Genomic DNA, 56,627 nt, shown 5'->3' on the forward strand with positions numbered 1-56,627 from the left:
ACCCTGCGCCAGTCGCAGAGCCTGCTGTGGCAGATGACGCTGCACCTATCGAGGCGACCGAACAGGTCGACACACCTGCAGAGGACTCTGCGGCGGAGATCGTCTCTGAAAAAACGACGGATACTGCCGACGCTTCAGATGAAGCAGATGACGACAAGCCAGGCAAAACCATGGCTGCGAAGTCCGACGGCGATGAGAAAGACGCCGTAGCCACTCAGGACCCTGAGACGGGTGATGAAACCGTCAAGGATGCAGCCCCAGCTGCGAATGACGATGAGGACGCCGCCGAAGAAGACCCGGCTGCTGGCGCAGAAGAAGATGACGCCAAGCCGCGCAAACGGTCTAAGGCCAGCGAAAAAGACGAGACCATCGAATCTGTCGCCGATGATGATGACAGCGACGATATCCGTCCGCCCCGCAAGCCTCGTCCGCGACGCTACAAAATTCAGGAAGTGATCAAGGTTCGTCAGATCCTTCTGGTGCAGGTCGTTAAAGAAGAACGCGGCAACAAAGGCGCCGCGCTGACCACATATCTAAGCCTTGCAGGCCGCTACTGTGTTCTGATGCCAAACACCGCACGCGGTGGCGGTATCAGCCGCAAAATCACCAATGTCGCGGACCGCAAGAAGCTGAAAGAAATCGCGAATGAGATCGACGTGCCGTCGGGCGCAGGTCTGATTATTCGAACGGCCGGGGCGAAACGCACCAAATCCGAGATCAAGCGCGACTATGAATACCTGCAACGTCTGTGGGAACAAATCCGCGAACTGACGCTGAAATCCACAGCGCCAGCGAAGATCTACGAAGAGGGCGACCTGATCAAACGGTCGATCCGCGACCTTTATTCACGCGAGATTGACGAGGTTCTGGTCGAAGGTGAACGCGGTTACCGCATCGCCAAGGACTTCATGAAAATGATCATGCCGTCCCACGCCAAGAACGTGAAAAACTATCAGGACTCGCTGCCTTTGCTCGCGCGTTATCAGGTGGAAAGCTACCTTGGTGGCATGTTCAACCCGACCGTGCAGTTGAAATCCGGCGGCTACATTGTGATTGGCGTGACCGAGGCGCTGGTGGCGATTGATGTGAACTCTGGTCGGGCGACCAAGGAAAGCTCCATCGAAGAGACCGCAACCAAGACCAACTTGGAAGCCGCCGAAGAAGTGGCACGCCAATTGCGCCTGCGTGACCTTGCGGGTCTGATCGTGATCGATTTCATCGACATGGACGAGCGCAAGAACAACCTGGCGGTTGAAAAGCGTCTGAAAGACAAGCTGAAAACGGACCGCGCGCGCATTCAAGTGGGTCGCATTTCGGGCTTTGGCTTGTTGGAAATGTCCCGTCAGCGTCTGCGTCCGGGTATGATCGAGGCGACGACACAGCCATGTCCGGCGTGTCACGGCACGGGCTTGATCCGCTCTGACGACAACCTTGCCCTGAACATCCTGCGCCAGATCGAAGAAGAAGGCACGCGCCGTCGCTCTCGTGAGGTTTTGGTCAAAGTACCGGTGGCGATTGCCAACTATCTGATGAACCAAAAGCGCGAGCATATCGCACAGATCGAGGCCCGCTATGGTCTGTCGGTGCGTGTTGAAGCTGACCCGCATCTGGTTTCGCCTGATTTCTCGATTGAGAAGTTCAAAACGGCGACACGTGTTGTGCCAGAGCCAAGTGCAGCCGTTGTATCGGTTGATACAAACCTTATGGATCAGATCGATAACGACATCGAAGATGCCGAAATCGTTGAGGAAACGCCGACGGAAGAAGCGACATCTGAGGACGAGACCAAGCCAAAGAAACGTCGCCGCCGCCGGCGTCGGCGCAGCAAGTCCAAAACGGGCGATTATCAGAACGATGATCAGTCGCAGGACAACGATGAAAAGTCTGATGACAACGCGGAACAGTCTGCGCAGCCTGAAGACCCCAAATCTGATGAGGCTGTAGAAAGCGCCCCGAACGAGGTGGCTGAAGGAACTCAGGAAGGCGAAGCTGCTGAGGCGGAAGCCAAGACAGAAGAAAAGCCAAAACGCACACGCCGCAGCCGGTCTTCCAGCAAGTCCAAGAAAAAGGACGACGCGCCCAAGGCTGATGCACCAGTGGCTGACGATGCCGCAAAGGAAAACGCACCTGCTGAGACCCCAGCAGAAACGCCCGCAGCGGAAACTTTGGCCGAAGCTGTCGAAGCAGAGCCAACCGCCGACAAACCAGCAGAGGTTGTTGCCGCAGCCAGCGAAGACGCGGGCGACGTTCAGGTGCTTGAGAAAGAAGCCGAGCCAGAGGTTGCAGTAGAGCCAGCAGCCGAGGCACCCAAACCCGAAGCGGCAAAGGCAGATGAACCTGCCAAGCCGAAACGACGCGGTTGGTGGTCAATCAAATAAAACTAAAGCGCCGGGTTCCTGACCCGGCGTTTTCATTTGGATCAGCCTTTTTCGACAGTGAAATAAATCGCGCCAGCGTGTTCTTTACGTTCGATCAGGCGGTGGCCCTGTTCATTGCAAAAATGCGGCACATCCACGATGGAAGCCGGGTCATCAGCGATCAGAATAATCCGTTCACCACCGCCAAGCGGCATCATGCGCTTGCGCAGCTTCAAAACGGGCAGGGGGCACAGCAACCCCAATGCATCGATTTCAGGCAAATCCGTCATAGCTGCCAATTAGCTGTGATGTTTCAACAAGTCCACAGGCTTGTGATAACACGTGTGCCCTTATGCCTCGTGACGGCTGGCCCAAGATCGCCTATGTGAAGCATATGTTTGGAATAGACATCATCGACGCCGCTTTGCTGCCGGCCATGGTCATCGCACTGATGGCGGGGTTTATCTCGTTTCTCAGCCCGTGCGTTTTACCGATTGTGCCGCCTTATCTGGCGTATATGAGTGGCGTTTCTGTCACCGATCTGTCTGAGGGCAAGGCGCAGAACAAGGCGATATTGCCCGCGGTGTTTTTTGTTATGGGGCTGTCGACGGTATTCCTGTTTCTGGGGTTCACGGCCTCGGCCATTGGGACGCTGTTTCTGGAATATCAGCAATGGTTTAACTACCTTGCGGGTGGTCTTGTGATGATCTTTGGCGCGCATTTTGTGGGCGTCTACCGGATTGGGTTTCTGAACCGCGAGGCGCGCATTGATGTCGGAGACCGGGGCGGCAGTGCCTTTGGGGCCTACGTTCTGGGGCTAGCCTTTGCTTTTGGTTGGACGCCTTGCATCGGGCCGCAACTGGGGGCGATCTTGTCCATGGCGGCAACCGAGGCCTCTGTGACACGCGGCACGCTGTTGCTGGCAGTTTATGCCGCTGGGCTGGGTATACCGTTCCTTCTGGTCGCGGCTTTCTTGCCGCGTCTGACGGGCATGATGGGCTGGATGAAACGCCATATGGAGCGGATTGAACGCGTGATGGGGCTGCTGCTGTGGACCATTGGGTTGATGATGATCACCGGCGGGTTCTCGGCCTTCTCTTACTGGCTGCTAGAGACATTCCCGGCCTTGGCGGTACTGGGCTAAGGCGCTAATCTGTCTGTGAACTGGCGTGCAGGGGATACGCCAGAGACAAGAGTGGCCGAGCAGATGCCCGAAACAGCGCCAAAGCGTGCTTTCAGAACCGTGCGCAAGCGTCGGGTGTTCTACATCCCCGGCTATGACCCGATTCCTCCGCGTCGCTATCGCGAGCTCTATCGCAAGGAAGCTGCCGCGCAGGCCTTGATTTCCGGATACGAAATTGCCTTGAGGCCGAAGCAGCGCCAGGGCAACTTTGGCTGGTCGGTTACGGCAAAGATCGAAGGTGTCGCCACGGAAAGCGATGTCGAGGTGCTCGTCTGGTCCGATATCGTACGTGACAGCATGGATGTCGGCATTCTGGCGACGTACCAACAACTAGTCCGCACCGCATGGTGCTACATTCAAAGCGGCGCGCTTTGGCGATTGATGAGGTTACGCAAGGGGCCAGTCATCGCTGCGCTTTATCCGGTGCTTTTCCTACTGGTCCAACTGATCCTGTCGCTGTTTGCGGCCTATGGAATGGGGTGGTTGATCGCTCTGGTTTTGCCGTGGTGGGTTGGCTTGGCAGCGCTAGCCGTGGTGCCAATGTTGCTGGGCTGGTTTAAGAAACAAGACAGCAAGTTCTTTGCCTACTATTTGATGCACGACTATGCGTACTCGGCCTCTACCCGAGGAGCCAACCCGCCAGAATTGGACGCGCGGTTGCAGGAATTCACTGAAGCCATTTCCAAGGCGCTCCGGTCAGATGTGGATGAGGTGCTTGTGGTGGGCCACAGTTCCGGCGCGCATTTGGCGGTGTCTGTGCTGGCGGAATTGATCCGGTCTGGGAAAACATCGCCAAAGGGTCCACAGCTTAGTTTCTTGTCGCTGGGGCAGGTCGTACCGATGGTTTCTTTTCTACCGGAAGCGCATCGATTAAGGGCGGATCTAAGGTATTTGTGCCAAAGAGAAGAACTCGACTGGGTTGATGTCACAGCGCCCGGAGATGGCTGCGCCTTTGCGCTTTGTGATCCGGTCAGCGTCAGCGGGGTGGCGCCAAATCAGGGCAAACTCTGGCCACTGGTTTTGTCAGCAGCTTTCACCCAAACATTAAGCCCGGAACGCTGGCAAGAGTTGCGTTGGCGGTTTTTTCGCCTGCATTTTCAATACCTTTGCGCCTTTGATCGTCCCGGAGCCTATGATTATTTTCAAATCACCGCGGGGCCACGTACGCTTGGCGCGCGCTTTGAAGGCCGCGCGCCATCGGCCTCGCGGATCGAAACGCCGGTGAATAAATTCACCTCGGTGTCGCCATGACAAAGCGCCCGCCAAAACCGGCTTCGCGGCCTAACAATGTCTCGCTTTGGCGGTATGCACGGCTGTTTCGGCGTGATCTTTTATCAGCACAACCTGAACGGCTTTACCGCGCGTGGATGGCTGAGTTTAAGACGCCGTTCTTTCGATCCTACCTGTTGAACCAGCCCGATCTGGTGAAAACCGTGTTGAAGGATCGTCCGGATGACTTCCCAAAGTCTGGGCGGGTCTCAGAAGGGCTGCGCCCTTTGCTTGGAAATTCGGTCTTTTTGACAAATGGCGACACCTGGAAGCGGCAGCGCCGGATCATAGACCCGGCTTTTGAAGGGGGGCGGTTAAAAGATACTTTTCCGGCCATGTGGGCGGCGGCAGAGGCGGCAGTTGCGCGCCTGACATTGCGCACTGGTGAAGACATCGAAATCGAAGAAGAAACCAGCCATGTCGCAGCGGATGTGATCTTTCGAACGCTGTTTTCCATTCCAATCGAACATGAGATTGCCAGTCAGGTCTTTTCCGAGTTCCGCGCCTATCAGCGCAGCCAGCCCATTTTAAACATCGCAGCCTTCGTGCCGCTGCCATATTGGGTGCCGCGCTTTTTTGGGCGCAAGACCAAGGCGGCGGCGGCGTCAATCCGGGCGCTGATTTCGCAGCTGACGCAGGCGCGCATGGCAGAGATCAAAGCCGGAACCACGCCGGATGATCTGGCGACCAAGATCATGACAACGGTCGATCCTGAGACAGGAGAAACCTTTACAGCTGAGGAAATGATTGATCAGGTTGCGATTTTTTTCCTCGCTGGCCATGAAACCAGCGCTTCGGCTTTGGCTTGGACGTTATACCTCGTGGCGATTTACCCAGGGTGGCAGGAACGCCTCGCAGAAGAAGCGCAGGCGCTGCAGGCGCCGGATTTTTCGGTGATGGCGCAGCTGAAACTTAGCCGCGATGTGTTTCGCGAAAGCCTGCGGCTATATCCGCCCGTGCCAATGATGGTCCGCGAAAACCAGTGCCCGGAACGTTTTCGTAAGCGGGACATACGCGCAGGCAGCCAGATGGTGCTGTCACCCTGGCATCTGCATCGCCATGAACGGTTGTGGGACAACCCGGATGGGTTTGATCCCAGCCGTTGGCAGTCTGAGAACGGCAAGCAATGCATGCGCGAGGCCTTTATGCCGTTTTCTGCTGGGCCTCGGGTGTGCACAGGGGCAGGGTTTGCGATGGTCGAAGGGCCATTGATCTTGTCGATGATCCTGCGCAATTTCAAGGTTGAGGCGGTTGAAGACAAAGACCCAGTTCCCGTCGCCCATCTGACGGTGCGTAGTAAAGAGGGGATATGGTTGCGCCTGACAAAAAGACCTTAAAGCAACACATAAAAAGAGGCGCCGAAGCGCCTCTGGTTTCTTGATTATTTGTGCTTGGGTTAAAACCAACTCGACACGCGCCGCGCGCCGCCAGAGATATCTTCGCCAACGCCTTCGACGGTTGCGCAGCCCGCCAATGCGGCGCAAAAAATCAGGGAAAGTGCAACTGCTTTCATCTTATTCCTCATACCACCAAGTTTCCGGGGTCATCCAATAGCCTTCGCCGTAGATCGGCGTTTTCTTCGGGTAGCGCATTTCTTTGATATGGGCAATGCGGCCAACCGCGTAGTTCCAGAAGGGGATGACATAGCGCCCGGCCATCAAGGTCCGATCCAGCGCCTTTGTGGCCGCGATAAAATCTTCTTGGCTTTCAGAGGTCAGCATCGTGTCGATCAACCCGTCAATTGCCGGGGATTTCACGCCCATCCAGTTGCGCGCGCTTTCCCGATCCGCGTATTCGCTGCCCCAATAGAGGTACTGTTCGTTTCCGGGGCTTAGCGACAGGCCGCGACGGAACCACGCCAGGTCAAAATCATAGGCATTGGTGCGTTCGGTGTATTGCGGGCCATCCAGAACATCGATCTGAACGGTTACGCCAAGGCGGTCTAGCGCCTCTTTATAGATGTCGACCACGGTTTGGGTCTCGGTGTCCCCCTGACGCAGCACAATGTTGAATTCCAGCGGCTCACCTTCTTGGTTTTTCAGCACGCCGTCTTCGATGGTAAATCCGGCGTCAGAAAGCAGGCCAGCCGCTTTTACGATATTGGCGCGGTTGCGCGTGGTGCCGTCTGCGACCGGCAAGCTATATCCTTCGATTGCGCCTTCAGGCAGTGAGGCCGCATAGGGTTCAAGGAACTCAGCCACTTTGCCTTTGGCGCGTCCATGGTCCATGCCCAGCACAGAGTTGCTGAAATAGGAGGTAATGCGCGGCTGACGACCACCGGTGATTGTGTCGTTGATGAACTCGAAGTTGAACGCCTGGAGCAACGCCTCGCGCACCCGAATGTCATCCAGAGGTGCACGGCGGGTGTTCATCACCAGACCGGTCATGCCAGAGGGTTTTTCATGGGTGAATTCGCTTTTGACTACGTCGCCCGATTGCGCGCGCGGAAAGTCGTAATTTGTTTCCCATTTCTCGGCGTTGAATTCGCGAAGAAAACTGATTTCCCCGGCTTTGAAGGCCTCGTTCAAGACACCTGCGTCGCCGAAGAATTCGATGCGGATTTCATCAAAGTTATGGGTGCCTTTGCGGAAGGGCACGTCCTTGCCCCAATAATCCGGATTGCGAGTCAGGACGACATAGCGGTTGGCCTCAAAATCGGTGACCATATAGGGCGAGGTCCCCATGGGCACCTGTTGCAAGGTGCTGTCATTGATGTCCATTCCGTCCCATTGCGCCTTCTTCAGGATTGGGCGTAGCCCCGCAATCAGGGCGAGTTCGCGGTCCTCGACATTAAATGTCATCCGCACCGAATGTTCGCCGGTTTGTTCTATGGTTTCGATCTTGTTCCAGAACCCGTGATAGCGCGGATGCCCCTCGGTTCCGAGGGTTTCATAAGACCAAATGACGTCTTCGACTGTGACAGGGGTGCCGTCCCAGAATTTAGCCTCAGGTCGCAGGGTGAATTCAACCCATTCGCGATTCGGACCGGTTTCGATTGTTTCTGCCAGCAGACCATAAAGGGCGAAAGGTTCGTCTCGATTGCGCCCCATCAAACTTTCGTAAGCGAAAAAGCGTAGCTGCCACGGGACTTTGCCCTTGCGCACGAAAGGATTAAGCGAATCGAATCCGCCATTATTGCCGGTCGCGATTCGACCACCTTTGGGTGCATCGGGGTTTGCGTAGGGCAGTGCGCTGTAATCTGCCGGTAAAGCGGGTTCGCCGTACATGGCGATCCCGTGTTTGGGTTCGGCCATCGCCGTTGCGCCCATGAAAATAAGCGTCATCGCGGCGCTTTTCTGTATAAAACTGCGGAAGCGAGTCAGTGCCATCTGCCGAACAATCCCTCTGTGCCTTTGATTATTGTCGTCAGCGTAGCGGGGGATTCCTGCCTTATCAAACTTTTAGCTTGGACTCTCGGCGCGAGATTGCTTATAAAGATGTCACTGCTCGATAGGTTTCTTGCCTGTATGAAACCTGCCTCAATAACTATACGCCCGCCTTGTGCGGGCGTTTTTTTTGGCAGACGCGATTTGCATGACATCCACGCAGTTGTGACCCCGTAGGACTACCCGCGGCGCATTTTCCCCTTATGCTGCGATTGCAGCATGATATGCTATGCACAACGGCGTTGAGGGATAGAGGATATCAAATGACATTGCAGGGTAAGACAGCCATTATCACCGGTTCAAATTCCGGGATCGGTTTGGGAATTGCGCGTGAACTGGCGAAGGCGGGGGCGGATGTCGTCCTGAATTCTTTTACGGACCGCGACGAAGATCATGCATTGGCGGCGCAGATCGCCGAAGAGTTTGGCGTCACTGCGCGCTACATCAAGGCCGATATGTCCAAGGGCGATGAATGCCGCGCATTGATCGAGAAGGCGGGTGGCTGCGATATTTTGGTGAACAACGCAGGCATTCAGCATGTAGCACCAATTGATCAATTTCCGGTCGAGAAATGGGATGCAATCATAGCCATCAACATGAACTCTGCCTTCCACACCATGGCGGCTGCTTTGCCATCGATGCGCGAACGCGGCTGGGGCCGGATTGTGAATATCGCCTCGGCCCATGGTCTGACGGCCTCGCCTTATAAAGCGGCTTATATTGCCGCCAAACACGGCGTTGTTGGCATGACCAAGACCGTCGCACTGGAGACAGCCGAGGAACCGATCACATGTAACGCGATCTGTCCGGGCTATGTTTTGACACCGCTTGTTGAGGCGCAGATCCCCGACACGATGAAGGAATACAACATGTCGCGCGAAGACGTTGTGAAAAACGTGATGTTGAAACGACAGCCTTCCAAGGAATTCGCGACGGTAGAGCAAATGGGCGGCACAACCGTTTTCCTCTGCTCGGACGCGGCGGCACAGATCACCGGAACAACAATCAGCGTCGATGGCGGCTGGACAGCACTCTAACGCGTAGAGCGTGAAACGAGATGAGGGGCGTTGCCCCTCAAACTCCCCAGAGTATTTTTGCAAAGGTGAAAGGGGAACGATTTGGTTCGCATTAACCTCGCGCTGCAGGGCGGCGGCGCACATGGGGCTTTCACCTGGGGAGTATTGGATGTTCTGCTGCAAGACCCAGATATCGAGATTGCCGCGATTTCAGGGACCTCGGCAGGGGCACTGAATGGTGCGGCATTGAAGGCCGGCCTGCTGGAAGGCGGCAGGGACGCCGCGCGTGTCAATCTTGACTGGCTTTGGGGCCGTATGGGCGCTTTGTCGGGGCCTGCGGCGATGCAGTGGATGGGGCCATGGAGCGCGGGCGCTATTTCCAAGACACTGGAATATTCGCTGCCTTTTATGATGGCGGATATGGCAAGCCGGATGATGTCGCCCTATAGCTACGGGCCGTTTTATAGCCACCCTTTGAAGTCGATTGCTGAAAAGTTCCATTACGATAAGGTTTGCGCCGATGACGGGCCGCGTTTGTTTGTTTGCGCCACGAATGTGCGCACCGGCAAGGCGAGAGTATTCACGCGGGATGAGATCAGCACCGAGGTGATCCTTGCCTCTGCGTGTCTGCCAACGCTGTTTCAGGCGGTTGAAATCGATGACCCGAAAACCGGGCGGCGAGATGCGTTTTGGGATGGCGGCTATACGGGCAACCCGGCGCTTTGGCCGCTCTTTGATCAGGCGCTACCGGATGACATTGTGATTGTGAATATCAATCCCATTGAACGCAGCGAAACGCCAACCTCTCCGCAGCAGATACAATCGCGCATGAATGAGATCAGCTTTAATGCCTCATTGATGAGTGAGTTGCGTGCAATTTCCTTTGCCAAACGTCTGATCAAGGCAGGCGCGATCGCAGAGGGGGAGATGAAAGATGTCTATATTCACATGATCTCTGATGATGATCTGATGAATGACTTGTCGGTGGCGACCAAGATGGTGGCGGTGCCGTCCATCCTAGCGCGTTTGAAAGCAGCCGGTCAGGCGGCGGCAGAAGGTTTTATCGCCCAACACAAGGCGCAATTGGGGCAGGGCAACACCATCGACCTGCAGCGAATGTATAGCTAACGGTCGCTTATTCGGCAGCCTCGGACGGTTTGTCGACCGGCAAAGCAGCTGGTTTGCTGGGGTCTTTGGAGTTCGGGTAAACAAGCCCTGCCGAAATCACCAGTTTTGCAGCGTCTTCAACCGACATATCCAGTTCGATCACATCGCTTTTTGGGAAAAATAGCAGGAAGCCTGACGTTGGGTTCGGCGTCGTCGGGACAAAGATCGACAAAAGCGGTTCTTCGGTCTCTGGCCGTTCATTGATTTCGCCCTTGGCATTGGTCGAGATAAACCCAACCGCCCAAATACCCTTGCGCGGATATTGCACGAGGCAGGCTTTTTCAAAGCTGCGCTCGGACTGCGCAAACACCGTTTCAGCAATCTGTTTGACGCCCGAATAGATCGACCGCACGACGGGCATACGGTCCACAAGGTTTTCCGCGTAGCGGATCATGGACTTACCAAGCAGACCCTTAGCGATCCAACCAATGAAGATGGTGAACAGCAGGAAGAAGACCACGCCCACGCCACGTATGTTGATGGCGTTTCCTTCGCCGATCCATGCGTTGTAGCGCTCTGGGCCGATCACATAGCGCACAAGGTTATCGGGCTGGTAGAATTCTGGCACAAACGGCAGCACAAAGCTGTCGACCCAGCCAATGAATGTCCAGATCAGCCACAGCGTGAAAGCCACAGGCGCAATGACAACCAAACCCGTCAGAAACGAGGAGCGCATCCTAGAAAGGAAACCCGGCTTGGCCGGATGTGAGGTCTCGTCAAATGGTGTTGTCATCTTTGGCCCAGTTCATGTTGGCTAGATATGCCCTATACTATACCGCTTCAATATCGCGGCAAATACGGGGCGTTAAGACTTGTGGTTCACCAACTCCGTGGCAATGGCAGCGGCAAGGCGGGCATTGTTTAAAACCAAGGCGATATTTGCCTCAAGCGACTTCCCATCTGTCAGTTCAAGAATGCGACCGAGGAGGAAAGGCGTGACGCCTTTGCCGGTGATCCCTTGAGCCTCTGCCTCGGCTGTCGCCTGCGCAATGATGGGGGCGAGTTGGTCAGCAGAAATTTCCGCCTCTTTGGGAATTGGGTTTGCAACCAGCTGCCCGCCGGGCAGACCCATACGCGCGCGCATGGCGTGGCTCGCGGCAATTTCAGCCGCTGTATCGAGCCGCAATGGGGCGGCCAATTCTGACGTCTGAGACCAGAACGCCGGGAAGCTGTCTTGCCCATAGGCAATCACTGGCACGCCCTGGGTTTCCAGCACCTCAAGCGTTTTGGGCAGATCAAGGATCGCTTTGGCCCCGGCAGCCACAACGGTAACCGGCGTTGCCGCAAGTTCGGTCAGGTCAGCGGAAATATCAAAACTGGTCTCCGCACCTTTGTGCACGCCGCCGATTCCGCCCGTCGCAAAAACCGAGATGCCCGCAAGATGCGCGCCGATCATAGTGGCGGCAACTGTTGTCGCGCCTGTGCGGCCTGTAGCCATGCAGACCGGCATATCAGCACGCGAGACCTTCATCACGTCTTTAGCTGTCGCCAGCGCGTTTAATTGTGCATCATCCAGACCAATGTGCAGCGTGCCGTTCAGTACAGCGATTGTTGCTGGCGTTGCTCCGCTTTCGCGCACCGTGGCTTCGACCTGACGTGCGACCTCGACGTTTTGCGGGTAGGGCATACCATGGGTGATGATGGTGCTTTCCAGCGCCACGATGGGCGTGCCTGCGTCCTTGGCGGCTGCAACTTCTGGGGACATCACAAACAGTGTCATTTCGGGCTTCCTCCGGACACATAGGTCGCAGCTGCGCGCAGGGCACGTTGCAGGCTTTCTTCGCGGTTGCTGCCTTCTTTCTCAGCGGCGATATGAGCGGCCATAAAGGTGTCGCCAGCACCGGTCACACGGGTGACCATGACCGAAGGCGGTGCCATCGTGATGACGCCATCTGCCGTTGCGTCGCTTGCGCTATTGCCGCCGTCCGTGACCAAAGCACGCCGCGCGCCGCGATCCAAAAGACCGGCTGCTGCGGCTTCAGATGACGTGAATTCTTTCTGGCAAAGCAATCCCGCTTCTTCGAGGTTCACATAAAGCGTGGCCCGGTCATGCACGAGGAACGGCAACAGCCGTTCGGCCTTGCCAGGACTTGCCGGTGCAACGCGCAGGTCAGCTTTGGCGAAGGCATCGCTGACCGCGATCTTTTCCAAAAGCCGCTGCGTGAGGTTGCCATCCAGCGCAATGAAGCCTTCATAGGGGGCGCTTTCGCTACCCAAGGTGCCATCGTTCAGCGCGCGCAGGATCTTGCTGCCTGCGGCCTCAAGCGAATGGGCGTCGGCAATGGCCGCGATCAACCCATTGGCGCCTTCGACGGCCATGTAGCGGTCGGTGGGCAAGTCGTCAGAGCGATAGACATAGGCCGTGTCAACGCCCAGTTCTTCGCAGGCTTCGATCAATTCATCGCCCTGCGTGTCGCGGCCAATGGCTGTCAGAAGCGACGGCTGCAGGCCAAAACGGGACAGCGTCATCGCGATGTTCATCGCAACCCCACCGGGGATACGCGTGATGCGTCCGGCCACATCGCTGCCTTGCCGCATGTGAACCGAAGATCGGCCGATGATGTCCCAAAGGACAGAGCCGATGCAAAGAATATCGTGTGATTTGGTCATGCCCTGCTTGTGGCGGGAAAGCGGGGCTAAGACAAGAGGCCCCCGCTATTCAGGGACGCCAAAAGTCAATGAGGCCCAGAGGCTTTCCCAATGCCAGCCTTGCTCCGTGGCAATGGCTGAGGTTGGACGCCGCAGCACGACCGCATCAATCAGGTAGTCATAGCCGGGTTTGACCGGCAGGGTGACCTCGCCGTTTTGGTCAGTTCTGTACAGCTTGATGTCAACGGTGTCGTCTGGCGCGCGCTCAAACACCTCGACCTGCGCATTGGCCCGCGGCTGTCCTTTATACATCAGCCTAAGAGGCAGCCCACCGGATATGTCATCACGGTAGGGGTTTTTCAGGGCAACGAATTCGGTCAACAGCCCGCTGTTGCTATCTGCACCGTCGCCTGTCCCAACGGCGAGAAGAGATTTGGCATAACGCGTATAGCCTTCGATCAGCGGATAAGTGGGGTCGGGCAGGGCAGTAGTGTCGAGGTCTTTATGAGACACAAAGGCCTGAAACTTTTCCGGGTCTTGGTAGGTCAGTTTTGACGGTTTGGTCTGATGTATTACCTTCAACAATCCCTCGCCTTCGGGGGTCATCCTCAGCGCGGGTTGGTCGCCATCGCGGCCTGTGATTTGAAAAACGTCATCACCAAGAGAGAACTCTGTCCGTTCAATGCGATATTCAAACCAACTCAGTGCGCCACCGTTGAAGTTTTGGCCATTCACCAGATGCGCCTGCAAGATTTCACCCTTTTCAGCTTGAAAAGATCTAGGTTCGATCCAAAACTCATGGGCAAACAATGATTTGGCGGCCATAAGAGCCAAAAGTATTGGTACTGTGAGTATTAGGGGACGGCGCATGTTTAATTTTCCAATAATCTTTAGGTCTATGGTGGCGCGCTATTTGGTGATGTCAATCGCGGCACTTTGGCATTTTGCTGGTGTGGTCTCGGCGCACGAGTTGAATCCAACCGTCGCGAACTTTGAAGTGGCGGGTCAAGTGCTTTCGCTTGAACTGCGCCTGAATGCCGAGGCTATCCTAACAGAAATCGATTTGGATGAGGTGACGGACACGGATGCCTCTGCAAAAGCAGAAGAATACGATGCCCTGCTTGCGCGGCCCGGCCCGGACATTGAGGCGCTCTTTGCGACGGAGAGTGATGCCTTCCTAAACGACATCTCTCTGTTTGTCGGTGGGGCTCAAATCCCGCTTCAGTTTCTCAGCATTGAGACCCCCAGTGAAAGTGTTCCGGGGGTAGGTCGCCAGAGCATAGCCTCTTTCATAGCAGAGCTGCCCTCACGTGCAGACAGTGTTTCCTTTGCTTGGGGCGACGGTATGGGGCCGCTGGTGATCAGGCAGTTTGGTGTGGACGATCCGTTCACAGGTTTCATCAGCGGCGGTGACAGCACCGGGCCAATCAGCCTGATAGGCGGAATGGGCATGACACCGATGGAGGGCTTTGTTTCTTACATTCCGGTTGGTTTTGATCACATCCTGCCCAAGGGGTTGGATCACATCCTTTTTGTGCTCGGGCTGTTTTTCTTGTCGCTGCGCTGGGGGTCATTGCTTTGGCAGGTCACGGCCTTTACGGCGGCGCATACTGTCACGCTGGCCCTTGGGGCGCTTGGTTACGTCAATCTTCCAGGGCATATTGTCGAGCCGATCATTGCTGCGTCGATTGTTTATGTCGGTGTCGAAAACATTCTGTCCAACGGGCTAAGCCGCTGGCGTCCCTATGTGGTGTTCCTGTTCGGGCTGTTGCACGGGCTTGGTTTTGCCTCGGTGCTTGGCGATTTTGGTCTGCCAACCGAACAATTCATTCCGGCGCTTTTGGGCTTCAATGTTGGTGTCGAACTGGGTCAACTGACCGTGATCGCCATCGCCTATCTGGTGGTCGGCTACAACTTCGGCAAGAAGCCATGGTATCGCAGCTATATCAGCAATCCGGCCTCAGCCTTAATTGCCTTTATTGGTGCATATTGGGTGATTGAGCGGGTGTTTTTGTAGGGTTGGGTTTACCCCACCAAAAAACTGCGCGTCGGTGGAGTGAAACCCCACCCTACGATCATTTCATCGCCGCGATGAACTGCTGAAGGCGCGCCAACGGATCGTCCTCGCGCCAGATTTCTTCGCCAATGGCAAAGAAGTCCGTCACGGGGGCCAGCTTGCGGATTGTGTCTTCATGCAGCGCGCCTTCGGCGACCACAGGCACTTCGATCATCTGCGACCACCATTCAAACAACTCGTGCTCCGCGATGGTGCCATCCCCAAGCGGGGTCTCTGCGACCGGGCCGAAACACACATAGTCTGCGCCCATTTCGCCTGCGTTCATGCCGTCATGGCGCGAAGCACCGCAGTAGCTGCCAACAATCGCGTCATCGCCTAAATCCTTGCGGATCTTGCGGACAGAACGAGAGCCATCGGTCAAATGCACGCCATCCAGACCCAAACGTTCTGCCAACAAAACATGCTCTGAAATCACCAAGGCAATGTCGCGAGGATAACAAACTTCGCGCACAGCGTCGGCTGCGCGACTTAGGCGGTCCTCATCACGTGTGGCCATGGCGACGCGCACACAGGCGACGTCAACGGCGTCCAAGACCCGCGCCAATTCCGTCGGGAAGGTGCTGAGTTCAAATTCTGGCGGTGTGATCAGGTAAATCTGTGGTTGCTCGATGTCGGACATGGTGCATTTCCCGGAACGTCTTTTGCGCTGCTATAACGCGGATCGCGCGTCTTGACCATCACCAAGCGTCACTTCGAGGGCATGGCGCCAACATAGGCTTTGGCAAGCGCAAGCATCTGCTGTCGCCGCGCGTCGTCTTCGAACAAATCTTCGTTGGCGTCGATGAACCCGGGCATAGGGCGTTTGGTAAAGGCCATTTCGCTCGCCCCTTCAATGGCAAGGGCCTCTGCTTCCAAATCTTTGCCGACCCGAAACATGCCGCCACCTTTGTGGACGCCACAGAGCATATTGCCGTTCAACATAAAGCAGATGCCGCCGAACATTTTCTTCTCCACGATACCAGGTTCGTCCACCAGGTCATCTCGAAGCAATGCCAGATGCCCTTCATCATAGGCCATGCCGCCCTCCTATTTTACTTGTTAAATGCAAGTAAACTGCGAGATGACTTGTTTTGCAAGCACGCTATCGGTATGAGCCGCTGAATTCAGTCGGAGACCCTCATGCCAAGCCCTCATCCCCAGCCTGCGATTGTTCTGGTGCGCCCGCAAATGGGTGAAAATATCGGCGGGGCCGCGCGTGCCATGTGGAATTTTGGGCTGGACCGGATGCGGATTGTAAACCCGCGGGATGGGTGGCCGAACCAAAAGGCCGTCGCGATGTCTTCGGGGGCAGGGCGTTTGCTGGACGAGGCGCAGATTTGTGACTCTGTCGCCGACAGCATTGGCGATTGCACCTATGTCTTTGCGACCACGGCACGGGCTCGCGACCTAACCAAGCCCGTAATGACACCGGAACACGCGATGAAAATCGCCCGCGAAAAGATCGCAGCGGGTGAAAAAGTTGCCGTGCTTTTTGGCCCAGAACGATCAGGGTTAGAGAATGACGACATCGCCCATGCCAACGCGATCATCAATGTGCCGGTCAACCCTGAATATGCGTCACTTAATCTTGCGCAATGCGTTTTATTAACGGCTTACGAATGGATGCGGGGTGATGTTCAAGTCGAACCTGAGCGTATGGAGCTTGCCAAAACAGAATGGGCCAATCAGGCCGAGGTCGAGGCATTGGCGCGCCACTATGAACAGCGTTTGGATGAAGCCGGTTTCTTTTTCCCTGAACCCAAAGCCGAAGGCATGAAAATCAATCTGCGCAATATGTGGTCGCGCCTGCCGCTGACCCGCGCCGATGTACAGATGTTGCATGGCATGTTGCGCCAACTTTTACGTCGCAAGGACTGACGGACCAACCGACGCACACAGGCATTTCCACCCTCCATAAGCTTGAAGATCAGCGGGCAGCGCCCTAGTCTCCGCCTAAATTGCAAGGACGATCCCATGAGCCAGAAGCGCAGCATTTTCGAAGACGTTTCCCAGCCGCAGCAAAGCAAAACACCGAGCAAAGGCGCGATAGATGCCGCCCCAAAGGGCGCGCGGCGCGGCATTCGCCTGTGGTTGATGACACTCTTTGCGCTGGTTGTGGTGATGATTGTTGTGGGTGGGCTGACCCGGCTAACAGACAGCGGATTGTCGATCACCGAATGGAAGCCGGTGACAGGCGCAGTGCCACCGACAAACGAAGCGGTGTGGCTTGAAGAATTTGAGAAATACAAAAAAATTCCGGAATACCAGTTGCAAAACCAAGGCATGAGTCTTGCAGAGTTCAAAACCATTTATTGGTGGGAATGGGGCCATCGTCAGCTTGGCCGAGCCATTGGCTTGGTCTGGGCGCTTGGGTTCCTTGGCTTTGCCGTGACCCGCAATATCCCAACAGGCTGGACAGGACGTCTGTTCCTGATCGGAGCCTTGGGCGGGCTACAAGGCGCGATTGGCTGGTGGATGGTGTCCTCTGGGCTTGAGGGCAGCCGGCTTGATGTTGCTTCTTATCGTTTGGCCACCCATCTGGGGCTGGCATTCGTGATTTTGGGCTTCATTGCTTGGTATATCTTTTTGTTGGGCCGCGAAGAACGCGCGCTTCTACAGGCCCGCCGAGGCAAAGAGGCAAAGCTGTTCTCTCTCTCAACCGGGCTGTTGCATGCGAGTTTCGCGCAAATCCTTCTGGGTGCCCTCGTGGCTGGCATTGATGCAGGCCGCAGCTTTACCGATTGGCCCATGATGGGTGGGAATGTCCTGCCCGAAGGCATGTTTGCCATGACACCCGTCTGGACGAACTTCTTTGAAAACGCAGGTACCGTGCAGTTCATGCACCGAATTTGGGCCTATCTTCTGCTGGCGTTCACCATTGTTGTTTGGCGTCGTTCCAAATCCTCTGCCCATGTCAAAACCCGCTTTGCATTCAACCTCGTCATGGCAGCTATGACGATTCAGGCGGTACTCGGGATTATGACAGTTTTGTATATCGCCCCTTGGCAGCTTGCGATTCTGCACCAGTTGACAGCAGTTGCCGTTTGGGTGTTGATCCTGCGGGCCCGTTTCCTCAGCCACTACCCAATCTCGACTGGGATTAAGGGAGGGTAAGATTATATGAATGCTTTCAATGATTTGATGGCGTTTCAAAAGGATACCGAGGCATTGGCCCAAGTGGCGGGTCGTCTGGGTTGGGATCAGGAAACGGTAATGCCTGCGGGCGCTGCGCCTCAGCGTGGCGAAGAAATGGCCGCGATGGAAAAGGTTCTCCATGCGCGCCGCATTGATCCAAAGATTGCTGATTGGCTTGCTGCGATTGATGTGCAGGCGCTGGATGCCGTAGGGCAAGCGCAGGTGCGGGAAATCCGTCGTTCGTACGAGCGGACGTCGAAAATTCCGGCTGATCTGGCTGCAGAGATTGCACGTGTCACCAGCATGTCTCAGGGTATTTGGGCCAAGGCGCGTGCTGCTGAGGATGTGGCGGCGTTTTTGCCTGCCTTGGAAGAGGTCGTGCGTCTGAAGCGCGAAGAAGGTCAAGCCTTGGCGCAGGGCGGTGATGTCTATGACGCCATTTTGGATGACTATGAGCCAGAGATGACCGCACAGCGATTAGCGGAAATCTTTGACGCAATGCGCCCGCGTCTGGTTGATTTGCGCGCCAAGGTTCTAGACGCAAAAGCACCACGCGCTTTGACCGGCCTCTATCCCGAAAAAGCGCAGTTAGACGTTTCGAACCGGCTAGCAAAAGCCTTTGGCTATGGCTTTGACAATGGCCGTATCGACAAAGCAGTGCATCCCTTCAGCTCTGGGTCTGGTCTGGATGTACGTATCACCACCCGCGTCAGCACCGATGATCCGTTCAATTGCTTCTATTCTACGATCCACGAAGTGGGCCATGCCTGCTATGAACAAGCCATTGATAACGCATATCTTCTGACGCCACTGGGGCGTGGTGTGTCGATGGGTGTGCATGAAAGCCAAAGCCGCATTTATGAAAACCAACTGGGGCGCTCGCGTGCCTTTACCGGTTGGTTGTTTGACCTGATGCGCGACAGCTTTGATGAGTTTGACGTTTCTTCTGAAGAAGAATTCTACGCGACCGTCAACCGTGTGAACAAAGGTTATATCCGCACGGAAGCCGATGAAATCCAGTATAACCTGCACGTCATGCTGCGTTTTGATCTGGAACGCGCTTTGATGAGCGGTGATCTGGCTGTGGCTGATCTGGAGGCCGCTTGGAATGACCGGTTTGCGGCTGATTTCGGTTATGCTGTCGACAAGCCAAGCAACGGAGTCCTTCAGGACGTGCATTGGTCTGTGGGTCTCTTTGGCTACTTCCCGACCTATGCATTGGGCAACGTTTATGCGGGCTGTCTGCATGAAGCGCTGCGCAAAGATGTTCCAAATCTGGATATGCAACTGCGCGATGGCAATACATCTGCGGCCACCGGTTGGTTGCGTGAAAAATTGCAGCAACATGGCGCGCTACGCGCTCCGCAGGAAACCATCGCGTTGGCAAGTGGCATGGAGCCGGGGCCGGAACCGATGTTGAGCTACCTTGAGAAGAAGTTCTCAGAAATATATGATATCTAATGAAAAAGCCCACTTCTTAAAGCGGGCTTTATTCTTGTTGTGGCGGACAGAAGATTACTCTTCTGCAACGCCTTCTTCGTCTTCTTCATTCTGTTCCGCGATCCAAGCAACGGACACAACTTCTTCGCCTTTGCCGGTGTTAAAGACTTTCACGCCACCCGCAGACCGGCTGCGGAAGGAAATGCCATCCACCGGAACACGGATCGATTGCCCTTTTGAGGTCGCCAGCATGATCTGATCGCCCAGTTCCACCGGGAAAGACGCGACCAACTCGCCGCCGCGCATGGCTTTGTCCATTGCAGCAACGCCCATACCGCCGCGACCGCGGACCGGATAGTCATGTGAACTGGACAGCTTGCCCGCACCGCCAGAGGTGATAGTCAGGATCAGGTTTTCTGCAGCTGACATCTCTGCATAACGCTCCGGCGAAATCGTCGCGTTTTCATTGGCTTCTTCGTCGGTGACGCCATCGTCCTCGGTCGACCCGGCGACGGCGCGGCGCATTTTCAGATAAGCTGCGCGTTCATCCGGGGTTGCTTCAAAGTGGTGAATGATCGACATCGACACGACTTTGTCGTTTGCGCCCAGTTTGACACCACGCACACCGGTCGAGGCGCGCGAGTTAAAGACACGTACATCGGTTGCCGGAAAACGGATGGCACGGCCAGAGGCGGTGACCAGCATCACGTCATCATCGTTTGAGGCGATGCGCGCATTGATCATCTTCCAGTCGGCGCTATCCCCTTCAAATTTCATCGCAATTTTGCCGTTTGATTTCACATTGGTGAAGTCAGACAGCTTGTTACGTCGCACGGTGCCGTGGTCGGTACAGAAGACAACCTGCAGATCGTCCCATTCTTTCTCATCACGATCGACCGGCATAATGGCTGCAATCGATACACCCTGCGGGATCGGCAGGATATTCACAATCGCTTTGCCTTTGGAGGTCCGGCCACCCAATGGCAAGCGCCAGGTTTTCAGTTTGTAGACCATGCCGTCGGTGGTGAAGAACAGAAGCTGCGTATGGGTGTTGGCCACGAAGAGCGTTGTGACAACGTCTTCTTCTTTGGTCTGCATCCCCGAAAGGCCCTTGCCGCCACGTTTCTGCGCACGGAAGTCGGCGAGGGCGGTGCGTTTGATGTAGCCGCCGGAGGTGACCGTCACCACCATATCTTCACGCTCGATCAGGTCCTCATCGTCCATGTCGCCTGACCAATCGACGATCTCTGTGCGACGCGGGACCGAGAATTTGTCTTTTACTTCCGTCAGTTCGTCCGAAATCAAGCCCATGATGCGTTCGCGGGAGGATAGGATTTCAAGGTATTCCTTTATCTTACCTGCCAGTTCTTCGAGTTCATCCGTCACTTCTTTAACGCCCAGTTGGGTCAGGCGCTGAAGCCGCAGATCTAGGATCGCGCGGGTTTGAATTTCCGAAAGGTAATAGGTGCCGTCCTCGTTGATCTTATGGGTCGGGTCGTCGATCAGGCGGATATAGGGCGCAATATCAGCGGCCGGCCAGCGACGTTCCATCAGGCGCGCGCGCGCTTCGGCTGCGTCCGCGGACGACCGGATGGTTGCAACAATTTCGTCTACGTTGGATACGGCAACCGCCAAACCACACAGAACATGGCTCCGCTCACGCGCTTTGCGCAGTTCATAAGCCGTCCGACGCGCCACGACTTCCTCACGGAAGTCGATAAAGGCCGTCAGGAAGGCCCGCAGGGTCAGCTGTTCAGGCCGCCCGCCATTTAGCGCAAGCATGTTGCAGCCGAAATAGGTTTGCATCGGTGTAAAGCGGAAGAGTTGGTTCAGCACCACCTCGGCGGTAGCGTCGCGTTTCAGTTCGACAACGACCCGCACACCGTTACGGTCGGATTCGTCCTGTACGTGGGCGACGCCCTCGACCTTTTTCTCACGCACTTGCTCTGCGATTTTTTCAATCATCGCAGCCTTGTTTACTTGATAAGGAATCTCATCAATAACAATGGCGTAGCGGTCTTTCCTAATCTCCTCGACGCGGGTTTTCGCGCGGATAATGACAGACCCGCGACCTTCCAGATAGGCTTTGCGTGCGCCGGATCGGCCCAGCATAATGCCACCAGTCGGGAAGTCTGGACCCGGGATATATTGGATCAGTTCCTCACTTGAGAGGTCCGGGTTTTCAATCAGCGCCAGTGTGGCTTCGCAAACCTCACCCAAGTTGTGCGGCGGAATGTTCGTTGCCATACCCACCGCGATACCACCGGCGCCGTTAACCAGCATATTCGGGAAGCGCGAAGGCAGAACGGTTGGTTCACGGTCCTTGCCATCGTAGTTGTCTTGGAAATCAACCGTGTCTTTTTCGATATCCGCCAGCACGAAGGCCGCCGGTTTGTCCATGCGAACCTCGGTATAGCGCATGGCCGCCGGGTTATCGCCGTCCATGGAGCCAAAGTTGCCCTGACCATCCAAGAGCGGCAAGGACATCGAGAAATCCTGTGCCATGCGGACCAAAGCGTCGTAAATCGCGCTGTCGCCGTGTGGGTGGTATTTACCCATAACATCGCCCACGGGACGTGCCGACTTGCGGTAGGCTTTTTCATGCGTGTTGCCGGTTTCGTGCATCGCATAAAGGATGCGCCGGTGCACCGGTTTCAGGCCATCGCGTAGGTCCGGAATGGCACGGCTGACGATCACGCTCATGGCGTAATCGAGGTAGGACGTGCGCATTTCCTCTTCGATGGAAATAGAGGGACCTTCATGCGCCATGCGCACAACTGGTTTTTCTTCTTCGTTTTCAGGCGTTTCTGGCGTGTCGTTCACGTAAAGTGCTCGCTTTTCTCAGACGTCAATATTTTGTTGCTGAGGTTATAACAGACCCCAGTTATAGGGTGCAATGCCAGAGCAGGCGAAAGCCTGCCGGTTTCGAAAGAAACACGCTAAGTCACTGATATTACGCGTTGTTTAATGTGAACGATGTGCCGCCACTTAGGCCGAACAACTTGCCCCGCCCAAAACGCAGAATTTCGCGCAATGCGGGTGGTTAAGTTGAACGGGTTTTTCGGCCTCTTCCAAACTGTACCCCATGTCAAATTCCGCCTCATAGGGCAAAAGCGTGCAGGCTATCACAGAGGTCTTTTCTGCCCCTTTGTGCTTCACCACCATCCGAGAGTTTGAGCACATGACTTGGGTCGGGGCCTTATCCAGAATACCCCAGCAAGCTGTGGTGATTTCCGGCACTTCCACAGTCTCGTCCATTTCCGGGAAAAGGACCGTCATCGACGGATCAAATGCGTCGATCTTAAAGTCATGGCTGCGATAGAATTCGGCATAGCCGGCACGCGATTGGGGATCGGTTTCGCCCCAAACGGTGCGGCCTGCGACCGCCATGGTGAATCCGTTGTCGCGCAGCCATTCCATGCCCATAACTGTTTTGGCAAAGCTGCCTTTGCCGCGCTCTTTGTCATGCAGGTCCGCAGACCAATGGTCGACTGAAATGCGCAGGGTCAATTTGCCGGGGTAAGCGTGTTGCAATTCCAACAGGCCCTCTTTGACCTTCTTGCGCTGCATGGGCAGCATCGCATTTGTCAGGATCAGCACGTCATAACCACGGTCCAGCGACCGGCGCGTCATCTCGATCATCTCTGGGTTCATGAAGGGCTCTCCGCCCGTAAAGGCGATCTCTCGGACGCCCCAGTTGCGGGCCTCAAGCTGATCAAGGTAGTCGGTGACCTCATCTGCTGTCAGATAAACAAGCGCATCGTTGCTCGGCGAACTCAGGATATAACAGTTTTCGCATTCGATATTGCACAGCGTGCCCGTGTTGAACCAAAGCGTTTGCGGATTGGAAAGAGCCACATGCGCGCGTTCTTCGCCTTTTGCGGTTGTAAAAGGATCCTCGAATTTTCCAAGATTCACGTTATCTTTCATGGGCCTGTCATCCTGTTCTTTCTATTGTGCTATCGAAGAATATGACGCCTGAAAACCGGATTGAGTCGCCATGACACAGTTGTGATGGAAGGTGTGAATGCGGGCTTGTTTGAGGGTTCGGGGGTTGCTATGCCTTCGTTAGCGCTAACGGTCGGCATGTAGGGCCGGCAAGGGAGTTGAGGGGCTGACATGGTTTCACGCATTATTCCGGTTGAACAATTCGACCTGATCATCTTTGGCGGCACCGGCGATCTTGCGCGACGTAAGATTTTACCGGGGCTTTTCAAACGCTTCGCAGATGGCCAGGTGCCCGAAGGGTCCCGGATTATCGGTGCTGCGCGCTCAGAGATGGACCAAGCGGCCTTTCTGACCTTTGCCGAAGAGGCGGTGCGCGATGCCGAAGGTGACAAGATCGATGCCACCGTGCTGAAGGATTTTCTGGCGATCTTGGACTACGTCGCGATTGATGCTTTGGGCGAAGAGGGTTGGTCTGCACTCGCAGAGAAGATGCGCGAAGGGCCAGTGCGGGCGTTTTATTTCTCCGTTGGGCCAAGCCTGTTTGATGATCTGGCGCGCCGGTTGCAGCAATACGATCTGGTCAAACCCGATACGAGGATCGTGGTAGAAAAACCCTTTGGCCATGATCTGGAAACGGCGCGGGCTTTGAACAAAGTGCTGTCAGCGCATTTTGACGAAAGTCAGATCTACAGGATTGATCATTACCTTGGCAAAGAAACCGTGCAAAACCTGATGGCGGTGCGCTTTGGCAATATGCTGTTCGAACCGCTCTGGAACAGCCAGTATATTGACCACGTACAGATCACAGTCGCGGAAACCGTCGGTGTCGGTGGGCGCGGGGGCTATTACGACAAGTCCGGTGCCATGCGGGATATGGTTCAGAACCACTTGATGCAGCTCTTGTGTCTGACTGCGATGGAGCCGCCCGCGAAGTTTGACCCGGACGCGGTTCGGGATGAAAAACTCAAAGTGATCCGCGCGCTGGAGCCAGTAGAACCGCACCAGATTGTGCGCGGTCAATACGATAAAACTGACAGTGAATCCAACTTCAGGGACGATGTCGAAAATCCTTCGTCCAAGACGGAAAGCTTTGTCGCGCTGAAATGCCATGTTGGCAACTGGCGATGGGCCGGAACGCCGTTTTATTTGCGCACAGGCAAACGGCTTGAGGCGCGCGATTCAGAGATCATTGTGGTTTTCAAATCCACACCGCATTCGATCTTTGGCAGCGATGCAGGTGGTGGGCATAATGAATTGCGCATTCAATTGCAGCCGGATGAAGGGATCACGCTGAAGGTGACCATTAAGGAACCGGGACCGGGCGGTATGCGTCTGATGGATGTGCCGTTGGATATGTCTTTTGCGGAAACGCTGGGTGAACATGCCGATACGCCGGATGCCTATGAACGACTGATCATGGATGTGATCCGTGGCAATCAGACATTATTTATGCGCGACGATGAGGTCGAAGCTGCCTGGGCTTGGACCGATCCGATCATTCAGGGATGGGAGGCGGTGCATGACGTCCCCAAACCCTATGACAGCTATAGCCAGGGCCCAACGGATGCGACGTTGCTGATGCAACGAGACGGGCGCGAATGGAGGGAGATTGGCGCATGAAAATAGAGACTTATCCAGATTTCGATATGTTGACGCTGAATGTGGCGCAGCGCATCGCAGGCGATCTGAACGCGGCGCTGCTGCATCAGGATCGTGCGTTGTTGGCGGTACCGGGTGGCACAACGCCGGGTCCGATTTTTGATGACCTCTGCGCGGCCGACATCGAATGGTCGCGCGTCGACATTATCCTAACGGACGAACGTTGGGTGCCCGGTGACCACCCGCGCAGCAACACCAAACTTTTGAAAGAACGTTTGCTTGTCAATCGCGCGGCAGAGGCGTCACTGCTGCCGCTGCACGTTGCGACAGAAACGCCCGAAGAAGGCCTACCAAAGTTGATCCCTGGGCTAGAGGCGCGTCTGCCAATCTCTGTCGCTGTGCTGGGCATGGGCGCGGATATGCATACGGCGTCGCTCTTCCCAGATTCGGCGGAATTGACCTCAGCACTGGCGCAGGATGCGCCGGTCTTGATCCCTGTACGTCCCGCCAGCCAGCCAGAGGCGCGGGTGACGCTTGCGGCACATGTTCTGAATGGCGCACTGCACAAACACATTGTTTTTAAAGGAAAAGACAAGCGAGACGCCTTGGATGCCGCGCTGCATCTGCCCGCGCAAAAAGCCCCAATTCGCGCCGTTCTGGACGGGGCAACAGTTCATTATTCGGAGAGTTGATCGATGTGGGATCGTTTGAAAGCCGTGCATGCAAAAACAAAAGATCGCAGAATTGCGGACCTTTTTGATGGCAGCAGAGTCGCCGACTTTGGGATCGAAAGCGACGGCTTGTTCTTCGATTTCAGCAAAACAAACATAGATAAAGATACCTATGCCGATCTGATCGCGCTGGCGGCGGCGCAGGGCGTGGCGGAGAAACGCGACGCCATGTTTGCCGGGGAAAAAATCAACGAAACCGAAGAACGCGCCGTATTGCACACCGCTTTGCGCAATTTGGACGGCGGCCCGATCTTTGTTGACGGTGCAGATGTCATGCCCGGTGTCAAAGCCACGCTGGCCAAAATGTCAGACTTTGCAAATGCGGTTCGCAGCGGCGCGTTTCAGGGGCAGGGCGGCAAGATCACAGATGTGGTGAATATCGGCATCGGCGGGTCGGACCTTGGCCCAGCCATGGCCTATCCGGCGCTGAAACCGTTCGCAGTCGGGCCGCGCTGCCATTTTGTCAGCAACGTGGATGGCGCTGATCTGGCGGACAAGCTCGAAGGGCTTGATCCTGAAACCACGCTGGTTCTTGTGGCGTCCAAAACCTTTACGACGATGGAAACCATGATGAACGCCCAAAGCGCACTGCGCTGGATGGAGGCAAAAGTCAAAGACCCTGCCAGCCAGTTCGCTGCGATTTCCACGGCAGAGAAAGAAACGGCGGCCTTTGGTATTCCTGCAGAACGCGTGTTCGGGTTCGAAGACTGGGTCGGCGGGCGGTACTCCATGTGGGGGCCGATTGGCCTGTCGATTATGTTGGCTGTTGGGCCAGAGGATTTCACAGACTTCCTGCGTGGCGGGCAAGCGATGGATCGCCATTTCTGTGAAGCGCCGCTGGAACAAAACATGCCGTTTGCCTTGGCGTTAACGGGAATCTGGCATCATCAGGTCTGCGGCTACAGCACCCGCGCTGTGCTGCCATATGAGAACCGGCTGCTGCGCTTGCCGGCGTACCTGCAGCAGTTGGAAATGGAATCAAACGGGAAAAGTGTCAGCCTGTCAGGCGATGCGCTGGATCAGGCGGTTGGTCCCATTGTCTGGGGGGAGCCGGGCACCAACGGGCAGCACGCCTTTTATCAATTGATCCACCAAGGCCGTCAGGTTGTGCCCTGTGAGTTTATCGTAGGGGCCGAAGGGCATGAGCCGCATCTGGCGCATCACCATCGTGCGCTATTGGCCAATTGCCTCGCACAGTCTGAGGCATTGATGATGGGTCGGGATTTTGCTGCTGCGGAAGCGATGATGGCCAAGAAGGGCTATACGGGCGACGCGTTGAGGGCCCACGCCATGCAGCGGGTTTTCTCTGGCAATCGCCCGTCAACGACCTTGATGTACCAAAAACTGACGCCTTTTGTGCTCGGCCAGATCATCGCGCTGTATGAACATCGTGTTTTTGTCGAAGGGGCTGTGATGGGCATCAACTCTTATGACCAATGGGGTGTGGAACTGGGCAAAGAACTTGCGCAGAAGCTGGGGCCAGCGGTGGAAGAGCATGGAAGCACTGAAGGGCTGCATGCCGGGACGGCAGCACTTGTAGAGCGCGCAAAGGCGATGCGCGGCGCGTAATCGTTTACGTAAGAATATCAAAAAAAGCCTCGCAAACAAATGCTTGCGAGGCTTTCTTTATTCTTTGCATTAGGCGTTACGCCCGGCGACGACGTCCACCGCCACGACGGCCACGGCCACCTGCTTGATCCTCTGGCGAAGCGTTGAACTTGATCCACTCCGCACCACCATCATCATTGTTGGTCAGGAAGTTGGCCGCCCGGATCGCTTCCATTTCTTTGCCCGCACGTGGCAGGGTTGATCCCATACCAAAAAGCTTCACAAAGGCCTCATCGTCCATGTCCGCAGGCAGGATGATCCCAGCCGCCTCGATTTCTGCTTTCTTCTCAGCAATCTTTTTGGGGCCGATTGGCAGCGCCACAGGGTTCATAATGGCAGATGTCATGCCCGCCGTCATCGCCATTGGCAGGAACGCGTTGTTGATGCCATGACGGTTAGGCAGACCAAAGGAAATGTTAGACGCGCCGCAGGTGGTGTTCACACCCAGTTCTTCACGCAGGCGACGAACTAGCGCAAAAACCTGTAGGCCAGCAGTGCCCATCGCGCCGATTGGCATGACCAGAGGGTCAACCACGATATCATGCGCCGGAATACCGAAATCAGCCGCGCGTTCGACAATCTTCTTGGCCACGGCAAAACGAACGTCCGGGTCTTCGGAAATGCCCGTGTCGTCGTTGGAAATCGCAACAACCGGTACGTTGTATTTCTTGACCAGCGGCAAAACCAGTTCCAGACGTTCTTCTTCGCCTGTGACAGAGTTCAAAAGCGGGCGGCCATTTGCAGCCTCAAGGCCAGCCTCCAAAGCGCCGGGCACAGAGCTGTCGATGCACAGCGGCGTATCGGTGACTTCCTGAACTTTCTCGACCAGTTCTTTCATCAAAGATGGCTCAACAAAGTTGTTGTCCGCATAGCGCACGTCTTCGGCCATTTTGTTGGAAAAGACCGCGCCAGAGTTGATGTCAAGCACGGTTGCACCCGCCGCAACCTGCGCGATGGCATCGGCTTGCACACGAGAGAAATCGCCTTGCTCCAGTTCCGCGTTCAGGATCTTGCGACCTGTCGGGTTGATGCGTTCGCCAATGACGCAGAACGGTTGGTCAAACCCGATGATCGCTGTTTTTGTATTTGATTCAATGACGGTACGGGTCATGTCAGATCCTTAGTTGGAATGTGAAGCCGGTGCTTGGGCACCGTTGTCTTGTGCCCATTGGGCATTTGTCTTGATGCCACCAAGTGGGAAGAAATGCACGGATTCAATGTTGAAATCCGGGTTGGCCGCTTTGTGGTTGGCAAGCTCTGTCACCACTTCTGTTGGCTCATAGGGCAACATCAGCTTGGTCACATCCATCGCGCGCTTTTGCAGCACGCGCAGGGACGGGCCGACGCCGCAGGCGATGGCGAATTTGATCATGGTCTGCAGTTTCGCAGGCCCAGCAATGCCGATGTGGATCGGGAGCGTGATTCCCGCGTCAGACAGGGCGTTGGCCCATGCAATGATTGGCTTTGCCTCAAAGCAGAACTGCGTCGCAAGTGCCATTTTGGCATCCGTGCGCTCTGAAAATGCTTGTTTCCAACGCAGGGCGTCGTCGACATTTTTCATTGACCCATCCGGGTCGATATCGCGGTTGCCCTCGGGGTGACCGGCGACGTGCAGGCGAGTGAAACCAGCTTTATCGAAAAGCCCGGTTTCCATCAGCTGCATTGAGCTTTCGAAGGCGCCTTGTGGCGCGTTCAATCCGCCCGCCAGCAACAGCGCCTGTTTCACACCGGCTTCGCCCTGATACATAGCGATCCAGTTTTCCAGCGTGGCGGCATCTTTGATAATGCGGGCCGGGAAATGCGGCATGACGTCAAAACCGTCCGCTGACAGACGCTTTGCCGTGGCAACCATATCCTCGATTGGTGTGCCATCGATATGAGCGATGTAAACGCGGGTCTGCGCAGGCAAGATGTCTTTGAAATCGTCGACCTTGGCGGCCGTGCGCGGCATCACCTCAATCGAAAACCCTTGCAGGAACTCTGCAACATTGGGATTCACGGACTCTGTCGTCTGAGTCTTGCGGGTGAAATTCAAAAGCGCCATCAGCGTTGTCCTTATGCCGCGGGATTTAGATCCGGCCATCGTTGTCAATCAGCGCTTTCAATCGCGCCTGGTCATAGTCTGCCTCAAGTTTCGCGGCCTCAGCCTCCGCGATGTCAGCAGGGTCTCCGTCCACAACATAAGGGGTCGCCTTGCGCCATTCGGCCAAGTAATCGTCGGTTTCCGCCGCGCCCGATTTCATGGCCGCCCGGTCAATCGCCTGTTCAAAGCGTTCCGACAATTGTTTCTTGGCTCCGCGACGGCCTTTGCCCACAATCACCTGCGCCGGGATATCGCGCCAGTAAACAATTGTGACGTCAGGCATGACGTGATTCCTTTTTGTTGTCTGACCTTTGTTACAAGACGCAAAGATCGGCGCGTTGCGCATTTTCGACTTAATGGCCGCGTTCCGCGACGTGGGCCTTTGTAACGACCAATACCTCTTGGGGCGAGGGGGGCTGCGCTGAAAAATCTGCATGATGATGATGAGCGACGCTGTTTGCGGGATTGCGTGGGCGCAGTGAAATCACTAGGTTGGAGTTAACTCGAAATGGAGGGCGTGATCATGGCGCCCAAGCGTCCCAATGGTGCGGGCGCATTCCCGAAAGCGGTCGAAAGCCCCGCGCCGAAAACGCCTGATCCCAGTGAGCTTTACGCTGCGCTGGATCTAGGTACCAACAGTTGCCGCATGTTGATTGCCCAGCCGAAGGGGAGTCAGTTTCATGTGGTCGATAGCTTCTCGAAATCCGTGCAGCTTGGCGCGGGTTTGGAAAAGACTGGCCGTCTGTCCCGTGGGTCCATGCGACGCACGATTCAGGCGCTGCGCATCTGTCAGCAAAAGCTAAAGCGGCATCGCGTGAAACACATGCGTCTTGTGGCAACCGAGGCTTGCCGACGTGCGCATAACGCCAAGGATTTTATCAAACAAGTCCGCCGTGAAACTGGCCTGCAGCTGGAAATCATTCCCCCAGAAGAAGAAGCGCGTTTGGCAGTCATCAGCTGCGCGCCACTTGTGTCGACCAAGACGGAACAGCTGCTTGTCGTTGATATTGGCGGCGGGTCGACCGAACTTGTGTGGATTGATCTTTCGCGGGTCGATCGCATTGAACGCCCCAAGGCCATCATGCGCATGCATCATGGGCTGCAGAACATCGATAGCCTCTTTCCGACGGCACGGGTGGTGGATTGGATATCGGTCCCATTGGGTGTCGCCACGCTGCGGGATCAGTTTAATGATGTCGAAGACGACGCCGCGCGCTTTGCCTTGATGAGCTGGTTTTTCGAAGAAAACCTTGCCGAATTCGCGCCTTACAAAGACGAACAACCCCGCGAAGGCTTTCAGATCGTTGGCACCTCTGGCACTGTCACAACGGTTGCCGCCAGCCATTTGGGGCTGCGCCGCTATGATCGCACCAAGGTTGATGGGCTGCGCATGACCTCTGAACAGATCGATACGGTCATCAATAGCTATCTGCGCCTTGGGCCTGCAGGGCGTCGCAAAGACCCTCGGATTGGTCAGGATCGTCATGCGCTCATCATGTCCGGCTCCGCTATTTTGCAGGCGCTGCTGCGCTGCTGGCCCACGGATCGCCTGTCTGTTGCCGACCGCGGTTTGCGCGAAGGTCTGCTTTACGCGCAGATGTCAGCCGATGGCGTCTTGGAAGACGGGCCGTTTTAGGGCATACCCGCGACCTGCAAAGCATTTGGAAACTGAAATGCCTGAAAAGAAAAACACATCCGGTCGCGGGCAACGTGATCTGAAGGTCAAAGTCAAAACCGCTCGTGGGCGCAGCATCAGTTCGACGCGCTGGCTGCAGCGTCAGTTGAACGATCCTTACGTCAAACGTGCGCAGGCCGAAGGGTACCGGGGCAGGGCGGCGTTTAAGATTCTGGAACTGGATGAGAAATTCCGCTTCCTGGTGCCCGGCGCGCGTGTGGTTGACCTTGGCTGTGCACCCGGTGGGTGGCTGCAAGTCGCGGTCAAACGCGTGAATGCCTTGGGCGAAAAGCCCGGCAAGAAAATTGGCACGGTGCTGGGCGTGGACCTGCAAGAGGTCGAACCCCTTGCCGGGGCTGAGGTCCATCAGCTGGATTTCATGGAAGATGACGCGGATCAAAAGGTTAAGGACTGGTTGGGCGGCAACGCCGATGTTGTCATGTCAGATATGGCGGCAGCGTCTTCAGGTCACAAGCAAACCGACCACCTGCGGATCATCGCTTTGTGTGAGGCTGCGGCCTATCTGGCCTTTGACGTGCTGGAAGAGGGCGGCACATTTGTCGCCAAGGTGCTGGCCGGTGGGGCCGAGGGCGATCTGCAGAAGCTGCTGAAGCAGAAGTTCACCAAGGTTGTGAACGTGAAACCACCGTCATCACGGGCGGACTCGTCGGAAAAATTTGTCGTAGCGACTGGGTTCCGGGGCTAATCCGCTTTTGGCGAATAGCCTACGTGGACAGCGCCATCCACAAGATCGCCATCTTTGATCGTGTGCGCCACATAGCGCGCAGGATTTGGGGTGACGGCCTCAAGCGCATCAGCAAAGCGTTCAAATGCGGCGATCAACATCGCGCGCTCCCAGTCTTGCAGATGTTGCAGGGCTTCATCGAATTTCTGCTGCATCGGGTCAGGGGCCATACGGATGGCGTGTTCGCCGACATCGGTCAACAAAATGCGCTTCTGGCGTCTGTCGCTGTCTGACACTTTGCGTGTCACCAATCCCCGCATCTCTAACCTGTCCAGCAAAGCTGTCATTGTGGCTTGCGACACGCCCATCTGATCCGCCAATGATTTCGCCGTACTGCAGCCGCTTTCCTGCGCCAGTTTTAACAACCGTAGTTGTACCGGCGTTAGGCCTACCGCACGTGCGGCGTCTCCCATGTGCTGATCTGACAGGCACATGATGCGATTTAGGGCAGAGAGGGTTGCTTTGGTGCGGTCCACGGCAGAAAGCCTTGTAACAGGATTGTGAAAACGTGCTGGAGTTTGCTCCCGTATCTTAGAGACGAGAAACTTCGCAGAGCAAAGCGATTTTCAGCCGCGTTTGAAGTTGACGTTACGGAAGCTTTTGTTTTTGCTGTAGATGTCACAAATATTTTGATTAGCGTAGCGAAACAATTGTCGCGTAAACAACAGTGCGATTACAGCAGGGGAGAAAAGATGAAAACCAAACTTATGGCGGCAGCCTTTGGTGCTGCGATGATGCCCGGTCTTGCCAGTGCAAGCGACTGTGGCGAAGTGTCGATTACAGAAATGAACTGGGCGTCTTCGGCGATCATCACCGAAATTGCAAAGTTCATCATGGAAAACGGGTATGGCTGCACGGTACAAAAGGTGCCGTCTTCAACCACGCCGTCTTTGGTGTCAGTTGCAGAGACCGGTAAGCCTGACATCGTTACAGAACTTTGGATCAATGGCGCACCAGCCTATCAAGAGCTGCAGGATGCAGGCAAAATCACAACCGCCGCAGATGTTCTGGCCGACGGTGGCCTCGAGGGCTGGTGGGTGCCGCGCTATATGGTGGACGAAACACCTGAGCTGGCAACCGTCGAAGGCCTGAAAGCCAATGTCGAACTGATGGGCGGTCGTTTCCACAACTGCCCTGATGGATGGGCCTGCAAAAACACCAACAACGACCTCGCACAAAACTTTGGGCTTGTAGATGCCGGGTATGAAATCTTTGTGCACGGCTCAGGTGAGACTCTCGCGACGTCCATCGGTGCTGCCTATGAAAACAAAGAGCCATGGCTGGGCTACTACTGGTCACCCGATCCGCTTTTGGCGAAATACGACATGGTCAAGGTCGATTTGGGCGTGCCGTATGACCATGAGGTCTTCCAATGCGCAGCTAATGCGGAATGTACAGCAGAGGGTGTTTCAGCTTGGCCGGTTGGTCCGGTGAAAACCGTGGTCACCACCGACTTCGCAGAGCGAGAGCCTGCGGTTGCTGAGTTTATGACAAAGATGTCCTATGACAACGATACCGTTCTGGGCTTCCTGTCTTGGATGGATGAAAACAAAGCCACTTACGAAGAAGCGGCGGTTTACTTCCTGCTGAACAACAAGGACATGTGGTCCGGTTGGGTCAGCGATGAAGCCAACGAAAGCCTCGCGGCCTTCTTCGAATAAAACACACTCCGACAGGCCCGCAGAAGTTCTGCGGGCCTTTTGGTATTTGCAATAAGCACAATGACGACTGCGGGGGCGGGCAATGGCGACCTATGATTTTCTCTTTGAAAACCTTGGTTTAAAAGACTGGTGCAGCGATGGCGGCGGCGACAGGCCGGTTTCCATGGCAGACCTGCTGGCCCGCAAAAAGGGCGGTGCCGCGGAAACCTCTGTTTGGGACACGCCTTTCCCGTCGATGGACGCGCTGAACGAAGCCTGCAGCAAGTTCCCAAAGTCGCGCGATCTGACCATCGGGTTGGAAGATGGCTTTTTGGCTATCAAAGACGCGCTGCGCTTTGTGCTTGACCCAATCACCGAACCACTGAGCTGGATGCTTGATGGCGCGATGTGGCTGGCTGAGGCGACGCCATGGTGGATCGTAATCCCAGTTCTGCTGCTGATCACCTATTTCGTGTCGCGGTCTTGGTCGATTGTCTTTTCGGTAGGTGCGTCCATCCTTGGGCTGGCCTTCATTGATCACTACCTGCCTGCGATCCAAACCCTGTCGATCGTGTTTGTCTGTGCCGCCATATGCGTGGCGCTTGGGGTGCCGATAGGCATCGCCATGTCACGTTCAAACCGACTGCAGCGCGCGGTACTGCCGGTGTTGGACATGCTGCAAACCCTGCCGACCTTTGTGTATCTGATCCCGCTGATCTTTCTGTTCAGCGTCACGGAATCTAAACTCTACGGCATTGCGATCATCTTATACGCCATCGTCCCGGTCATTCGTCTGACGGACCTTGGCATTCGCATGGTGGACAAAGATGTGCTTGAGGCTGCGCAAGCCTTTGGCATGACCCCGCGCCAGAAACTCTACCAAGTGCAGATCCCGCTAGCGCTTCCGAACATTATGGCGGGCGTCAACCAGACCATTATGATGAGCCTTGCGATGGTGGTCATTGCCTCGCTGGTCTCTGCGCCGGGTCTTGGCGTGCTTGTACTGCGCGGCATCCGCAACTTGGAACTAGGTGTTGGGCTTGTTGCCGGCCTTGGCATTGTGATCCTCGCGATCATCCTGGATCGCGTCACCAAATCCGCACTCGCGCGCGTCAATGCCGCACAACATCACTAAGGGCCCGACGACATGAGCGCACCAATGATCTCCATCCGCAATCTTTACAAGATTTTCGGAGCAAATCCCGCCGCTGCCATGGCCAAAGTCCGAGAGGGTATGGGCAAAGAAGAGCTGAACGCAGACTACGGCCATGTGCTTGGCCTGAAGGACATCAATGTCGACCTGATGGAGGGGGAGATCACCGTGATCATGGGCCTTTCCGGGTCTGGAAAATCTACCCTGGTGCGGCATATCAATCGGCTGATCGACCCGACCTCTGGCGAGGTATTGGTGCAGGGCGAAAATGTTCTGGACTACGGCGAAGAAACGCTGCGCGACATGCGGCGCAAAACCATGTCGATGGTGTTCCAGCATTTCGCCCTGTTGCCCCACCGCAGCGTCCTGCAAAACACGGCGACCGCTCCAATTGTCCGAGGCGAGGACAAAGCCGTCTATGAACCCGAGGCCCGGAAGTGGCTGGAACGGGTTGGCCTTGCGGGCTACGAAGACAGCTACCCGCATCAACTGTCCGGCGGCATGAAACAGCGCGTCGGGATCGCGCGCGCGCTAACGTCAAACGCCCCGATCATGTTGATGGACGAAGCTTTCTCTGCCCTTGATCCATTGATCCGCACGGACATGCAGGACCTTTTGCTGGAACTGCAGGTGGAGCTTAACAAAACCATCGTCTTTATCAGCCATGATCTGGATGAGGCGCTGAAACTGGCCGATCACCTTGTGATCCTGAAAGATGGCGAGGTCGTGCAGCAGGGCGAACCCCAGCACATTCTTTTGAACCCAGAAGACGACTACATTGTCGACTTTATTTCCGACATCAATCGCGCACGTGTTCTGCGCGTGCGCTCGATCATGGAGCCGGTCAAACAGGACGTTTCACATGTCGGAGAGGTGCAACGTGAAGCCACGCTGGAACAGGTCATCGCGCAAACCGGCGGCGAATCCATTGGTGCCTATTTGGTGAAGCACGAAGGCGACGTTGTCGGTGAATTGAACATGAGCACTCTGGTGCGGTCATTGGTGCCGCAGAAGCGCAGCGGGCAATAGGACGTCCAATCAAATATATTGTCGGTTGCTGTCTTGCGACAGGCAACAAGTGGCCTACGGGTTCAAATTATTGCTCGAATCTAATGATTTTCGACTGGCAACTGAACCGGTAAATCAGAGAAGAACCTTTCATTGAGCCAGGCGTTGCCGTCCGAGATCTCCAACAGAATACCGTCGTCGTTGTCACTTGGGAACGGCAGCCTCGGCGCTAAAGTGCGTGCCAAGAGTAGGACCGCACCGCGTATCTTCCGAAGAATCCAAGGCAAATGCCCGTGAAGCCCAAGCATGTTGAGATGCCGTTGAATGACGAGCTCCGAATAACAGGGGGATGCGTTGGCGACGCGACACTGGGCACTTGCGGGTTGTGTTGCCAAGGATAGACCTGCCCTTGAGCAGAAATCCTCAATCAGATCTCCATTTGAAAAGTTGCGTCGATCAAATACGGTAGCGCTGATGCGGTCAAAACCAAAGACATCTGTCCAAAGCTTTATCTGCGTTGCGTAGTCCACCAGGAAGTCGGCGTAGGATCGTTCAGTCATAAATTTCTGAAAGGCCTGTGTTTCAGCGGTGGTTCCGGTAACCATCTGAGAGTAAACACTTCTTGTATAGTCTAGTTGATTCCGGAAATAGAGTATGATTTTCACCTCCCCAAATATTCTTATTAGATTCCGCTTTAGTTGTAGGATGTCATTTTCTCTTTGGACCAGTTGGTAGATGAATTCGCTTGAGGCGACGAAATTGGTGTAGTCCGAAGTTTCGACCTCTGCCTCAACCTTTGCCCAGAAGACCTGTTTAAGTTTCAAAAATTCGTCTTCGCTAAGCAGTTTGATTTTCTCAACAAAGTATTTCTTTGCTTCTGGTGTCCCTGTCGAAGCTGCTATTTTCCAAGAGTTTCCGATTTCAAGAGCGTCAAGCTGACCGTGGCTAATATTAGCCCGTTGAGATTTAATGAAACTCTGGATCGACGTACTGCCGGCCTTCCCCGTACCAATATGAATGCACAGCATTAGGCCACCCTTTACAGTTGATTGCAAACTTGAATTGTCCAAGATTGTATTCGAAGGCTTGGGTTTGGCGAAGAGGTTAGTCGAAGAAATTTGTTTTTCGACAGTTGGTTATCTTAGCCGTCGCAACTGCAGAGCTCCAACATCTTGGATGTCGTCCGATGTTCATTCAGGCTGGGACTGTTTAGCTGAAAAATCGGTAGTACTGGTGGGTCGTGAGAGGCTCGAACTCCCGACATCTTCGGTGTAAACGAAGCGCTCTACCAACTGAGCTAACGACCCATCTCGGCCACCGTGCGAAACACAGTGAGAGAATGGTGGGTCGTGAGAGGCTCGAACTCCCGACATCTTCGGTGTAAACGAAGCGCTCTACCAACTGAGCTAACGACCCGGTGACGCAGCTTTTAATCCTTTAGCCCCGGGGAGGGCAAGGGCAAATCTCAACTTTTTTAGCAAAAATGGTCGGTGCGCCGGCCGTGCTTATTTTCCTAATCTTTCCATAGGGTTCGCCTGTAAATATATTAGGGTGCTTGGGGCGTTGGCCGAATGAATTAGAATTTTTTCGGCGGAAAATACTCAGCAAACAAGGGGCTATGGCAGAGCGGTTTCTGATCGGTGAAAAAAATGTAATTTTGTTTTCGCAAACCGCTTGACGATGTGAACGCCTACGCATAAACCACCTCTCACCGCAGCGACGGCAACGCAGCTACGGTGATTTTCAGAGAGCGGTTGTAGCTCAGTTGGTTAGAGTACCGGCCTGTCACGCCGGGGGTCGCGGGTTCGAGCCCCGTCAACCGCGCCACTTTCGATTTAGACACAAAGCGCCCCAAGGGGCGCTTTTTGCATTTCTGAGTTCGATGTTTTCAACCGCTTAGTCGTCAAAATGCGCTTTGTATCTGGGTGCAAAGAAAGATGTGAAGGCTTTCACTTCCGGTCGACGGTAGGCTGATTGGCTCACCAAGAGCCAGCAGGTGTTGTAGGTTTCGGGGGGCAGTTCAAAACAAGGGACAAATGTGTCGCTTGTTTTGAGGTAGGTACATGGCATCGGCCCAATGCCAGCGCCCATTTTCACGGCCGAAATAAGCGTTTCAATATCCGAGCAAGTCATCGCGATCTGGCTTGGATCAATGCGATCCAGCACCCAATTGTTTATGAGCCTTGGTATGTTCTTGCCGCGATAGACCACAAACTTGTGGCCACTGAGGTCGTTCTCAGACGTCGGATGCCCGTGTTTGGCAACATAGCTGTTTGAGGCGACCAACGCGCCTTTGATGTCAGTGATCTTACGACAAATCAAAGTTTCATCATCAATCACCCTGTCGAAACGGATCGCGACATCGGCTTCGCCAGCGGAGAGATCGACGAAGTCGTAGCGGCGAATGAATTCAAATTGGACGTTGCCGTAGCTCTCAACAAAGTCTTCCAAAATGGCAGAGAATTGGCCGGTGAATACGGAATCGGGTGCCGTGAGGCGGATAACTCCCCTTGTGGCCGCGTGCAGCGTCGATGCTTTTTCATGGAAAGCCCTTGCTGCGGTTTCGATCTCTTCCGCGCCTTGGATGAGCGCTTCGGCCTCAGGCGTGGGCTGAAACCCTCGAGTGTTTCTCTCAAACAGGGTGAGGCCCAACGCATGTTCCAAAACATCAATACGGCGCGCCACAGTTGGTTGGGCCATGCCCAACTCTTTGGACGCAGCCAAAGTGGAGCCGGTTCTAAGCACCGAAAGGAACACCCGAACATCTGACCAATTCCGAAAAGCGTTCTTCATTTTTGAAGAACAGCACAATGTTGCGGCGGATACCAGTATTTTGCCGGGGCGCCTACGGTGGACCTATCTCAACCCGGAGGCAAACCGATGACACTAACGCAATCATGGTTCACACTGTTCATCCCGAAGCGGACATCTAAAGACCTGAATGAAATCAGCGCCTCAGATTGCACTCCACGGGAAGAGAGTTTGGAGGCCTCCAACGAAGAACGCGCATTCCTGCGCGATCTGATATGCGAGCATTCGGAGGCAGTCCAAAGCGAACTCGGTGTCATGGCCCTCATGAGCCAATACCCAAGTCGTTTCTGATAGTTCTTACGTAATCAAACAGTCTTGCTGTACTGCAACCAGGCCCAGCTTGAGTCACACATATCCTGCAGTGTTTTGGTTGCTGAGAACCCAAGAACCTCTTTGGCAAGCGATGGGTCCGCGTAGCATGCAGCTATGTCTCCGGCACGGCGCGGTGCGATCTTGTAGGGCAGGGGGCGGCCGCAGGCTTCGGAATAGGCATTGATCATTTCCAGTACGGAAACACCCTGACCGGTGCCAAGATTGACCACATGGCCCGTGCCATCGCGCTCTAAGGCCTCCAGTGACAAAACATGTCCCTGTGCCAAGTCGCTGACGTGAATATAGTCGCGGACACCGGTGCCATCCTCTGTCTGATAGTCATCGCCAAAAACCTGAACTTCAGGCAGCTCACCCGCCGCCACTTTGGCAATATAAGGCATCAGGTTGTTTGGGATATCTTTTGGGTCTTCGCCAATCATCGCGCTTTCGTCGGCTCCGACGGGGTTAAAATACCGTAAGACTCCGCAAATCCAACGCGGGTCCGCCGCCGACATCGCCTCGATCATTTCTTCGCAGACGAGCTTGGTCATCCCGTAGGGGTTTGTATGACCACGCGTGGCAGTTTCCGTGATGGGCAACTGATCCGGTTCGCCATAGACCGTGGCCGAGGACGAAAAGACCAGTTTGAAAATACCCAATTCGGCCATGGCGCGGGTCAATGTGACGAAGCCGCCGATATTGTGATCAAAATACTCAAGCGGCTTTTGCGTAGATTCACCGACAGCTTTCTTCGCTGCAAAGTGGATCACGGCGTCAATTTCGTGGTCTTTAAGGACTCTGCGCACGAAGTCTGCGTCGCGGACGTCGCCGGTTTCGACCGCCGGAACTGTGCCAGTGATTTGCGCCAGTCGTTCAGGTACAGAGGGGGCGGCGTTCGAAAAATTATCCAGAATAACCGCCGTATGGCCGGCCGCACAAAGTGCCACATAAGTATGCGACCCAATGTAGCCCGCGCCGCCTGTCAACAAAATGCGCATGTGAACCTTTCCCCAATGCCGATAATGCCTTAGGACCTAGCCGTTCCAAAACTTAAGGGCAACTTCTGTCCTTTGTTATGTTAGAGAAAGAGTCGCGACAGATCTGAGATACGTCAATCGGTATCGTTTTGTGATCCGTCAGAAACTGTATGAAGGCGAAAGAGCGGGCGCAGATATGATAACCGATTCCAACAGTTTAAGCTGGACATTGGCGATTTGTACCTACAACCGACCGCAACACCTTTTACCGACATTAGGGTTCATTGCCACACAGCACCGCCTTCCGCTTGAAATTGTCGTCGTGGATGCTTCTGACGATTGGGAAAAGACGCGTGCAGAGGTTCGTGAGACTTACCCAGATTTGTGGGACAAGGTCGCGTTGCGTTATGAGCCGGCAGACGTCCGATCATTGACCGCGCAACGCAATCAGGCACTCCGGTTGGCGCAAGGCGATATTGTTTTTTCTTTGGATGATGACATCCATCTTTTTCCAGACACGGCCGAAAAGATCATGCAGGCCTATGAGGCCGACCAAAACGAGGACATCAGCATGATCGGTGCGTTTTTTGTGGAGCCGGGACCAGATGCCGTCGCTGATACGTCTGATGCAGGGCCCCTCGCGCCTGTTGAACATGGCAGTTTCAAGCAGCGGGTTGAGGCGTGGCTCAGGTCCCAATTCACTTTGGATAAGCATTTTGTGCCCTACTGGGCACCGTTGACCGAAGCTCCATTGCCGGATCTAGCGATAAGCGAGGGTCTTTTGGCCGGGGGGTTGATCAACGGCGGGCGCACCACGTTCCGACGCAAGTTTGCGCTGAATGCGGGCTGGTCCGAATTCCTACGCTACTACGCGACACATGAAGACTCAGATTTTTCCTACCGTATGGCGCAAATGGGTCGACTTGCGGTGATGCCAGCGGCGCGCTTGTTCCATGCCGACGGCAATGAGGGACTTTATCGTCGATACCGTGTGAATGTGATCCGCGTCAGAAATCTGATGGCGCTTCACCGCGTGCATTCGGACAATCGACAACGATCTGCTTTTCGCCTGGCGACATCGTTCCTTTTCTTTGCCGCCCTATATGCACTGATTGATCCGATGCAGAAACGGCTCACATTCCCGACCATGCGCGCCTATCTCGCGGGGTTCGTACAAATTCCATGGGTCTTGTACAAACCAACGCGCGATTTCAAGAAATGGTATATCGACCTGCAAGAACGCATGTATCAACTCAAAGACTAATTCTTTTCGGCTAGCCGTTTAGAAGCGTTTGCAAAATTGGGGTAATGGCGGAGAGACAGGGATTCGAACCCTGGGTCCCCGTGAAGGGACAACGGTTTTCGAGACCGCCCCGTTCGACCACTCCGGCACCTCTCCGCTGAGGTCAGATGTGGGTCTGGTGGCGGCGGATGTATCGCGGAAAAATGAGCACTGCAAGGGGCTTTGCACGGTTTGCCATTGTTTGTCGGCCGATCAGCTTTAAATTGGTTGGAAACACAATTTGGAGGCTTCGTTTTGCTGAAATCCGCTTTTTCTTTTGTCGCCATGTCCCTGACGGCGGTCAGTCTTTCCTTTTCCAGCGCCGCCGCAGCGGATCGAGAGGATGTGCGGGGCTTTCTGGAAACCACCGGATTTGACGTCGCCATTGAGTCCATCGCCGTAGGCGCTGGTGGTGCGCCTGCGATGTTGGGGCTTGAAGGCAATGATTTCGGCAAAGCCTGGACGGATCTGACAGAAGAAACCTTCGTCCCCGAAGACATGGTAGAGCGTGCGCTTGATCTACTCGAAGAACGTCTTGACCAAGACCTGCTGGAACATGCAGCAGATTTCTATGGCAGCGACCTTGGGCAGCGCCTCGTGCAAGCCGAGAACCTGTCGCATATGGATGACGACGAGCTGAAACAAATTGCGGGCCGCCAGTTGGTCGCCGGCATGGTTGAAGAGGGCAGCCCGAAGCTTGACTATTTTCAACGCATGCATGTCGCGATTGACCCAGAGGGGCTTGGCCTAAAGGCCATTCAAGCGATCCAAGTGCGATTTCTTTTGGCGGCCTCGCGTGCTGGCGTGATCCAGATGGATCTGGATGAAGGCATGCTTTGGGCGCAGATTGAAGAAAATGAATCGGCCACACGGCTTGCCATTTTGGAAGGCGCCATCGCAGGCGCGGCGTATACATATCAGGACTTCTCCGACGATGAGTTGGAGGCCTATACGATCGCTCTGGAAGACAGCCGTATGCAAACCGTCTATCAGATTATGAACGCGGTCCATTACCAGATCCTCAGCGAACGGATGGATGTTCTGGCGGTTAATCTGGAAAAACTGATGCCGGTTGAGGAGCTATGAGACGCAAAACCGCCGGAAATTCACGAAAATAGGTGAAATTAGCCGTGGATTCCCCGATGCGCTGCTTGACTTGATTTCATGATGGGACCATAAGCGCGCATCGGCGTAAGGATTCCTTGCGCCGTGTTTTGTTGTAACAACGCCTCGTGAGGGGCGCGCAGTTCGAGGCGGCCCATCTTATATTCGGGTCACAACTCCCAATACGGGGGCCACAGAACGCGGTCATATGAAGGAAAAGGGACATGTTCGCAGTCCTGAAAACCGGTGGCAAACAGTATAAAGTACAGGCAGGCGATGTTCTGCGTGTCGAAAAACTGGCAGCCGCTGCGGGTGAAAAAATTCAATTCAACGAGATCCTGATGCTCGGCGGTGACAAAACCGTTGTGGGCGCACCTCTCGTTGATGGCGCTGCTGTTCAAGCGGACGTAATCGACCAGATCAAAGGCGAAAAGCTGATCAAGTTCGTGAAACGTCGTCGTAAGCACAGCTCTAAGCGTACCGTTGGCCACCGTCAGAAACTGACGCTGGTTCGCGTAACAGACATTCTGGCATCTGGCGCAGACAAATCCGGCGTGAAAGCCGCGATTGGTTCTGGTTCCGTTTCCGGCGCAGCTGTGGAAGCAGCGGCACCAGCGAAAAAGGCAGCTCCTAAGAAAGCAGCAAAAGCAGCAGCACCTGCTGCTGAAGGCGCTGACGATCTGAAGAAACTGTCTGGCGTTGGTCCAGCTCTGGAAAAGAAACTGCTGGAAGCAGGCGTCACCACATTCGCGCAGATCGCGGCATGGGGTGAAGCAGAGATCGCAGAATTCGACGAGAAGCTGTCTTTCAAAGGCCGCATCGAGCGCGAAGGCTGGGTTGAACAAGCCAAAGAACTGGCGAAGTAAGCGAAGTATAGGAGACACACGATATGGCACATAAAAAAGCTGGTGGTAGTTCCCGTAACGGTCGCGACTCCGCGGGTCGTCGTCTGGGCGTCAAGAAATACGGTGGCGAATCCGTCATCGCAGGCAACATCATCATGCGTCAGCGTGGCACAAAGATGTGGCCGGGCGAGAACGTAGGCATGGGCAAAGATCACACCATCTTTGCAACCACCGACGGTAACGTGAAGTTCCACAAAGGCCTGAAAGGCCGCACCTTTATTTCGGTTCTCCCGGTGGCGGAGGCCGCTGAGTAAGCCGACCTTAAGGTTTTGAAAACAATAGGGGGATCGGCTGTAGGGTCGGTCCCTTTTTCGTTTTGGGGCAGAGAATATTGTCAAAGCTTCGCCACAAAGGGTGGCTAGTCTTGGGCGCTCTCCTGTCTTGAAGTAGAGTGGTGGCGCATCCATTTAGGATGCAGGAAAGATGAGACCAGCATTTGGTTTTGGGAGGAACCATGTGCACCAAAGGGATCACGTTCCTTGCCCACAGGTAACGGAAGGCGCGTTTTTGCCTTCTGATTGGGTAAAATTGGAGGATAGCGCAGATGATGCTTGATAAAATTGTGAATCAGCCGGTGATCGAAGCCGAGCGCTTCACGCTGCGCCCCCTGCGTCGATCAGACCAGGGACTGATTGAGCACTACGCCAGCAACAAAGATCTGGCCCGGATGACCACATCCATTCCGCACCCGCTGCCACCCGGCGCGACAGAGGCGTTTATCGCCCGGTCGCATGCGGATGACCGGATTGAAGAAATCTGGGCGATGGATGGCACCAAGGATGGTAATTCTGAAATCATGGGGCTGATCTCTTTGGATCGCGTCTCGGAGTCTCAGGCCGAAATTGGCTATTGGGTCGCGCCGCCTTATTGGAACACGGGCGTTGCATCAGAAGCCGTGCGCACACTGATTGCGGCCAACCCGCTTGGCTCTAAAACCCTGTTCGCCAGCGTCTTTCAGGACAACCCGGCCTCGGCCCGTGTGCTGACCAATTCCGGCTTTCAATATCTTGGTGACGCCGAGAGTTTCTCGGTCGCCCGGAACGCACCGGTACCGACATGGACCTATAGTCTCAAGCTGGATTGACCAATGCGCCTGAAAACCGAACGGCTTGTCCTGCGGATGCTCCGGCCCGCAGATGCCGAGTGGATTGCGCGCGAGATCGCCAATCCCGATGTTCATAAGTGGCTGACCTCTGTGCCCTACCCATATGGGCGCAGGGACGGCGACTTTTTCGTCGATAAGTTCAAAGACAATCCCGGTGTTCGCGCCATCCTCAAGGAAGATGAACCGCTTGGGGTTATCTCTATTATTTCCGCGGCGAGACTGGATGCGTCGCGACCGGATGCTTTAGAACTTGGGTATTGGCTCAGGGCGAAAGCATGGGGAAAGGGATATATGACCGAGGCCTGCCGACGCATGATCCTCTGGTATTCAGAGACCGGCAGCGGCACGCTGAATTCAGGCTGGATTGAGGGCAATGAACGGTCATCACATGTTCTGCGCAAACTCGGCTTTCAGGAAACGGGTGAAACACACGCGCGCAGGTCGCATTTTCACGGGAAAGACGTGCCTGTTATCCGCGTGAGCCTGCCAGAGCCGCGAGTGGCCTGACTACCGGCTTGAGTACAACTCAATTCCCAGCTATTCGGCTGCATACAAAATTCGAAAGTGACCGCCATGAAATTTCTTGATCTGACAAAGGTCTACATCCGCTCGGGTGGCGGCGGCGGTGGCTGTGTGTCGTTCCGCCGTGAAAAGTTCATCGAATACGGTGGCCCGGATGGCGGGGACGGCGGCAACGGTGGCTCTGTCTGGGCAGAGGCCGTCGATGGGCTGAATACGCTGATTGATTTTCGGTATCAGCAGCACTTTTTTGCCAAATCCGGTCAGGCTGGTATGGGCAGCGGGCGCACCGGCGCGCGCGGCGATGATATCGTTTTGCGAGTGCCTGTGGGCACAGAGATTATGGATGAAGATCAGGAAACCGTTATCGCGGATCTGACCGAGGTAGGGCAGCGTGTCTTGTTGGCCAAAGGCGGCAATGGTGGCTGGGGCAACCTGCACTTCAAATCTTCGACCAACCAAGCGCCGCGCCGCGCAAACCCCGGCCAGCCGGGCATCGAACGCACGATCTGGCTGCGCTTGAAACTGATTGCAGACGTGGGTCTTTTGGGACTGCCCAATGCGGGCAAGTCAACCTTCCTTGCCGCGACCTCCAATGCGCGTCCCAAGATCGCGGACTATCCATTCACCACGCTTTACCCAAACCTTGGGGTCGTGGGGGTTGATGGTGTTGAATTCGTCGTGGCCGACATTCCGGGACTGATCGAAGGCGCGTCAGAGGGCCGGGGGCTTGGTGATCTTTTCCTTGGTCACGTCGAACGCTGCGCCGTTCTGCTGCATCTCGTGGATGGCACGTCGGGCGATCCGGTCGCTGATTACGAAACCATTATTGGCGAAGTGGAAGCCTACGGTGGCGTATTGGCCGATAAACCGCGCATCACGGTGTTGAATAAAATCGACACAATGGATTCTGAGGAACGTGGCTTCCTGAAGGACGAACTTGAAGCGGCTGTTGGCGGACCTGTCATGTTGATGTCTGGCGCAAGCCAAGAGAACGTGACCGAAGTGCTGCGCGCGCTGCGGTCCAAGATTGATGACAACCGGCTGCGCATCAAGCAAGAAGCCGAAGAAGAGAACGAGGACGACACGCCTTGGCAACCCTGACCGCAGCCAAACGTCTGGTCATCAAAATCGGGTCCGCCTTGCTGGTGGACCGGGCCAGTGGCGCATTGCGCAAAGATTGGTTGCTGGCGCTGGCCGAAGATGTGGCGTGGTTGAAATTCAAGCAGATCGACGTGGTGCTGGTGTCCTCAGGCTCCATCGCGCTTGGTCGTGGCGCTTTAGGTCTGCCCTCTCAGGACCTGCCGCTTGAACAATCGCAAGCCGCAGCAGCCGTTGGCCAGATCAGATTGGCGCGTGCCTATGAAGAAGCGCTTGCCCCTCATGGCATTATGACAGCTCAGGTTCTTGTTACATTAGAAGACAGCGCTAACCGTCGGAGATATTTGAATTCTCGGGCAACGTTAAACCATTTGTTGAAGATGGGCGTTGTGCCGATTGTGAATGAAAACGACACGGTTGCGACAGACGAAATTCGCTATGGCGACAACGACAGGCTGGCCGCTCAAATCGCACTGACCACGGGCGCAGATCAACTGATCCTGCTGTCTGACGTCGATGGGTTCTATTCCGACAATCCCCAAAGCAACGCCGATGCCAAACGGTTTGATGTTGTGGACGAGATCACGCCAGAGATCGAAGCCATGGCCGGTGACGGGCTTTCAGGCCTGTCCAAAGGCGGCATGATCACCAAGCTGCTGGCTGCCAAAACCGCGACCGGTGGCGGCTGTGCCATGGCGATCACCGAAGGTTCCGTGATGCGTCCGCTACAGGCGTTGGAAAATGGGGCCAATGCCACATGGTTCACCGCGCAAGTCACGCCGCAACAGGCGCGCAAACGCTGGATCAGTTCGATGAAGCCGCAGGGTGCGCTGACGGTAGATGACGGTGCCGCAGGCGCGTTGCGCCGGGGCAAGAGCCTGCTGCCCGCTGGTGTCACCCATGTGACAGGCAGCTTTGAGCGTGGCGACCCGGTCGAAATCCTTGCCTCCGATGGCCGCAAACTCGGGCAGGGGCTCTGTGCCTACACCACAGATGAAGCGCAACAGATCAAAGGGCAAAGGTCCGCTGACATCGAAACCATTCTTGGCTACCAAGGCCGCACTGCGCTGATCCATCGGGATGATATGGCGCTGTGACTTTCTTCTTGGCATAAATACCTCCGCCGGAGGCTCCTCCGGTTCAACCAACGCAAAGGACAGATCTGATGAACGACATCACAGATATCGCCGCCCTGATGAGTGACATTGGCCAACGCGCCAAAGCCGCAAGCGCAGAGCTGGCCTTTGCCCCGCCGGAACAGAAAACCCAGGCGCTGAACGCCGCTGCGGACGCCGTCTGGGCGCGCCGGGCCGACATCATCGCCGCCAACGCCAAGGATTTGGACTACGGTCGCGACAAGGGCCTGAGCCCCGCGATGATGGATCGATTGATGCTGGATGAAGCCCGCATTCAGGGCATCTGCAATGGTCTGCGCGCTGTTGCAGCCCAAGACGACCCCGTCGGAGAGGTTTTGGCCGAATGGGATCGTCCAACTGGCCTGAATATCAAACGTGTGCGCACACCTTTGGGCGTGATCGGCGTGATCTATGAAAGCCGCCCGAACGTGACGGCGGATGCAGGCGCGCTATGCCTGAAATCCGGCAACGCCGTGATCCTGCGCGGTGGCTCCGAGAGCTTCCATTCGTCTGGTGCCATTCACGCCTGTCTTGTGGAGGGCTTGAAAGCCGCAGGCCTGCCTGAGGACGCCGTGCAATTGGTGCCCACCCGCGATCGAGCGGCTGTCCAAGAGCTGTTGACCATGGTTGATACCGTGGACGTCATCGTGCCTCGCGGCGGCAAGGGCCTTGTTGGTCTTGTGCAGCGCGAAGCCCGCGTTCCGGTTTTTGCCCACCTTGAAGGCATTGTGCACATCTATCTGGACAAAGCGGCCGATCCGCAGAAAGCCATGGATGTGATCCTAAACGCCAAAACGCGTCGTACCGGGATTTGTGGCGCGGCAGAGTGCCTGTTGATCCACGAAGACCTTAAGGACTCGCTGGGTAAAGAGGTGATCTCCATGCTGTCAGAGGCAGGCGTGCGCATTCATGCGGATGAGACGCTGCAGGCGATTGCCGGGACCGTCGCGGCCACAGAGGAAGATTGGGGTAAAGAATATCTTGATATGGATATTGCTGCGAAAACAGTGACTTCTGTGGATGATGCGATTTCCCATATTCGTCAGTACGGGTCCAATCACACCGATTGCATCATTACCGAAGACGATGCGGCTGCAGAACGGTTCTTCCAACGTCTGGACAGCGCGATTTTGATGCGCAACGCCTCGACCCAGTTTGCGGATGGTGGCGAGTTTGGCATGGGTGCGGAAATTGGCATCGCGACCGGCAAGATGCACGCCCGCGGCCCGGTGGGCGCAGCACAATTGACCAGTTTTAAGTATCTGGTCGTCGGCGACGGCACCACCCGCGCCTGATCAAAACACGATCCGTATCCGCCGCTCTTCCAAGTGGATACGGATGGTGCGCCCCATGCCCGACACCAGATCTGGCAAGAGCCCAAACTGGACGGTCGACGCCTGCAGATCCTCGGGGGCCTGCCCTTTGGTCAACGGTCCCCAAAGGTCTTCGTCAATTTGCAGATCCGGGCCTTCTGCGATGATCTCAAACACTTCAGCATTTTTGGAAATGCCAATCTCCCCACCTCGTGGCAGCGCAGCTTGCAGACAAAGCACCGAAATAAACGCGGCTTTGGCCTCTGTTCTTTGTATCGTATCATCGATGTGCCACAGCAGTTTCACGCGCTCCCGCGCTTGCAGTGACAGCATCGCTTTGACTTCTGCAGAGCCAATCGTTTGACCGCGCGCCGCCGGCCCGAAGGTAACGCGCAATAACTGGAGTTTCGCGCTGGCGTCTTGGGCGCTTTGTGCGATCAAGGCTGTTTCCTCGGCACCGCCGCCAAGCGACAGCAGTTCCGCGCCGTTGACGCAGGCTCCGACGGGGCTGATCAGGTCATGGCAGATACGTGCGGCGACAAGTTCATGCAAATTGGGGGTACTCATTGGCGCAATTCCCGATAGATATGGCCTATGGATGATCTGAACAGCTTTCTTGAACCAGGCATGATTGTGCGCCACCCGGACCAACCGGATTGGGGGCTGGGACAGGTGCAATCCAATATTGGCGGCAAGATCACGGTCAATTTCCAGGAGGCGGGGAAGGTTGTGCTGGATAGCCGTCGGGTGGGGTTGATGCCTGCCATGGACGAAAATGAACCATAAAGTCGTTAAAATCTGAATAACACAACGTTAGATTGAAACGCAGCCCAGTGGCAACAGCCAGCTATCACAGAGTTGCAAAGCCGCTGTGTGACGCCTAAAAGCGCAAAAAAACATAGCTTTGGACATGATGCTCGCAGCGACTGACACTTTTGACCTGAGACTGGCCCAGACCGAGGAAGACATCCGCGCGGCGCAGCATTTGCGTTATCAGGTCTTTGTCAAAGAGCTGGGCGGGCAGGGTGATCTGGTGGATCACGATGCAGAGCTAGAGCAAGACGAATACGACCCGCATTTTGATCATCTGATGCTGCTGGATACCGCGCGTGGAGAGACCGTTCGGGACCAAATCGTTGGCGTCTATCGATTGCTGCGCGACGACATGATGCCGCGGGTTGGCCGCTACTACACCGAAGGCGAATACGACCTGAGTGTTTTGAAAGACAGCGGTCGTAAGCTATTGGAATTAGGGCGGTCTTGCCTGCACCCAGATTATCGCGGCGGCGCGGCGATGTACCTGCTGTGGAATGGTCTGGCTGACTACGTGAACCGCCATGGCGTCGAAATCCTGTTCGGCACGGCAAGTTTCCATGGGACAGATATCGAAGTGCTCCAAGAGTCGCTCTCCCTTCTGTATCATCGCCATCTTGCCCCGGAAAACCTGCGTGTGCGGGCGGTTGCGGGTCATTTCCAAGACATGAACCTAGTGCCCGAGGCTGATATCAACCGCGTGGCGGCGATGCGGCAAGTGCCTGCATTGATCAAGGGCTATCTGCGCCTTGGTGGCTTCATTGGCGACGGCGCCTTTGTCGACCACGATTTCAACACCACAGACGTTTGCCTTGTGATGGACACCGAGAAATTGAACGCGACCCAGCGCAGTATCTACACGCGGGGCACCTAGGATGACGTCGCCGACTTGGACAGGCGAGGCGGATTATCCAACCGCACAAAAGATCAGCCTTTTCGGGTGGTTACGCGTCGCCTTGCGCGGAAGCCTCATCGCAGCGGTTCTGGTTCTTGGCATTGTCACACTCACTCTTATACGCCTGATCGAAAAACCCATCTTTGGGCTGCGGCGACCGGTTGGCGGCTATGTTCCAGCCTTAGTTTGTCGGATCAGCCTGTTTTTGATGGGCATTCGATTTCACACAAGCGGCACGCCGATGCGCGGCGGAGGCGCGGCTGTCGCCAATCATTCATCGTGGTTGGATATTTTCACGCTGAACGCCAAGAACCCGGTGTTTTTTGTTTCTAAATCCGAAGTCGCGCGTTGGCCGGGCATTGGGTTTCTGGCCAAGATCGCGGGTACGGTTTTTATTGCGCGGGACCGGAAAGAGGCCCAAGCGCAGAAGGACCTTTTTGAAAACAACCTCGCCGCGGGACAGAAGCTGTTGTTCTTTCCCGAAGGCACATCCACTGACTCTCTTCGCGTGTTGCCCTTCAAACCCACGCTTTTTGCGGCCTTTTTTGCAGAGTCACTGCGAGAGTCGATCCAAGTGCAACCGGTCACCGTGAACTACCACGCCCCCGAAGGGGCAGATCCAAGGTTTTATGGCTGGTGGGGCGATATGGAATTTGGCGCGCATCTCTTGCAAATGCTGGCCGCCCGCAGTCATGGCCGGGTCGAAGTGATCTATCACCCGCCGTTGTCTGTGCGTGATTTTCAAAACCGCAAGGCGCTGGCCGCCGCCGCGGAATCGCAAGTCAGGGCAGGGCACTTTCGCACGCAATAAGTCCGCTGAGCCGTTTTCCTTAGAAAATCGCGGCCTAGCCCTTGAATGCCATCGAAAACCCATGTAAAGCGCGCGCATTCAATCCCGCAGGTGGGGGTTGGTCCATTTGGGGGAGACATCCCCAAAGGTCCGCCGGTTGGAGCTTCCGCTCTCACTTTCCCCCGCTCAGGCGTAAACCGGAAAAGGAAGAAATGCATGGCTCAAGTTGAGTTCACCATGCGCCAGCTGCTTGAAGCAGGCGTACACTTTGGTCACCAGACACAGCGCTGGAACCCACGCATGGGCGAGTTTATTTATGGCTCGCGTAACGGCATCCACATCATGGACCTGACACAGACCGTTCCAATGCTGGACGCGGCTCTGAAAGCAATCAGCGACACCGTTGCAAAGGGTGGCCGCGTTCTATTCGTTGGCACCAAACGTCAAGCGGCCGCACCGATTGCAGACGCAGCAGAGAAGTCTGCTCAGTATTTCATGAACCACCGCTGGCTCGGCGGCACGCTGACCAACTGGAAAACTGTTTCCCAATCCATCAACCGCCTGAAAGAGATCGACGAAAAGATCGCATCCGGCGGCGAAGGCCTCACCAAGAAAGAGCGCCTGAACATGGAACGTGACCAGCAGAAACTGCAAGCATCCCTCGGCGGTATCCGCGAGATGGGTGGCGTGCCTGACCTGCTGTTCGTCATCGACGTGAAAAAAGAAGCACTGGCCATCGCAGAAGCCAACAAACTGGGCATCCCAGTTGTGGCGGTTGTCGACACCAACTGCTCTCCAGATGGCGTTGACTACATCATCCCAGGCAACGACGACGCATCCCGCGCAATCGCTCTGTACTGTGATCTCGCATCCCGCGCAGCTCTGGAAGGCATGACCGCACAGATGGGCGCAGCAGGTGTTGATCTGGGTGCATTCGAAGAAGCACCGGTTGAAGAAGCCGTTGCCGAAGAAGCCGCTGCAGACGCTTAAGTACGCTTAAGCGTTACCTAATTGACATGGGGGCAGGGTAAGCCGCCCCCATTAGACTTCTCAAATTCCTAGGAGAACCACGATGGCGATTACAGCCGCAATGGTGAAAGAACTGCGCGAGATGACCGGCGCAGGCATGATGGACGCGAAAAAAGCGCTGACCGAAACCGATGGTGATCAAGAAGCGGCAATCGACTGGCTGCGCACCAAGGGTCTGGCAAAAGCGGCCAAGAAATCCGGCCGTACCGCCGCAGAAGGTCTGGTTGCTGTCAAAGTTGAAGGCGGCAAAGGTGTTGCCGTTGAAGTGAACTCTGAAACCGACTTCGTTGGCAAAAACGCTGACTTCCAGAAAATGGTGGCAGGCATCGCAAACGTGGCGCTGACTGTGTCTGACGTTGACGCGCTGAACGCTGCCGAACTGAACGGCAAGCCCGTTTCCGCAGTGATCACCGACGCAATTGCAACCATCGGCGAGAACATGTCTCTGCGCCGTATGGCATCCGTGGAAGGTGACGTTGTTGCGTCCTACATCCACAACCCAGCCACTGACGGCATGGGCAACATCGGTGTTCTGGTTGCACTGAAAGGCGGCGACGAAGCCTTTGGTAAGCAGGTTGCAATGCACATCGCAGCGGCAGCGCCACAGTCCCTGTCCGAAGCGGACCTGGACCCAGCGGTTGTTGAAAAAGAGAAAAACGTTCAAATCGAAATCGCACGTGAATCTGGCAAGCCAGAGCAGGTGATCGAAAAAATGATCGTGGGTCGCATGAAGAAATTCATGGCTGAAGTGACTTTGCTGGGCCAGAACTTCGTGATCAACCCAGACCTGACCGTTGAAGCGGCAGCCAAAGAAGCCGGTGCGGAAATCGTTGGCTACGTGCGTATGCAGGTTGGCGAAGGCATCGAGAAGAAATCCGAAGACTTCGCAGCAGAAGTTGCAAAGGCCGCTCAAGGCTAAGGTCTACTGACAGTCTCAGATACAAAGCACCGCTTGGGCAACTAGGCGGTGTTTTCTTTTTCTGGTTGAATTGAGTTTCCCAGGTTGCATCACATCGCAAAAAAGAAACGGTGCCAAAACCGCTAAGTTTCAGCACCGCTCTGGGACAGGCCATGTCATTGGGGATGGTGGCCTGAAAACAAAATTTATTATTAAATCAAGATATTACATGAACTAAGTCGCGCGGCCTCCGCGAGAATTTACAAAGAGCGCAGAGCCCAGAAATCGCTGGGGTTGCGCCCTAGTTGTCCCAGGCCCAATAGCCACACTCTCGGAACGTGTTAACTTTTACAACGTATCCGAGTGAGACCAAGGTATGGAATTCCTTACCTTTTGCAATTTTCTTTACCTTAGGTTGCAGCTAAAGGTCAGAGATAAAGATTTGGTTGAGAAAAGCCGCTTTAAGAACCGCCTGTGCCGTGGTTTCCACACCCAAAGATTCCCGTGCAAGGCGTAAATGTTTCTCTACCGTTGCCGCTTTGCGTCCCATCAGCGTGGCAATATCCTGAATCGTTTTCCCGTCAGAAACCCATTCCAAAACCTCGCGCTGGCGGCTGGTCAGGGCGCGGCGCGCATTCTGGTAGGGCAGGTTCATCAGCTTGAGGTGCAGCACATTGTTCATCAAGGTCAAAACCTCGCCGTGCTCTTGCCAGATCGCATCCAGATCACTTTGCGGAACACCGGCTGGCCCAATTAAGCTGATTGCGCCCTTTGTGCGCAGTGAAACCGACTTGAAACTGATCGTATAGCCCGCTGTGACATCATACGCTTGGTTGAATTCCAAAAGCGCCATTTCTTCGCGATTTGGGTCGCGGCCCGAATAACTGCCCAGAATATGCGCCCAGCTTTGCGCGCCGACATTTTCCAGCGCCCAACGGATCATTGGGCCGTTCTGAAACATACGCTCTGAAAAGAAACGGTTCAGATAGGCCTGATCCAAGTTCGAAAGCACAACGAAATCGTCCGGGTCGCCAAGGTTCTGATCGACGCGAAAATTTGTGTAACCATAAAGCAGGCGGTCAAAGCCAAACTCCGCCATCTTTTCCAAATGCATGGACCAGATGGCGGCCTGAGAATTTGCGTTTGTGATTTCAGATATATAACGCAGCGTGGCGTCGTTCATAATTTACCTGACGTGGTCTAACAGCGCCTCAATCGCCAGACGATAGCCAATGGCACCAAATCCGCAGATCTGGCCGACCGCAACGGGGGCAATAAATGATTTGTGCCGGTAAGCTTCCCGGGCGTGAATATTTGAAAGATGCACTTCGATCACAGGCAATTCGACCGAAGCAATCGCATCCATAATGGCAATTGACGTATGGGTGTAAGCACCGGCGTTCAGGACAATCCCGTCATGATCACCTTTGGCATCATGGATAGCATCTATCAATTCGCCTTCGTGGTTGGATTGTTTGCAGACAATGCCGACACCAAGTGCGCGACCATGGGCTTCGCAGGTATCTTCGATGTCCTGCAATGTGGTGGTGCCATAGACCTCGGGCTGGCGCGTGCCAAGCAGGTTGAGGTTTGGACCATTCAGGATCAAAAGCGAGGCCATACGGAAATTCCTTTGCAATACAGACTGTTTAGCGCGAAGAATTTCACGAAGTCTACCGCTAAGAGGCAGGAATTGGCGTCTGGGTGGCGTTTTGGGCGTTTCTGGTCATGTTGATTATTTACATAATTACCATTATGCGAGTATTGTATTGGGCAGTGGATACTTTGAAACTCCTTCAATTACAGTGCCCTAGCGGTGTTTCCTTAAGCGCGTAACAATGTGAACTGCGGGTCATAAGGTACGTCTGGCAACGTGGTCGCTCTGCAATGATTGCCGCAGATATCAACTGTCAGCTTGGTCGTTGGTGTTGCGTGCTCTGCATCGATGAAAGCAAACGCCAGGTTCATGTCGGTACGATGACCCCATGCGCCGGACGTTACACTGCCGACAACTTGATCGTTCAACAAGACGGCTGCGCCGGCATGGGCTGGCGCCGATGCGCAGTCGACTTGCATCAAGCACAGCGTGCGTTTTGGGCCATTCGTATGCCGCTCAGTTAGCGCCGCCTGCCCTATGAACTCGGATTTCCCCAAATCCACAAAGCGCTGAAGGCCGGTTTCAAAGGGATCATATTCGGTGATCAATTCCGCTTTCCAATGCAGGAAACCTTTCTCAAGCCGCATGGAGTCGACCGCGCGTGCGCCAAAAAGCGACAGACCGTGTTTTTGACCGGCCGAACGCAGCGCAAGGTATGCAGCGTAAAGCGATTGGTTGGGCACATGGATTTCATAGGCCAGCTCGCCTGAAAAGCTGACGGCCATGACTGTCGCTGGGGCAAAACCGATGCAGCATTCGCGTACAAAGAGCCAAGGGAAGGCTTCGCGGCTCCAGTCGCCACGGGCGCAGGCCGACAGAACAGCGCGAGAATTTGGCCCGGCGAGCAACAGGATTGTCATCTCGTTGGTCAGGCTGCGGATCTGAACGTCTTCGTCCGCGTGTTTGTGCGCTGTGAGCCAATCGAGATCATGCAACTCGCTTGCCGCGGCAGAGCCGTACCACACCCGTTCTGGTCCACGGTCTGACTTCGGGAGATTGGCGAGCGTCGCCTCGGCCTTCACCATGCCATGATGGTTCAGCAGATAGGCCAGACCGACGCGCCCGTCCCCTTTGGGCAGCCTGCCGCAGATCATCCGGTCCAAAAACCTGTGCCGGTCCGCGCCGGTGATCTCCAGGCGATTGAAGCCGTTGACCTCTGTCAGACCAACGTTGGTTTGCACATTTTTGACCTCTGCCGCAACCAGATCAAAGGTTTCGTCAAAATCAAAGCTAAGCGTAGGATGAAAGTCGGCTGAGGGCTTGATGTAATCCACGCGCTCCCAGCCGTTCACCACGGAAAACGCCGCGCCTTCGGCAGCAAACACCGGTGTCAGCGGAGTGGTTTTGGCGGGTCGTCCCGCTGGGCGATGTTCATGCGGAAAGTGAAAGCGGAATTCGTTCTGATAGTCTTCGGTGGCTTTCAGCGCGGTCAATTCGACCGTCGCATGCGGCGCAAAGCGGCGTGGGTCAAGGCACCAAGTGTCAAAGCAGGCGTCGCCATGCACAATTTGCTGCGCCAAGAGCCAGCCGTGGCCCCCACCCTCCCCAAGACCTGCGCGCAAGCCTATGATACAAAACGCATTTCGCTTTCGGGGGATCGGCCCAACAAGCGGCGCGCCGTCGGTTGTATAGGTGATCGGCCCATTGACCACACGTTTGATCCCGACCTCCTGCAGGACCGGCATCCTTTCAAACGCGCCTTCCAGAACGTCCATGATCCGGTCCAGATCATCCGGGCACAGCGCATTCGTAAAGCCCGGATCAATGCCATCCATGCCCCAAGTTTTGCAGTCCTGTTCATAGAACCCGACGAGCAGCCCGTTCTTTTCTTGGCGGCAGTAGTAATCAGAAATCGGGCAGCGCAGCAAAGGCATGCGGCGGTCAGCCGAGACAATCTCTGGGATGTCTTCGGTGACAAAATATTGGTGTTCCATCGAGGCCACCGGGTGCATCACACCCATCATGGCGGCGACTTCATTAACGCGGTAACCACAGGCATTCACGACGATGTCCGCGTCGATGTTGCCAGCGGTAGTTTCCACCGTCCAAGTATCATCACGGTGTTGCTTAAGGGCGGTGACCGCCGTGTGACGATAGACCTCGGCCCCTGCCCTGCGCGCGTGAAACGCCAGCGCCTGACACAGCTGCGCCGGGTCGATGTCGCCGTCCTGACCGTCCCAAAGCCCGCCCAA

54 protein-coding genes and 4 tRNA genes (2 of these 58 running past the window's edge) are annotated in these 56,627 nt (G+C 55.4%); 33 read left to right on the forward strand and 25 right to left on the reverse strand.

The genetic code is table 11. The features are described 5' to 3' along the window. Window positions 1-2,378, forward strand: the 3' portion of a protein-coding gene (locus BUA39_RS00560; RefSeq protein WP_072789412.1) for an Rne/Rng family ribonuclease. The gene continues 523 nt to the left of window position 1, outside the view; the window shows 2,378 of its 2,901 coding nt (coding positions 524-2,901); its start codon lies off the left edge, out of view; the stop codon is at window positions 2,376-2,378. 41 nt (window positions 2,379-2,419) lie between these two features. Here the strand turns inward: BUA39_RS00560 and BUA39_RS00565 are convergent, their stop codons facing one another. Further along, complete coding sequence (locus tag BUA39_RS00565; RefSeq protein WP_072789415.1) at window positions 2,420-2,647, reverse strand: sulfurtransferase TusA family protein; 228 nt, start codon at window positions 2,645-2,647, stop codon at window positions 2,420-2,422. A gap of 104 nt (window positions 2,648-2,751) precedes the next feature. Between BUA39_RS00565 and BUA39_RS00570 the strand changes: the two genes are divergently transcribed. From BUA39_RS00570 to BUA39_RS00580, 3 genes are all read left to right on the forward strand, one after another. Then, a complete protein-coding gene (locus tag BUA39_RS00570; protein WP_072791624.1) occupies window positions 2,752-3,501 on the forward strand; it encodes a cytochrome c biogenesis CcdA family protein in 750 nt (249 codons plus the stop codon). Window positions 3,502-3,564: 63 nt separating this feature from the next. Beyond that, the gene (locus BUA39_RS00575) at window positions 3,565-4,791 is read left to right on the forward strand and encodes a hypothetical protein (RefSeq protein WP_072789418.1); all 1,227 of its coding nucleotides are present in this window, start codon (window positions 3,565-3,567) and stop codon (window positions 4,789-4,791) included. Further along, window positions 4,788-6,146 (forward strand): cytochrome P450, encoded by a 1,359-nt coding sequence (locus BUA39_RS00580; protein ID WP_072789422.1) that lies wholly within the window; start codon window positions 4,788-4,790, stop codon window positions 6,144-6,146. The genes BUA39_RS00575 and BUA39_RS00580 overlap by 4 nt, the downstream gene beginning before the upstream one ends. 59 nt (window positions 6,147-6,205) lie before the next feature. Here the strand turns inward: BUA39_RS00580 and BUA39_RS16630 are convergent, their stop codons facing one another. Together BUA39_RS16630 and BUA39_RS00585 are read right to left on the reverse strand one after the other, a co-directional pair. Beyond that, window positions 6,206-6,322, reverse strand: coding sequence for an entericidin EcnA/B family protein (locus tag BUA39_RS16630; protein ID WP_110721798.1), 117 nt, complete (start codon window positions 6,320-6,322; stop codon window positions 6,206-6,208). A gap of 1 nt (window position 6,323) precedes the next feature. Beyond that, window positions 6,324-8,138 carry an extracellular solute-binding protein gene (locus BUA39_RS00585; protein WP_423219922.1) on the reverse strand — a complete coding sequence of 605 codons (1,815 nt, stop codon included), beginning with the start codon at window positions 8,136-8,138 and terminating at the stop codon, window positions 6,324-6,326. A 320-nt stretch (window positions 8,139-8,458) separates the two neighbouring features. Between BUA39_RS00585 and BUA39_RS00590 the strand changes: the two genes are divergently transcribed. Beyond that, window positions 8,459-9,232 (forward strand): 3-hydroxybutyrate dehydrogenase, encoded by a 774-nt coding sequence (locus BUA39_RS00590; RefSeq protein ID WP_072789425.1) that lies wholly within the window; start codon window positions 8,459-8,461, stop codon window positions 9,230-9,232. An 81-nt stretch (window positions 9,233-9,313) separates the two neighbouring features. Next, window positions 9,314-10,339: a patatin-like phospholipase family protein gene (locus BUA39_RS00595; RefSeq protein ID WP_072789429.1), complete on the forward strand. Its 1,026-nt coding sequence runs from the start codon at window positions 9,314-9,316 to the stop codon at window positions 10,337-10,339. A gap of 7 nt (window positions 10,340-10,346) precedes the next feature. Here BUA39_RS00595 and BUA39_RS00600 read toward each other — a convergent pair whose 3' ends face one another. The 4 genes from BUA39_RS00600 to BUA39_RS00615 form a co-directional block, all read right to left on the reverse strand. Next, window positions 10,347-11,111 (reverse strand): DUF502 domain-containing protein, encoded by a 765-nt coding sequence (locus tag BUA39_RS00600; RefSeq protein ID WP_072789432.1) that lies wholly within the window; start codon window positions 11,109-11,111, stop codon window positions 10,347-10,349. Window positions 11,112-11,183: 72 nt separating this feature from the next. Further along, window positions 11,184-12,098, reverse strand: a complete 915-nt coding sequence (locus tag BUA39_RS00605; RefSeq protein WP_072789435.1) for a pseudouridine-5'-phosphate glycosidase — start codon at window positions 12,096-12,098, stop codon at window positions 11,184-11,186. Continuing rightward, window positions 12,095-12,988 (reverse strand): PfkB family carbohydrate kinase, encoded by an 894-nt coding sequence (locus BUA39_RS00610; protein ID WP_072789438.1) that lies wholly within the window; start codon window positions 12,986-12,988, stop codon window positions 12,095-12,097. Before BUA39_RS00610 ends, BUA39_RS00605 begins: the two co-directional genes overlap by 4 nt. 45 nt (window positions 12,989-13,033) lie before the next feature. Then, on the reverse strand, window positions 13,034-13,837 hold the full coding sequence (locus BUA39_RS00615; RefSeq protein ID WP_072789441.1) for a DUF4198 domain-containing protein: 804 nt from the start codon (window positions 13,835-13,837) through the stop codon (window positions 13,034-13,036). On the opposite strand from BUA39_RS00615, the gene BUA39_RS00620 reads away from it, so the two are divergent. Then, window positions 13,836-14,984 (forward strand): HupE/UreJ family protein, encoded by a 1,149-nt coding sequence (locus BUA39_RS00620; protein WP_072789444.1) that lies wholly within the window; start codon window positions 13,836-13,838, stop codon window positions 14,982-14,984. The genes BUA39_RS00615 and BUA39_RS00620 overlap by 2 nt on opposite strands. 58 nt (window positions 14,985-15,042) lie before the next feature. Here BUA39_RS00620 and BUA39_RS00625 read toward each other — a convergent pair whose 3' ends face one another. Beyond that, on the reverse strand, window positions 15,043-15,663 hold the full coding sequence (locus tag BUA39_RS00625) for a thiamine phosphate synthase (protein WP_072789447.1): 621 nt from the start codon (window positions 15,661-15,663) through the stop codon (window positions 15,043-15,045). A 68-nt stretch (window positions 15,664-15,731) separates the two neighbouring features. After that, window positions 15,732-16,061 (reverse strand): TfoX/Sxy family protein, encoded by a 330-nt coding sequence (locus tag BUA39_RS00630; RefSeq protein ID WP_072789451.1) that lies wholly within the window; start codon window positions 16,059-16,061, stop codon window positions 15,732-15,734. A 102-nt stretch (window positions 16,062-16,163) separates the two neighbouring features. Between BUA39_RS00630 and BUA39_RS00635 the strand changes: the two genes are divergently transcribed. The 3 genes from BUA39_RS00635 to BUA39_RS00645 all read left to right on the forward strand — a co-directional run bounded on the left by BUA39_RS00635 (window position 16,164) and on the right by BUA39_RS00645 (window position 19,619). Beyond that, on the forward strand, window positions 16,164-16,901 hold the full coding sequence (locus BUA39_RS00635; protein WP_072789454.1) for an RNA methyltransferase: 738 nt from the start codon (window positions 16,164-16,166) through the stop codon (window positions 16,899-16,901). Window positions 16,902-16,997: 96 nt separating this feature from the next. Next, on the forward strand, window positions 16,998-18,137 hold the full coding sequence (gene ctaA / locus BUA39_RS00640; RefSeq protein WP_072789457.1) for a heme A synthase: 1,140 nt from the start codon (window positions 16,998-17,000) through the stop codon (window positions 18,135-18,137). Window positions 18,138-18,143: 6 nt separating this feature from the next. Then, the gene (locus BUA39_RS00645) at window positions 18,144-19,619 is read left to right on the forward strand and encodes a carboxypeptidase M32 (RefSeq protein ID WP_072789461.1); all 1,476 of its coding nucleotides are present in this window, start codon (window positions 18,144-18,146) and stop codon (window positions 19,617-19,619) included. A 54-nt stretch (window positions 19,620-19,673) separates the two neighbouring features. Here BUA39_RS00645 and gyrA read toward each other — a convergent pair whose 3' ends face one another. After that, complete coding sequence (gyrA, locus tag BUA39_RS00650) at window positions 19,674-22,421, reverse strand: DNA gyrase subunit A (protein ID WP_072789463.1); 2,748 nt, start codon at window positions 22,419-22,421, stop codon at window positions 19,674-19,676. Window positions 22,422-22,586: 165 nt separating this feature from the next. Then, a complete protein-coding gene (locus BUA39_RS00655; RefSeq protein WP_072789466.1) occupies window positions 22,587-23,528 on the reverse strand; it encodes a radical SAM protein in 942 nt (313 codons plus the stop codon). A gap of 189 nt (window positions 23,529-23,717) precedes the next feature. On the opposite strand from BUA39_RS00655, the gene zwf reads away from it, so the two are divergent. From zwf to pgi, 3 genes are read left to right on the forward strand one after another with little or no spacing between them, the layout of a single operon-like run. After that, entirely contained in the window at window positions 23,718-25,166 is a 1,449-nt protein-coding gene (gene zwf, locus BUA39_RS00660; protein WP_072789468.1) for a glucose-6-phosphate dehydrogenase, read from the forward strand. Further along, complete coding sequence (pgl, locus tag BUA39_RS00665) at window positions 25,163-25,837, forward strand: 6-phosphogluconolactonase (RefSeq protein ID WP_072789471.1); 675 nt, start codon at window positions 25,163-25,165, stop codon at window positions 25,835-25,837. The genes zwf and pgl overlap by 4 nt, the downstream gene beginning before the upstream one ends. 3 nt (window positions 25,838-25,840) lie before the next feature. Next, the gene (gene pgi, locus BUA39_RS00670) at window positions 25,841-27,445 is read left to right on the forward strand and encodes a glucose-6-phosphate isomerase (protein WP_072789475.1); all 1,605 of its coding nucleotides are present in this window, start codon (window positions 25,841-25,843) and stop codon (window positions 27,443-27,445) included. Between the two features lie 76 nt (window positions 27,446-27,521). Here pgi and BUA39_RS00675 read toward each other — a convergent pair whose 3' ends face one another. Genes BUA39_RS00675 through BUA39_RS00685 form a run of 3 tightly spaced genes read right to left on the reverse strand, consistent with a single transcriptional unit; the run spans window position 27,522 to window position 29,850 of the window. Next, window positions 27,522-28,595, reverse strand: a complete 1,074-nt coding sequence (locus tag BUA39_RS00675) for a methyltetrahydrofolate cobalamin methyltransferase (RefSeq protein ID WP_072789478.1) — start codon at window positions 28,593-28,595, stop codon at window positions 27,522-27,524. 9 nt (window positions 28,596-28,604) lie between these two features. Next, entirely contained in the window at window positions 28,605-29,528 is a 924-nt protein-coding gene (locus tag BUA39_RS00680) for a methylenetetrahydrofolate reductase (protein WP_072789480.1), read from the reverse strand. 25 nt (window positions 29,529-29,553) lie between these two features. Continuing rightward, a complete protein-coding gene (locus BUA39_RS00685; RefSeq protein ID WP_072791627.1) occupies window positions 29,554-29,850 on the reverse strand; it encodes a virulence factor in 297 nt (98 codons plus the stop codon). Window positions 29,851-30,090: 240 nt separating this feature from the next. Here BUA39_RS00685 and BUA39_RS00690 point away from each other — a divergent pair, with 240 nt between their 5' ends. Beyond that, complete coding sequence (locus BUA39_RS00690; protein WP_072791629.1) at window positions 30,091-31,203, forward strand: Ppx/GppA phosphatase family protein; 1,113 nt, start codon at window positions 30,091-30,093, stop codon at window positions 31,201-31,203. Between the two features lie 37 nt (window positions 31,204-31,240). Continuing rightward, window positions 31,241-31,948, forward strand: a complete 708-nt coding sequence (locus BUA39_RS00695) for an RlmE family RNA methyltransferase (protein WP_072789483.1) — start codon at window positions 31,241-31,243, stop codon at window positions 31,946-31,948. Here BUA39_RS00695 and BUA39_RS00700 read toward each other — a convergent pair. Then, window positions 31,945-32,463: a MarR family winged helix-turn-helix transcriptional regulator gene (locus tag BUA39_RS00700; RefSeq protein WP_131814550.1), complete on the reverse strand. Its 519-nt coding sequence runs from the start codon at window positions 32,461-32,463 to the stop codon at window positions 31,945-31,947. The genes BUA39_RS00695 and BUA39_RS00700 overlap by 4 nt on opposite strands. 216 nt (window positions 32,464-32,679) lie before the next feature. Here BUA39_RS00700 and BUA39_RS00705 point away from each other — a divergent pair, with 216 nt between their 5' ends. The 3 genes from BUA39_RS00705 to BUA39_RS00715 all read left to right on the forward strand — a co-directional run bounded on the left by BUA39_RS00705 (window position 32,680) and on the right by BUA39_RS00715 (window position 35,809). Then, a complete protein-coding gene (locus tag BUA39_RS00705; protein ID WP_072789489.1) occupies window positions 32,680-33,648 on the forward strand; it encodes an ABC transporter substrate-binding protein in 969 nt (322 codons plus the stop codon). Between the two features lie 82 nt (window positions 33,649-33,730). After that, complete coding sequence (locus BUA39_RS00710) at window positions 33,731-34,762, forward strand: ABC transporter permease (RefSeq protein ID WP_072789492.1); 1,032 nt, start codon at window positions 33,731-33,733, stop codon at window positions 34,760-34,762. A 12-nt stretch (window positions 34,763-34,774) separates the two neighbouring features. After that, window positions 34,775-35,809 (forward strand): quaternary amine ABC transporter ATP-binding protein, encoded by a 1,035-nt coding sequence (locus BUA39_RS00715; protein WP_072789495.1) that lies wholly within the window; start codon window positions 34,775-34,777, stop codon window positions 35,807-35,809. Between the two features lie 80 nt (window positions 35,810-35,889). Here BUA39_RS00715 and BUA39_RS00720 read toward each other — a convergent pair whose 3' ends face one another. From BUA39_RS00720 to BUA39_RS00730, 3 genes are all read right to left on the reverse strand, one after another. Then, on the reverse strand, window positions 35,890-36,816 hold the full coding sequence (locus tag BUA39_RS00720; protein WP_072789497.1) for a hypothetical protein: 927 nt from the start codon (window positions 36,814-36,816) through the stop codon (window positions 35,890-35,892). A 203-nt stretch (window positions 36,817-37,019) separates the two neighbouring features. Next, a tRNA-Val gene (locus tag BUA39_RS00725) sits at window positions 37,020-37,095 on the reverse strand. Window positions 37,096-37,128: 33 nt separating this feature from the next. Beyond that, window positions 37,129-37,204 (reverse strand) — tRNA-Val (locus tag BUA39_RS00730). Between the two features lie 334 nt (window positions 37,205-37,538). Here BUA39_RS00730 and BUA39_RS00735 point away from each other — a divergent pair. Then, a tRNA-Asp gene (locus BUA39_RS00735) sits at window positions 37,539-37,615 on the forward strand. A 69-nt stretch (window positions 37,616-37,684) separates the two neighbouring features. On the opposite strand, the gene BUA39_RS00740 is transcribed toward BUA39_RS00735, so the two are convergent. Both BUA39_RS00740 and galE read right to left on the reverse strand, forming a co-directional pair. Beyond that, window positions 37,685-38,581 (reverse strand): LysR family transcriptional regulator, encoded by an 897-nt coding sequence (locus BUA39_RS00740; RefSeq protein WP_072789500.1) that lies wholly within the window; start codon window positions 38,579-38,581, stop codon window positions 37,685-37,687. 323 nt (window positions 38,582-38,904) lie between these two features. Beyond that, window positions 38,905-39,909, reverse strand: a complete 1,005-nt coding sequence (gene galE, locus BUA39_RS00750; protein WP_072789506.1) for a UDP-glucose 4-epimerase GalE — start codon at window positions 39,907-39,909, stop codon at window positions 38,905-38,907. Window positions 39,910-40,084: 175 nt separating this feature from the next. Between galE and BUA39_RS00755 the strand changes: the two genes are divergently transcribed. Then, on the forward strand, window positions 40,085-41,152 hold the full coding sequence (locus BUA39_RS00755) for a glycosyltransferase family 2 protein (protein ID WP_131814551.1): 1,068 nt from the start codon (window positions 40,085-40,087) through the stop codon (window positions 41,150-41,152). A gap of 45 nt (window positions 41,153-41,197) precedes the next feature. Here BUA39_RS00755 and BUA39_RS00760 read toward each other — a convergent pair. After that, window positions 41,198-41,287: transfer RNA gene (locus BUA39_RS00760), tRNA-Ser, on the reverse strand. Between the two features lie 138 nt (window positions 41,288-41,425). Here BUA39_RS00760 and BUA39_RS00765 point away from each other — a divergent pair. From BUA39_RS00765 to BUA39_RS00800, 8 genes are all read left to right on the forward strand, one after another. Beyond that, complete coding sequence (locus tag BUA39_RS00765; protein WP_242648519.1) at window positions 41,426-42,256, forward strand: DUF2059 domain-containing protein; 831 nt, start codon at window positions 41,426-41,428, stop codon at window positions 42,254-42,256. 242 nt (window positions 42,257-42,498) lie between these two features. Then, a complete protein-coding gene (locus tag BUA39_RS00770; protein WP_072789510.1) occupies window positions 42,499-43,140 on the forward strand; it encodes a 50S ribosomal protein L21 in 642 nt (213 codons plus the stop codon). Between the two features lie 23 nt (window positions 43,141-43,163). Next, entirely contained in the window at window positions 43,164-43,433 is a 270-nt protein-coding gene (gene rpmA, locus BUA39_RS00775; protein WP_058314257.1) for a 50S ribosomal protein L27, read from the forward strand. A gap of 290 nt (window positions 43,434-43,723) precedes the next feature. Further along, window positions 43,724-44,263, forward strand: coding sequence for a GNAT family N-acetyltransferase (locus BUA39_RS00780; RefSeq protein ID WP_072789513.1), 540 nt, complete (start codon window positions 43,724-43,726; stop codon window positions 44,261-44,263). A 3-nt stretch (window positions 44,264-44,266) separates the two neighbouring features. Next, window positions 44,267-44,791, forward strand: a complete 525-nt coding sequence (locus tag BUA39_RS00785) for a GNAT family N-acetyltransferase (protein WP_072789516.1) — start codon at window positions 44,267-44,269, stop codon at window positions 44,789-44,791. 66 nt (window positions 44,792-44,857) lie between these two features. Next, window positions 44,858-45,907 carry a GTPase ObgE gene (gene obgE, locus BUA39_RS00790; RefSeq protein ID WP_072789519.1) on the forward strand — a complete coding sequence of 350 codons (1,050 nt, stop codon included), beginning with the start codon at window positions 44,858-44,860 and terminating at the stop codon, window positions 45,905-45,907. Next, window positions 45,895-47,001: a glutamate 5-kinase gene (gene proB / locus BUA39_RS00795; RefSeq protein ID WP_072789522.1), complete on the forward strand. Its 1,107-nt coding sequence runs from the start codon at window positions 45,895-45,897 to the stop codon at window positions 46,999-47,001. Before obgE ends, proB begins: the two co-directional genes overlap by 13 nt. A 68-nt stretch (window positions 47,002-47,069) precedes the next feature. Continuing rightward, window positions 47,070-48,335 (forward strand): glutamate-5-semialdehyde dehydrogenase, encoded by a 1,266-nt coding sequence (locus BUA39_RS00800; protein ID WP_072789525.1) that lies wholly within the window; start codon window positions 47,070-47,072, stop codon window positions 48,333-48,335. Here BUA39_RS00800 and BUA39_RS00805 read toward each other — a convergent pair whose 3' ends face one another. Then, a complete protein-coding gene (locus tag BUA39_RS00805; protein ID WP_072789528.1) occupies window positions 48,336-48,920 on the reverse strand; it encodes a histidine phosphotransferase family protein in 585 nt (194 codons plus the stop codon). Between the two features lie 27 nt (window positions 48,921-48,947). Between BUA39_RS00805 and BUA39_RS00810 the strand changes: the two genes are divergently transcribed. The 5 genes from BUA39_RS00810 to tsf all read left to right on the forward strand — a co-directional run bounded on the left by BUA39_RS00810 (window position 48,948) and on the right by tsf (window position 52,799). Continuing rightward, window positions 48,948-49,139, forward strand: a complete 192-nt coding sequence (locus BUA39_RS00810; protein WP_072789531.1) for a DUF3553 domain-containing protein — start codon at window positions 48,948-48,950, stop codon at window positions 49,137-49,139. A 124-nt stretch (window positions 49,140-49,263) separates the two neighbouring features. After that, complete coding sequence (gene olsB / locus BUA39_RS00815) at window positions 49,264-50,040, forward strand: L-ornithine N(alpha)-acyltransferase (RefSeq protein ID WP_084604629.1); 777 nt, start codon at window positions 49,264-49,266, stop codon at window positions 50,038-50,040. Between the two features lies 1 nt (window position 50,041). Further along, window positions 50,042-50,872, forward strand: coding sequence for a lyso-ornithine lipid O-acyltransferase (gene olsA, locus BUA39_RS00820; protein WP_072789534.1), 831 nt, complete (start codon window positions 50,042-50,044; stop codon window positions 50,870-50,872). A gap of 195 nt (window positions 50,873-51,067) precedes the next feature. Beyond that, on the forward strand, window positions 51,068-51,841 hold the full coding sequence (gene rpsB, locus BUA39_RS00825) for a 30S ribosomal protein S2 (RefSeq protein ID WP_072789537.1): 774 nt from the start codon (window positions 51,068-51,070) through the stop codon (window positions 51,839-51,841). An 82-nt stretch (window positions 51,842-51,923) separates the two neighbouring features. Then, a complete protein-coding gene (gene tsf / locus BUA39_RS00830; RefSeq protein ID WP_072789539.1) occupies window positions 51,924-52,799 on the forward strand; it encodes a translation elongation factor Ts in 876 nt (291 codons plus the stop codon). A gap of 400 nt (window positions 52,800-53,199) precedes the next feature. Here the strand turns inward: tsf and BUA39_RS00835 are convergent, their stop codons facing one another. The 3 genes from BUA39_RS00835 to BUA39_RS00845 all read right to left on the reverse strand — a co-directional run. Continuing rightward, window positions 53,200-53,961, reverse strand: coding sequence for a LuxR family transcriptional regulator (locus BUA39_RS00835; protein WP_072789542.1), 762 nt, complete (start codon window positions 53,959-53,961; stop codon window positions 53,200-53,202). Window positions 53,962-53,964: 3 nt separating this feature from the next. After that, the gene (aroQ, locus tag BUA39_RS00840) at window positions 53,965-54,399 is read right to left on the reverse strand and encodes a type II 3-dehydroquinate dehydratase (protein ID WP_072789545.1); all 435 of its coding nucleotides are present in this window, start codon (window positions 54,397-54,399) and stop codon (window positions 53,965-53,967) included. Window positions 54,400-54,602: 203 nt separating this feature from the next. Continuing rightward, window positions 54,603-56,627, reverse strand: the 3' portion of a protein-coding gene (locus BUA39_RS00845) for a GcvT family protein (protein ID WP_072789548.1). It continues 411 nt past the right edge of the window; the window shows 2,025 of its 2,436 coding nt (coding positions 412-2,436); the start codon falls outside the window, past its right edge; its stop codon occupies window positions 54,603-54,605.

It is taken from the genome of Cognatishimia maritima, from assembly GCF_900129685.1.
In the GTDB taxonomy this organism is placed as follows: Bacteria; Pseudomonadota; Alphaproteobacteria; order Rhodobacterales; family Rhodobacteraceae; genus Cognatishimia; species Cognatishimia maritima.

Coding starts and splice junctions, on each gene's coding strand:
- BUA39_RS00565 (WP_072789415.1), bottom strand. CDS start 2,647: ATGACGGATTTGCCTGAAATCGATGCATTGGGGTTGCTGTGCCCCCTG.
- BUA39_RS00590 (WP_072789425.1), top strand. CDS start 8,459: ATGACATTGCAGGGTAAGACAGCCATTATCACCGGTTCAAATTCCGGG.
- BUA39_RS00635 (WP_072789454.1), top strand. CDS start 16,164: ATGCCAAGCCCTCATCCCCAGCCTGCGATTGTTCTGGTGCGCCCGCAA.
- BUA39_RS00645 (WP_072789461.1), top strand. CDS start 18,144: ATGAATGCTTTCAATGATTTGATGGCGTTTCAAAAGGATACCGAGGCA.
- aroQ (WP_072789545.1), bottom strand. CDS start 54,399: ATGGCCTCGCTTTTGATCCTGAATGGTCCAAACCTCAACCTGCTTGGC.
- pgl (WP_072789471.1), top strand. CDS start 25,163: ATGAAAATAGAGACTTATCCAGATTTCGATATGTTGACGCTGAATGTG.
- BUA39_RS00805 (WP_072789528.1), bottom strand. CDS start 48,920: ATGAGTACCCCCAATTTGCATGAACTTGTCGCCGCACGTATCTGCCAT.
- BUA39_RS00755 (WP_131814551.1), top strand. CDS start 40,085: ATGATAACCGATTCCAACAGTTTAAGCTGGACATTGGCGATTTGTACC.
- BUA39_RS00770 (WP_072789510.1), top strand. CDS start 42,499: ATGTTCGCAGTCCTGAAAACCGGTGGCAAACAGTATAAAGTACAGGCA.
- BUA39_RS00610 (WP_072789438.1), bottom strand. CDS start 12,988: ATGACCAAATCACACGATATTCTTTGCATCGGCTCTGTCCTTTGGGAC.
- BUA39_RS00575 (WP_072789418.1), top strand. CDS start 3,565: ATGCCCGAAACAGCGCCAAAGCGTGCTTTCAGAACCGTGCGCAAGCGT.
- BUA39_RS00675 (WP_072789478.1), bottom strand. CDS start 28,595: ATGACCCGTACCGTCATTGAATCAAATACAAAAACAGCGATCATCGGG.
- tsf (WP_072789539.1), top strand. CDS start 51,924: ATGGCGATTACAGCCGCAATGGTGAAAGAACTGCGCGAGATGACCGGC.
- BUA39_RS00720 (WP_072789497.1), bottom strand. CDS start 36,816: ATGCTGTGCATTCATATTGGTACGGGGAAGGCCGGCAGTACGTCGATC.
- BUA39_RS00810 (WP_072789531.1), top strand. CDS start 48,948: ATGGATGATCTGAACAGCTTTCTTGAACCAGGCATGATTGTGCGCCAC.
- BUA39_RS00685 (WP_072791627.1), bottom strand. CDS start 29,850: ATGCCTGACGTCACAATTGTTTACTGGCGCGATATCCCGGCGCAGGTG.
- BUA39_RS00605 (WP_072789435.1), bottom strand. CDS start 12,098: ATGACACTGTTTGTGATGTCCCCAGAAGTTGCAGCCGCCAAGGACGCA.
- BUA39_RS00630 (WP_072789451.1), bottom strand. CDS start 16,061: ATGGCCTATGATGAAGGGCATCTGGCATTGCTTCGAGATGACCTGGTG.
- BUA39_RS00580 (WP_072789422.1), top strand. CDS start 4,788: ATGACAAAGCGCCCGCCAAAACCGGCTTCGCGGCCTAACAATGTCTCG.
- BUA39_RS00655 (WP_072789466.1), bottom strand. CDS start 23,528: ATGAAAGATAACGTGAATCTTGGAAAATTCGAGGATCCTTTTACAACC.
- BUA39_RS00625 (WP_072789447.1), bottom strand. CDS start 15,663: ATGTCCGACATCGAGCAACCACAGATTTACCTGATCACACCGCCAGAA.
- BUA39_RS00585 (WP_423219922.1), bottom strand. CDS start 8,138: ATGGCACTGACTCGCTTCCGCAGTTTTATACAGAAAAGCGCCGCGATG.
- ctaA (WP_072789457.1), top strand. CDS start 16,998: ATGAGCCAGAAGCGCAGCATTTTCGAAGACGTTTCCCAGCCGCAGCAA.
- BUA39_RS00705 (WP_072789489.1), top strand. CDS start 32,680: ATGAAAACCAAACTTATGGCGGCAGCCTTTGGTGCTGCGATGATGCCC.
- BUA39_RS00680 (WP_072789480.1), bottom strand. CDS start 29,528: ATGGCGCTTTTGAATTTCACCCGCAAGACTCAGACGACAGAGTCCGTG.
- zwf (WP_072789468.1), top strand. CDS start 23,718: ATGGTTTCACGCATTATTCCGGTTGAACAATTCGACCTGATCATCTTT.
- pgi (WP_072789475.1), top strand. CDS start 25,841: ATGTGGGATCGTTTGAAAGCCGTGCATGCAAAAACAAAAGATCGCAGA.
- BUA39_RS00710 (WP_072789492.1), top strand. CDS start 33,731: ATGGCGACCTATGATTTTCTCTTTGAAAACCTTGGTTTAAAAGACTGG.
- olsA (WP_072789534.1), top strand. CDS start 50,042: ATGACGTCGCCGACTTGGACAGGCGAGGCGGATTATCCAACCGCACAA.
- olsB (WP_084604629.1), top strand. CDS start 49,264: ATGATGCTCGCAGCGACTGACACTTTTGACCTGAGACTGGCCCAGACC.
- BUA39_RS00620 (WP_072789444.1), top strand. CDS start 13,836: ATGTTTAATTTTCCAATAATCTTTAGGTCTATGGTGGCGCGCTATTTG.
- BUA39_RS16630 (WP_110721798.1), bottom strand. CDS start 6,322: ATGAAAGCAGTTGCACTTTCCCTGATTTTTTGCGCCGCATTGGCGGGC.
- rpmA (WP_058314257.1), top strand. CDS start 43,164: ATGGCACATAAAAAAGCTGGTGGTAGTTCCCGTAACGGTCGCGACTCC.
- BUA39_RS00785 (WP_072789516.1), top strand. CDS start 44,267: ATGCGCCTGAAAACCGAACGGCTTGTCCTGCGGATGCTCCGGCCCGCA.
- BUA39_RS00780 (WP_072789513.1), top strand. CDS start 43,724: ATGATGCTTGATAAAATTGTGAATCAGCCGGTGATCGAAGCCGAGCGC.
- BUA39_RS00600 (WP_072789432.1), bottom strand. CDS start 11,111: ATGACAACACCATTTGACGAGACCTCACATCCGGCCAAGCCGGGTTTC.
- BUA39_RS00715 (WP_072789495.1), top strand. CDS start 34,775: ATGAGCGCACCAATGATCTCCATCCGCAATCTTTACAAGATTTTCGGA.
- BUA39_RS00740 (WP_072789500.1), bottom strand. CDS start 38,581: ATGAAGAACGCTTTTCGGAATTGGTCAGATGTTCGGGTGTTCCTTTCG.
- BUA39_RS00690 (WP_072791629.1), top strand. CDS start 30,091: ATGGCGCCCAAGCGTCCCAATGGTGCGGGCGCATTCCCGAAAGCGGTC.
- rpsB (WP_072789537.1), top strand. CDS start 51,068: ATGGCTCAAGTTGAGTTCACCATGCGCCAGCTGCTTGAAGCAGGCGTA.
- BUA39_RS00835 (WP_072789542.1), bottom strand. CDS start 53,961: ATGAACGACGCCACGCTGCGTTATATATCTGAAATCACAAACGCAAAT.
- BUA39_RS00695 (WP_072789483.1), top strand. CDS start 31,241: ATGCCTGAAAAGAAAAACACATCCGGTCGCGGGCAACGTGATCTGAAG.
- BUA39_RS00800 (WP_072789525.1), top strand. CDS start 47,070: ATGAACGACATCACAGATATCGCCGCCCTGATGAGTGACATTGGCCAA.
- galE (WP_072789506.1), bottom strand. CDS start 39,909: ATGCGCATTTTGTTGACAGGCGGCGCGGGCTACATTGGGTCGCATACT.
- obgE (WP_072789519.1), top strand. CDS start 44,858: ATGAAATTTCTTGATCTGACAAAGGTCTACATCCGCTCGGGTGGCGGC.
- BUA39_RS00570 (WP_072791624.1), top strand. CDS start 2,752: ATGTTTGGAATAGACATCATCGACGCCGCTTTGCTGCCGGCCATGGTC.
- BUA39_RS00615 (WP_072789441.1), bottom strand. CDS start 13,837: ATGCGCCGTCCCCTAATACTCACAGTACCAATACTTTTGGCTCTTATG.